Here is a 57,671-nt window from a genome sequence, read left to right as displayed (position 1 = left end):
CGAGGAGGAAGGTCGAGAACGACGTCCCCGGCTCCATCACGGCGAAGGCCGCGACGGTCGGCACGAGCAGCAGCCCGGCGGAGACGATCGTCCAGTTCCGGCCGCCGAAGACGGCCACGGCGAAGGTGTACGGCACCCGCACGACCGCGCCGACGAGCGTCACCAGCGAGGTCAGCAGGAACTTGTCGGCCGGAGTCAGCCCGTACTCGGGCCCCATGAACAGCACCAGCACGGACCACAGGGTCCAGATCGAGAACCCGATGTGCTCGGAGAGCACGGAGAAGTACAGGTTCCGCCGGGCGGTGCGCTCCCCCGTCTCCTTCCAGAAGGTCTCGTCCTCCGGGTCCCAGTGCTCGATCCAGCGGCCGCCAGGGAAAGTCATGACGCCTCCACGGTGCTCCACCACAGCTCGGTCGGTCCCCGAGGTCGTCCCGAGGGTCGTTCCCGAAGGTAGGGAGGACGCGTTTCGGGCCGGTGGGGCTGTGGGTGACCACGAGGGAACGTTGCTCTCACCCGGCGCCGGCACGGGATGAGAGGTCGCGCCGGGTCAGCCCTGCGGGTACGGGGGCTGCTGGGGCTGCGGCGGCGCGTACGGCTGCTGGGGCTGGGGCGGGTACGGCGACTGCGCCTGGGGCGGCGCGTATGCCTGCTGCGGCTGGGGGGCGTACGGCTGCGGCTGCTGGGCGTACGGCTGTTGCGACTGGGCGTACGGCTGTTGCGGCTGTTGCGGCTGTTGCGGCTGTTGCGGCTGTTGCGGCTGAGGGGCGTACGTCCCCTGCGGCTGGGGAGCGTACGTGCCGGGCGCCGGCGGCTGGGCGTACCCGGCGGGTGGCGCATAGCCGCCGCCCGGCGCCCCGGCGCCGAACGGATTGCCGTGGCCCGGGAACTGCCCCCCGGGCGGCAGGTACCGCACCCGCCCCGTCTCGTCGGCCACCGGCACGAACCCGGCCGCCTGCAGACGGGCGGCGAACTTGGTGTTGCGCGCCCGCGTGACGAGGAGGCCGATGCCCAGGGCCACCATGACGACGAGCCAGAAGATCCCGGCCATGACGAAGTCCCCGGACTCGCCTCCCGCGCGGACGCCGAGGACCGCGCAGCCGACGGTGGCGCCGAGCACGGCGAACCCCATCCGCTTCTGGGCGTTCTTGCCGGTGAGGTCGAAGTTGATCCGCGCCTTGAGCAGTTCGAAGGCGTCCGGCACGAGCGGCGGCAGCGAGACCCCGTCGCCCGCGTTCGGGTACTGCGCCCAGTTCTGCGCGGCCCGGCTCCGGGCCTGCGGGCTCGGGTCGGGGACCAGCAGCATGGTGAGCGAGCCGTTGGTCCCGCCGCCCTGCCGCGCGTCGGCGTACTCGTAGCCGAACTGCTGGGCGGTGAAGGCGAGTTTGGCGAGCTTCTTCACGGACGCCATCGGGCTGGTGAGCTGGACCGGCTCGCCGCTCGCCATCAGCCCCAGCATCTTCTGCGTCTGCCGCCTGCTCATCCCGCTGCTCCCCCCGACCGGCTCACGCCGCCCTGTTACGTGCGCCGTTCACGTGCGCAACCGGGGCAGTCTCGCACGGTGCGGCGCCGGCCGTCAGCCCCGGTGCGCGGCACTGCCCGCGGACCGTCCCCGCGCGGGTCGCTTCGCCCCGTTCGGCCACAGCCGCGGGCTGCGCTTCGCCGCGAGGTCCTCGATCCAGCCGACGGCGAGCACCGCCAGCGCGATGAGGGGCCAGACCAGCGTGAACATCCAGAGCGTGTACGTGCTGTCGATGGCGTGCATCCCCCGCTCGCTCTGCATGAACGGGACCCGGTACAGCAGGTCGACGAGCGGGACGGTCGCCATGATCAGCAGGTTGTGCCACAGGTAGATGGTGACCGCGCGGTTGTTGGACAGCGTCACCAGCCTGTCCCACCTCGCCAGCCGGCCCGGCAGTTCCCGCCAGGACGGGGAGTACTGGAGCAGGATCACCACGAAACCGAACGACCAGGCGGCCTGGGCGAGCGGGATGTCGTTCAGGTCCCAGCCCTCGGAGCCCAGGTGGCCCGAGGCCCACCAGAGGCCGAAGGCCATCACGAGTGCGGCGCAGGAGACGGAGACGTACCGCGGGACCTGCTTGAGCATGCCGTCGTGGTGGGCGAAGCCCAGGACCCAGCAGCTGCCGTAGACCGCGAAGTCGCTGATCGCGTGGCCGGTCTCGCCGGGGATCGTCACCAGGCCCGTGCCGACGACCGCCGTCAGGCCGAGCGGGGCGAGCAGCGTCGGCCAGGGCGCGCGGCGGAACGCCCACAGCAGCAGCGGTGAGGCGATGACGAACCACAGGTAGGCGCGCAGGTACCACAGCGGCCCCACCGCCTGGTCGGCCCAGGAGCCCTCCAGCCAGTCCAGCGGGGCACCGGCCTCCCAGGGGTAGGGCGGTGCGCCGATCGGCACGAGGTAGTTGAAGAGCTTGACCAGGCCCCAGGCGCCGCCGCCCTGGTCCGGGTCGTCGCCCGGACTCCAGCCGCCCGCGAACAGCAGCGTCAGCGCGAGCGCCGAGAACGCCCACACGGGCGGCAGCAGACGCCGGACCCGGCCGCGGATGACGCTCCACGCGGGACGCTTCAGCGACCGCGCCATCAGCGAGCCCGCCAGCGCGAACATCACGCCCATCGACGGGAACAGGATCGAGAGCCAGGCCCAGCCGAAGAGGTGGTACACCACGACGCGGACCAGCGCGACCGACCGCAGCAGGTCCAGGTACCGATCACGGCCCGGCTTCCCGGCGGCCGGTGCGGAGGCCGGTGCGGGGTCGGCCGTGGAGCCCGCTGGGGGACCGGCTTCCGGCGCGGGCTCCGGCGCCGTGCGCTGCTGCGGGATGTCGTACGGCGTCCCCGCGGCCGCCGTCCCCTGCGGGCCGGGCGGGTGAGGGGCGGCGTACGGACCGGGCGGGTGAGGAGTGCCGTACGGGCCGGCCGGCTCCGGGGCGGCACCCGGTCCGGTCGTGTAACCGTGGGTCATGCCACGGGCCTCCGATCGTCGCTGCTCCGTGAACGCCGGTGCGGCACCGCGCCGCCGGGCGCCTCGACGACACCGGTGCGCCGCAGCTTCTGCCAGCGCAGCCGGCCGCCGGTGAGCGCGGTGATCCAGGACTGGAGCAGCACCACGTACATGAGCTGGCGGTAGAGGATCTGCTGCAGGGGCAGCGAGATCAGGTGGGTCATGCGTTCACGGTCGAGCCGGAAGGCGTACGCCGCGCAGACGGCCTGGACGGCGAGGACGCCCAGCCACGCCACGATCGTCTTCTGGGTCGGTCCGAAGACGATGCCGTAGAGCAGGAAGACGTCGATCAGCGGGGCGAGGAGCGGGGCCAGGACCATGAACAGGGAGACGAAGGGCAGGCCCACGCGGCCGAAACGCCCCGAGGGGCCCTTCTCGATCACCGCGCGGCGGTGCTTCCAGATGGCCTGCATGGTGCCGTACGACCAGCGGTAGCGCTGGGACCACAGCTGCTGGACGGTCTCGGGCGCCTCGGTCCACGCGCGGGCGTTCTCGGCGTAGACCACGCGCCAGCCGGCCCGGTGCAGCGCCATGGTCACGTCGGTGTCCTCGGCGAGCGTGTCGTCGCTCATGCCGCCGATGGGTGCCAGGGCGGAGCGGCGGAAGGCGCCGACGGCGCCGGGGATGGTCGGCATGCAGCCGAGGACGTCGTACATCCGGCGGTCCAGGTTGAAGCCCATCACGTACTCGATGTGCTGCCAGGCGCCGATGAGGCTGTCCCGGTTGCCGACCTTCGCGTTGCCCGCCACGGCGCCGACCTTCGGGTCGCCGAAGGGCTGGACGAGTTCGCGGACGGTGGCCGGTTCGAAGACGGTGTCGCCGTCCATCATCACGACGATGTCGTAACGCGCGTTCGCCAGGCCGCGGTTGAGGGCGGCCGGCTTGCCCGCGTTGAGCTGGCGGATCACCCGGACGCCCGGCAGGCCAAGGCCCTCCACGATCCGGGCGGTGCCGTCGGTGGAACCGTCGTCGACGACGATGACCTCCACCGGGTGATCGCTCGCCACCAGCGAACGCACCGTGTTCTCGATGCACTTGGCCTCGTTGTACGCCGGGACCAGCACCGTCACCGGTTCGGTGACCGGCGGCCCCCAGCCGAAGCTCCTGCGGCGGACCTTGCGGGCGTGGACGGCGGAGAGGAGCAGCATCAGGCCGAAGCGGCCGATGACCAGGGTGCCGATGACCGCGAGGCCCACCACCAGGGCGTCGGTGATCTTCTCCGAGGCCTGGACCAGGAAGACCCACGCCTTGCCCTTCCACAGTTCGGCACCCGTCACCGGGGTCATGGCGCTGGGCACGTCCAGGGCCTCGGTGAGGTTGGCGAACTCGTAGCCCCTCTCCTTCAGGTCGGGCAGGAACTTGTCCAGGGCCCGCACCGTCTGGTGGCGGTCGCCGCCGGAGTCGTGCATCAGGACGATGGCGCCCTTGCCGCCGTGCGGGGTGGCGCGGCGGATGATCTCGTGGACGCCGGGCTTCTTCCAGTCCTCGCTGTCGGTGTTGTTGACGACGGTGATGTAACCGCGGCTGCCTATGTACTCGGTGACCGGCCAGGACTTGTTGTCCATGGCGTCGGCGAAGGAGGAGTACGGCGGCCGGAACAGCGAGGTCCGGACGCCGGCCGCGCCGGTGATCGCCAACTGGTTCTGCGACAGCTCCCAGTCGATGCGCTTCTTGGACTGGTAGGAGAGGTCGGGGTGGTTGAAGGTGTGCAGGCCCACCTCGTGCCCCTCGTCGACCATGCGCTTGACGAGGTCCGGGTAGCGGGAGGCCATGGTGCCGGTGACGAAGAAGACCGCGTGCGCGTCGTGCTTCTTCAGCACGTCCAGGACGCGCGGCGTCCAGGTCGGGTCCGGGCCGTCGTCGAAGGTGAGGACGAGCCGGTGGTCGGGGACGCTCAGGCCTTCGGTGCGGCCGCCGCGGACGTCGATGACCGGGCCGCCCTCGAGGATCTTCTGTGGCACCTTGTCGGTGGCGGCGGGCGGCTGGACGCGGTGGTCGGCGAGGATCTCGCTGTGCACGTATCCGCGCAGCATGAGCATCGCCACCAGGGCGACCAGGACGAGCAGCGGAAGCAGCAGGCGCAACGGCAGGCGTCGGCGGGAGCCCCCACGGGCGCTGCGCGCGGCCCCGTGACGGCGGGTGCGGGATGCCATCAGAGGGTGTTCTCCGGGGACAGGGAAAGGGACGTGGAGGGGTCGCTCTGTTCGGCGACGGTGACGGGTCCGCCGGCGGATCCGGCGACGGGTGAGTCGTCGCTGACGCCGTTGGCGTTGGTGCCGCCCGCGCCGGGGTCGGTGCCCGTGGGGTCGCCGGTGGGCGCGGTCGGGTCGGTCGTGGCGTCTCCGCCGCCCGTCGGGGCGGACGGGTCGGTGGACCCCGGCGCCTGCGGCGACGACTGCCCCGGGTCGGGGGCGTTCTCGCCGGTGCCGCCGGTCTCGCCGGGGTTCGGGTCGGTGCCGCCCGCCGGGGACTCGGGGCCGGTGCTGGTGCCGGGCTGCCCCGTGGTGGTGCCGGTCGCGCCGGACGTACCGGCTGCGGGGGCGTCGGAGCCCGGCGCGGTCGTCACGCCGGTGCCCGCGGAGGGGTCGGCCGGTGCGGTGGCGGTGCCGGTGGCGGAGGGCTGCGCCGGCTCCGAGGGCAGCGGGGTCGTGTCGACCTGGCCGGCCGGCTTGCCCTCCTCCTGGCCGGGGACGGGCAGCCAGGGCGCGTCGGAGTTGCCGGAGAGCAGTGTGGAGACGATGACGACGGCGTAGACCGCGCAGGCGATGCCGACGAGGATGCCGAGGCGGCGGTAGAGGCGGGTGCGGCGGCCCGAGGAGTCGACGAAGACCGGTCCGTCGGAGGCTTCGGCGCGGGTCTTGCCCTTGCGGTGGCCGCCGCTGTCGGCCCGGCGGATCACACCGTCGCCCAGTTGGACGGCGTCGAGTTGGACCGTCACCTCGTGCGGGTCGTGGGTGTGGTCACCGGCGTCGGCGTCGGCGTCCCCGTCGGCGCCGGGGTCCTCCTGCCAGGGGTCGCGCAGGGGTGCGGTGGCGGGGCCGGCCGTGGGGATGACACGTGTGGGCGACGCCGTGACGTCCGGGGGGACGGAGGGGAGGACGTCGGTACGGCCGGTGTCCGGGGTGGCCGGGGTGGCCGGGGTGGCCGGCGGGAGCAGGTCCGTACGGTCGGTGTCTCCCCGGGCGGCCGACGGCAGCACGTCCGTACGGTCCGCATCGCGGGCGACCGACGGCAGCACGTCCGTACGGTCGGTGTCCCGGGCGACCGACGGCAGCACGTCCGTACGGTCCGCATCCCGGGCGCCGTACGGCAGCACGTCCGTACGATCCGCATCCCGGGCGCCGTTGCCCCCGGTGGCGGCGGGCGCGATGGGCGCGGTGGGCGGGGCGACAGGGCCGGGCCGGGTCGGGAGGATCTCGGTGCGGCCGATACCGGCGGGGTCGCTGTCCGGGGCGAGGCCGTCCCGGTCCGGACCCGGCCGGGCCGAGGCGGACGGGCCCGGGGCGGACGGGCCCGGGGTGGACCAACTCGGCGTGGACGGGCCCGGGACGGACGGCTCCGGGGCGGACGGGCGGGGGGTCGCCGTCCGGTTCGGGCCGGGTTGCTGCGGGACGCCCCGGTGCGGAGCACTCTGCTCCGGCTGCCTTGGCGCGAACTGGTCCGTGGCGGCGCCCGGTCGGCCGGGGTGGCCTGCCTCCGCGCCGGTCCGGTCGGCCTGACCCCACGTGATCCGGCCCCGGGTCATCGGGTCGGAGGCCGCGTGGCGGGGACGGGCCGGACCGGCCGCGGCCGTGGAGGGCGCGACGCCGGCAGGCCCGTCGGTGCGGACGGTTCCGTCGGGGGCGGCGCGGTGGTCACCGTCGGCGCGACGGTCGCGGTCCTGGCCTATTCGGGCCCCGAGGGCCTCCGTCTCCCCGGCGTCCGGAGCCGCATGACGGCGCGTGGTACGACCGGAACTCCCGAACCACCCCGCGTCCGCCCCGGACTCGGCTTCGGCCCCGGGGCGGGATCCGGACCCGGATCCGGATCCGGCGCCGCCGGAGGCCGCCGCGCTCATCGGGGACTCCCCTGCGGGCGGGAAGGGGCGGGTCGCCGGAAACACCTCGGTGGCGTCGGCATCCTGTCTTGCCTCCGGGAGATCACGAGCCCCGGACTCGGCTTCGGGCCACTCCGGTTGGGCGTCTTTTTGCCATTTCTTCACGCGCGCGCACTTCCCCCCACGGAACATTTCCGGGTGCGCATACGACTCCGAGCACTCGTCGGCCGAACCGGCCCCCACCAGGTTCGAGCGCCCCCTGTATCACACCGTGCTCAGGGAAAGAATGTAGCGCACGCGGAGGATGTGTGGTTGCCCCGTGTCAATTGCGGACGGACATCACACCCGCGTCGATGGCCGGAATCCACCCCTCTGCGGGGAACCGCAGCCAGCCCTTTTCGGCCGCGACCTGGGCAGTCGCCCGGCGCAGCGCGTCCAGGGCGGGGTGCACCAGCCCCTTTCGCCAGACGAGCGAGACCGGCGACAGCGGCACGGGGTCGACGAGTGGCCGCACCACGGTGGAGGCCATGGCCGGAAAGCTCACCACGGCCAGGATCGGGTGGCGCGTCTTGTCCATGATCCGCTGGAACTCCTCCTCCCCGACCGCCAGCGGAACGGGTGGCGCCACGTCGATGCCCCGTCCCTCGAACAGGCGATGCGCGAGGTCGGTCCACTCCGGCGTGCGCGGGTTGCCCGCCCCGGCGTACACGGTCTCACCGGCGAGCGCGGAGAGCGGGACCTCGGCGAGCCGGGCCAGCGGGTGGTCCTCGGGCAGGACGAGGGCCATGGGCTCGTAGCGCACCGGCTGGTGGTCGAGACCGGACCGCAGTGTCGGGGCGAGCCCGGCGAACCGGCCGAGGGAGGCGTCGAGGCGGCCCGCGAGGAGTTCGGCGGCGGCATGGGTCAGCCCGCTCTCGTAGCGCGCCATCAGCTCCAGTCCGGGCGCGAGTTCGCGGGCCCGTTCCAGCACCAGGCGGCCGGTGACCAGCCCCGGGGAGTTGAGGTCGACCAGCAGGGGGCGTGCCTGCCCGAAGGCGGCCAGCAGGTCGTCCTGGGCCTGCAGGACACTGCGGGCGTACGGCAGCAGCCGCTCGCCGTCGGCGGTGAGCGTCACCTGCCGGGTGGTCCTGAGGAACAACTCCGCGCCCAGTTCCCGCTCCAGGCGCCGCACGTCCCGGCTGAGCGCCTGCTGGGCGACGTACAGCCTGGCGGCGGCGCGGGTGAAGTGCAGCTCCTCGGCGACGGTGACGAAGGCGCGCAGGAGGCGGGGATCGAGGTGGGCGGGTGCGGGCATCCGGCGAATCTACAACGGGGGTGCGTCAATGACGAGGGAGCAGGTGTTGGACCCCCCGGCCGCTCCGGAACGACGGTGAGTGCATGCCGCAACCGACTCCCTCGCACTCCCCTCACCCTTCCCGCCCCTCCGTCACCTCTGGTACCTCTGTCCCCTCTCACCCCTCTGTCCCCTCTCACCCCTCTGCCCGCTCTCGTACCTACGTCTCCTCTCCTCGCTTTCATCCCTCCCGCCCCTCTGGTCTCGACGCGGCGGCGTCCGCCCGGCCGCACACCCCGGTCCTCACCGTCACCGCCGACACCCTGGTCGTCGCCGACTTCCGGCCCCGAAGCCGGCGGCCGGGGCCACGGCGCCGGCCGCCGGGCCCGTACCGGCGACTGCTCGCGACGCCCGGCGCGCGGGCGTTCACGGCCGGGAACCTCATGGCCCGGCTTCCGGCGGGCATGTTCAGCGTCAGCGCGGTCGTGATGATCGCCGGCACCCGTGGCTCGTACGCCCTGGCGGGCGCCGTCACCGCCACGGGGCTGGCGGCGACGGCGCTGGTCGCTCCGTGGACGGCGCGGCTCGTGGACCGGTACGGCCAGGCCCGGGCGGCGCTGCCCGCCACCCTGGTCGCCGCCCTCGGTTCGCTCGCGCTGCTGCTGTGCGTGCGCTCGGGTGCGCCCGCCTGGACCCTCTTCGCCGCCTACGCCGCCACCGCGACGACGCCCAACACCGGCGGCATGGCCCGCGCCCGCTGGGCCCACCTGCTGAAGGGCGACGAGGACGCGCTGCACACCGCGAACTCCTTCGAACAGGCCATGGACGAGCTCTGTTTCATGCTCGGGCCGGTCCTGGCGGCGTTCCTGTGCACGGCACTGTTCCCGGAGGCGGGCACGCTCGTCGCCGTGGTGCTGCTGGTGACCGGCATGCTGCTGTTCACGGCGCAGCGCTCGACCGAGCCGCCGGCCCGGCCTCGGCCGACCTCGAAGGCCCCGTTGCGGGTTGCGGGCATTCCGCCGCTGCTGGCGGTGTGCCTGGCGACGGGCGGCGTGTTCGGCGCCATGGAGGTCGTCACGATCGCGTTCGCGGACGCACAGGGGCACCGCGCGGCGGCCGGTGTGGTCCTCGCCCTCCAGGCGGCGGGTTCGTGTGCGGCGGGACTGCTGTACGGCGCACTGAAACCGGCCGGACCCGCCGCTCGGCGGCTGCCGTGGTGTGTCGCGGCGATGACGGCCCTGCTCACGCTGCCCCTGCTCGCGGCGTCCCTCAGCGGCTCGCTGCCGCTGCTGGCGCTCACGCTGCTGGTCGCCGGGATGGCGACGGCCCCCACGATGGTGACCACGATGACACTGGTCCAGCGGCGCACCCCGCACGGGCGCCTGAACGAGGGGATGACCCTCGCGGTGACCGGCCTGCTCGGCGGCATCGCCTGCGGCAGCGCGGCGGGCGGCTGGACGGTGGAGCACGTCTCCCCCGCCGCGGCCTACGCCATCCCGCTCACAGCGGCCGCCACCGCCCTCCTCCTCACCCTGCTGCCACCGCGGCGGGCACCTCGGCAGGAGGTGGGACGGGAACACTGACCGCCCGGAAGGCACCGGGGCACAGACGAAGACCCCCCTGGCGCGATGGGCCAGAGGGGTCTCTGCGTCTCAGGGCGCGGGAGGGGGAAGACGAAAGCCCTCGCGTCCGCGCGTCCGTGCGAACGCGCACAAAAGCGTCGAGGGCGATGCGGCTCGCGCTGAACGCAAGCAGGCATCGCCCTCGACCTCGTGGAGATGGCGGGAATCGAACCCGCGTCCAACGGTGCGGAACCAGGGCTTCTCCGTGTGCAGTCCGCTTCGATTTTCTCGGCCCCGGAGATCACGCGGACAAGTCTCCGACGGGCTCAGTCACTGTTTGGTTTCCCTCTTCACCCCGTGACCGGGATCAAGGTTTAGTCCCCTAGCTGATGCCAGGATCCGGGTCGGGAACAGCCCCGGGCTGACACTCCCGTAGTAGGAGGCTCGCTCTGCTACCTGAGATCAGGCAGCGAGGGCGAAGGCCTGCTGGGAGGAATCGCGCTTGGTGTTGGCGATTATTTTTTTCGGCCTGTGGTTTACGAGATCATGGCCGCTTCCTCGACACGCTTCCCCTGCTTCGACAGCCGCTGTCGAAACCGATCATCCCCATGTTGATTTTTCAACGCTCCCAGGACGCCCTCCGAAGAGGCCCTCCGAGGAGGCAGTGCACCCGCTGTGAGGTGCGGATGCCATCGTACGTGACCAACGCACGGACGTGCCAGCCTATTCCTCCGGCTCAGGCCCGCTGCTTGCGGCGGATCGCGGAGATCGTCCGCTCCGCCTCGCGGCGGTCCTGCTTCTCCCGCAGCGCCTGGCGCTTGTCGTACTCCTTCTTGCCGCGTGCCAGCGCGATCTCGATCTTGGCGCGGCCGTCCTTGAAGTACAGGGCCAGCGGCACGATCGTGTGACCGGTCTCCTGGGACTTCGCCTCCAGCTTGTCGATCTCCACGCGGTGCAGCAGCAGCTTCCGCTTGCGCCGGGCGCTGTGGTTGGTCCAGGTCCCCTGGCTGTACTCCGGGACGTGCACGTTGTGCAGCCACGCCTCGTGCCCGTCCAGCTGCACGAAGCCGTCGGCCAGCGAGGCCCTCCCCTGGCGCAGGGACTTCACCTCGGTCCCGGACAGGACGAGACCTGCCTCGTAGGTGTCGAGGATCTGGTAGTCGTGCCGCGCCTTCTTGTTCTGCGCGATCAGCTTGCGCCCTTTTTCCTTAGCCATAGTGCGGTCCATTTTGGCACTACGGAGGGGTCCCGCGGAAAGCCGATTACGCGCACCGCGCACCGGCTGCCCGAGGTCCCGGCCGACCAGCCGGCCGACCGGCCCCGGGTCCTAGCCCTGGCGTCCCAGTCCGCTCAGGACCGTCCGCGCCCGTTCCAGGGCGGCCGGGGTGTCCGCCGGGTCGACCTCCACGTCCGGTGTGATGCCCCTGCCGTCGACGCCGCGGCCGGAGGGCGTGCGGTAGTGGCCGACGGTCAGCTCGGCCACCGAGCCGCCGGGCAGGGTGCTCGGCATCTGCACCGAGCCCTTGCCGAAGGTGCGGGAGCCGAGGACGACCGCCCGGCCGCGGTCCTGGAGGGCTCCGGTGAGGAGTTCGGCCGCGCTCATCGTGCCGCCGTCGACGAGCGCGACCAGGGGTCTGGCGGTGTCGCCGCCGGGTTCGGCGTGCAGGGCCCGCTGTGCGCCGTCCACGTCGTACGTGGCGACCAGGCCGCCGTCGAGGAAGGCGGAGGCCGCGGTGACGGCCTCGGTGACCAGGCCGCCGGAGTTGCCGCGCAGGTCGAGGACGACGCCGGTGCCGGACGGCACTCGCGCGGCGGCCTCGCGCACCTGCTCGCCGACGCCCTTGGTGAAGGAGGTGACCTCGACGACGGTGACGCCGTCGGCGAGCGTGCGCACGGTCACGGAGTCCGTGGAGAGCCGGGCCCGGTGCACCGTCTCGGTCCACGCGCGCGTGCCCCGCTCCAGGCCGAGCCGGACGGCGGTGCCGGCGGGCTCGGTCTCGGCGTCCCCGCGCAGTATGGAGACGACCTCGGTGACGGGCCGCCCGTCGACCTCCTCGCCGTCGACGCTGCGCAGCCGGTCGCCCTCGCGGATCCCGGCTTCGGCGGCCGGTGAGCCGGAGCGCACCCCGGTCACCTCGATCCCGCCGTCGCGCTCGCGCCGGGCGGAGACCCCGACGCCGGTGTAGCGGCCGTCGAGGGCGTCCGCCAACTCCTCGTACTCGCCCCTGGAGTAGACGGCGCCCCAGCGGTCGCCGCTGCGGCTGACGGCGCGTTCGGCGGCCTCCACGGGGGACTTGCCGTCGGCCATCGCCCGGGCGGCCGCGCGGGCCACGTCCTCGTGCCGGCCCGGTTCACCGGCCGGAGCGGCCGAACGCACCGGCTCCGGCTCGGGCTTCCGGTCGGCCGCGGAGAACGAACCCGTGGCCGCGCCCGTGGCAAGCACGCTCGCGAACACCAAGGTCAGGGCGGCCCCGTGGCGTACGCGACGGGGCTGACAGAACAGGTCACGGCCTGACATGCCGGTGAGTCTAGGACAACGCAAGAGGGCCGGACGGTCGCTTGACCGTTCGGCCCTCTTGGGATGCGTCACACCTTCAGGTACTTGCGCAGCGCGAAGAACGCGGCCAACGCGGGCATCAGCAGACTCGTGGCCAGAATGAGCGGCAGCTTCGTCAACACGGCGTCCCAGCCGATGAAGTTGATCAGGTTCAGCTTCTCGGACAGGGCGAGCCCGTGGTCGATGATGAAGTATCTGGCGACCACCAGGAAGCCGCAGGCGACACCACCGCCGATGAGCCCGGCGACCGCCGCCTCCATGATGAACGGTGCCTGGATGTAGAAGCCGGAGGCGCCGACCAGGCGCATGATGCCGGTCTCGCGCCGCCGGCTGAACGCCGAGACGCGCACCGTGTTGACGATCAGCATCAGGGCGACGACGAGCATCAGCGCCATCACCGCGCGGGCGGCCCAGTTCATGCCGTTGAGGAGCCCGAAGAGGTTGTCCAGGATGCCCTTCTGGTCCTGCACGGACTGCACGCCCTCGCGGCCGTCGAAGGCGGTCGCGATGACCTGGTACTTCTCCGGGTCCGTCAGCTTGATCCGGTACGACTCCTGCATCTGGTCCGGCGTGAGGGAGCTGGCCAGCGGCGAGTCGCCGAACTGCTCCTTGTAGTGCTTGTACGCCTCGTCCTGCGACTCGTACGTCACCTTGTCGACGACGGCCATCTCGTCGAGGTCGGACTGGATCTGCTTCTTCTGGTCTCCGGTCACCGCGCCCTTGGCGCAGTTGGGGTCGGACTCGGCGTCGCTCTTGTTGCAGAGGAAGACCGAGACGTTGACCTTGTCGTACCAGTAGCCCTTCATGGTGTTGACCTGGTCGCTCATCAGCAGCGAACCGCCGAACAGGGCCAGGGACAGGGCGACCGAGACGATGACCGCGAAGGTCATCGTCAGATTGCGGCGAAGACCGACACCGATCTCCGAGACTACGAACTGGGCGCGCATGGCGTCTCGTTAAGCCTTTCGTTCCTCGTCGTCAGTGCTCGTCAGTGCTGGTAGCCGTAGACACCGCGTGCCTGGTCGCGGACGAGGCGGCCCTTCTCCAGCTCGATGACGCGCTTGCGCATCTGGTCCACGATGTTCTGGTCGTGCGTGGCCATCACCACGGTGGTGCCGGTGCGGTTGATCCGGTCGAGCAGCTTCATGATGCCGACGGAGGTCTGCGGGTCGAGGTTGCCCGTGGGTTCGTCGGCGATCAGCAGCTTGGGCCGGTTGACGAAGGCGCGCGCGATGGCGACGCGCTGCTGCTCACCGCCGGACAGCTCACCGGGCCTGCGGTCGTCCTTGCCGCCGAGCCCGACGAGGTCGAGCACCTGGGGCACGGACTTGCGGATCTCACCGCGGGACTTGCCGATGACCTCCTGGGCGAAGGCGACGTTCTCGCCGACCGTCTTGTTCGGCAGCAGGCGGAAGTCCTGGAACACCGTCCCCAGCTGGCGCCGCATCTGCGGCACCTTCCAGTTGGACAGGCGGGCGAGGTCCTTGCCCAGGACGTGCACCTGGCCGTGGCTGCACCGCTCCTCGCGGAGGATCAACCGCAGGAAGGTGGACTTCCCGGAGCCGGAGGATCCCACGAGGAAGACGAATTCGCCCTTCTCGACCTCCAGGGAGACGTCCCTGAGGGCTGGGTGGCTCTGTTTGGGGTAGACCTTGGAGACGTTGTCGAATCGGATCACGGATGCACCACGGGTCGCCGGGGGTAGATGTGCGTGACCATACGCGAACCGGGGAGCGGACCGCAGTCACCGGTCGGGGTTGCGTAGCAGTTGCGCGTTTTGTCCCCGGCCGGAGGGCGAGCGGGGCCTCACGGAACCTGGCACAGTGGAAGGGGAACGTTCGCGCCGCCGCGGGCGTTGTTTGAGACGGAGCCGGTTGCAAGGAGGGCGAGCGCATGACGTACGACCGGTTGGTGTGCGCGAACTGTGCGGCGCCCGTCAGCGAGGGCCGGTGCCCGGTGTGCCGGGCGAACCGCGAGCGGATGCAGCAGGAGAGCTTCTTCGCCGGGCTGAATCCCGTGACGCTGATCGCCCTGCTGGCGGTGCTGGTCGCCGCGGTGGCCCTGCTGGCCCACCAGACCGCCTGAGAGGGCCCGCGACCGCCCGGGAGGCGGAGCGGAGCACCACGAGAGCACGAGGACACGGGAGAGGACCCGGAGCGGTGATGCTCCGGGCCCTCTCGTCCGTCGCGTGCGCCGGGCGTACGCGGACGGCTACCGTCAGGCAGCAGCGCCGCCGCGGCCGTTCATCATGCGCGGCAGCAGGCGGAAGCCGATGCCACCGGCGATCATCGTGGCGGCGCCGACCAGCAGGAACGTGGTCTCCGCGGCGCCGGTCTCGGCCAGCTCGTCACCGCTGCCCTGGGCGGCGGTGTCGGAGGCCTGGGCCTCTTCGCCGGTGTCGGTCAGGGCCGAGGAGCCCTCGTCCTGGGTGACGTTGTCGTTGCTGCCACCGTCGGGGGTGGTGCCGTCGCCGCCGCCGACGTTGCCGCCGCCGTTGCCACCGGCGTTGCCGTTGCCGCCGTCGTCGCCGGAGCCACCGTCGCCGTTGCCACCGTTGTCGCCGGAACCGCCGGCGTCGCCGGAACCGCCGTTGTCGCCGGAGCCACCGTCGCCGTTGCCGCCGTTGTCGCCGGAACCGCCGTTGTCACCGTTGCCGCCGGCGTCGCCGGAACCGCCGTTGTCGCCGGAGCCGCCGTTGTCGCCGCCCTCGGACGTGCCCTCGGAGGCGCCGACCGACGTGCCCTCGGACGTGCCTTCGGAGGTGCCCTCGGACGTGCCCTCAGAAGTGCCCTCGGACGTGCCTTCCGAAGTGCCTTCGGAGGTGCCCTCGATGACGCCGGCGATGGCGCCGCCCTCAGTCGTGCCCTCGATCACGCCGGCGATGGAGCCTTCGGTCGTGCCCTCGGCGTCGTTGGCGGTACCGCTCTTGGCGGTTGCGCTGACGCCGTCGTTGTCGGCGCTGATGCCGATCTCGAGCGCCGAAGCGGCGCCCGCCGCGGTCAGGGAGGCGCCGGCGGCGATCACGGCGCCGGCCGCTATGCGCGCGACACGGATGCGCGTCTTCTTCGTCATGTAGTTGCTACCCCCAGTAGCCGATTGGTCGGTGAGGCCGCACTCGGGGGCCGTGATCGACGGGGGTGGCTGCAGATTGCTCAAGTCCCCCGGTTCACATGCGCCCCAGAAATACGCATGCCGCGCCTCACCCTTGCGAAAGTTCAAAGCAACGTCAAGGCCATTGCGTACGCGATGTCCAGGTACGGGACGTATGCCGGACACAAAGGGTGTGAGTGTGATGTAAAACCCAGACATCACCGGCGGGGCGCGGGCAGAAGAAAGGCAACCGCCGCCGGATGAGCGGCAGTTGCCTTGTCGACAAAGCGGCGTCGCCGCCGCGCGCTACTTCTCGCGCTGCTTGCGCCAGCGAATCCCGGCCTCCAGGAAACCGTCGATCTCGCCGTTGAACACGGATTCGGGGTTGCCCACTTCGTGCTCCGTGCGCAGGTCCTTGACCATCTGGTACGGGTGCAGCACGTAGGAACGCATCTGGTTGCCCCAGGAGTTGCCCCCGTCGCCCTTGAGGGCGTCCATCTTGGCCTGCTCCTCCTGGCGGCGCCGCTCCAGGAGCTTGGCCTGGAGGACGTTCATGGCGGTGGCCTTGTTCTGGATCTGCGAGCGCTCGTTCTGGCAGGAGACGACGATGCCGGTGGGGATGTGGGTGAGGCGCACCGCCGAGTCGGTGGTGTTGACGCCCTGGCCGCCGGGGCCGGAGGACCGGTACACGTCCACGCGCAGCTCGGACTCGTCGATCTCGATGTGGTCGGTCTGCTCGACCACGGGGAGGACCTCGACACCCGCGAAGGAGGTCTGGCGGCGCCCCTGGTTGTCGAAGGGCGAGATGCGCACGAGGCGGTGCGTGCCCTGCTCGACGGAGAGGGTGCCGTAGGCGTACGGCGACTGCACGGCGAAGGTGGTCGACTTGATGCCGGCCTCCTCCGCGTACGACGTCTCGTAGACCTCGGTCTTGTAGCCGTGCTGCTCGGCCCAGCGCAGGTACATGCGCTGCAGCTTCTCGGCGAAGTCCGCGGCGTCCACGCCACCCGCCTCGGCGCGGATGTTGACGAGCGCCTCACGCGCGTCGTACTCGCCCGAGAGCAGGGTGCGGACCTCCATCTCGTCCAGCGCCTTGCGTACGGCCGTGAGCTCGGACTCGGCCTCCGCGCGGGTGTCCGGGTCGTCCTCCTCCTCGGCCATCTCGAAGAGCACGCCGAGATCGTCGAGCCGGCCGCGCAGCGCCTCGGCCTTCCTGACCTCGGCCTGGAGGTGCGAGAGCTTGCTGGTGATCTTCTGCGCCGCCTCCGGGTCGTCCCACAGGGAGGGCGCGGCCGCCTGCTCCTCGAGCACGGCGATGTCTGCCCTCATCCTCTCGAGGTCCAGGACGGCCTCGATCGACTCCATGGTCGAGGAGAGGGACTTCAGCTCTTCGGATACATCGACGACTGCCACGCATCCAGCGTAACGGCTCCGTCCGCCGGTCTTCGTCCCCCCGTCGGCCGCGCTTCGGCCGCCGGGCCGCCGGACCCGGTGTCCGGCAGGCCGGGGCCCGGTGTCCGGCGGCGCGGGGGAGGGTGTCCGGCAGGCCGGGGCCCGCGGTCAGGGGGACGCCGGTGCCGAGTTCCGCGTGTCCTGGGGGCCGGTGCCGTCCTCGTCGCCGCTCGTGGCCAGCCACGTGCCGACGCCGACCGCCGCCACCAGGGCCGCCGCGCCCGCGCCCAGGGCGAGCCGGCGGCGCCGCGCGGCGGCCCGGTTGCGGGCGGAGCCGGGACGCGGCGCGCCGGACGCACGCGGGGCGCGGGCCGTACCGCGGGCGCCGCCGGCCAGCTCGTCCGGGGCCGGGACCCGCATCGACGTGTGCGTGTCGCGGTTGGAGTCGGCCGGCTTGGCGCCCGGCACCAGGGGCACCGCACCCCGGCGCCGTACCGGCTCCCGCGCGGGCTCGGCGGACTCCGGGGAGTCCTCGGGCGCGTCGTCCTCCTGCTCGGCGTCGGGCTCGTCCACCTCCAGCGGGCCCATGCCGGCCAGCATCGGCAGCAGCTCGCGCAGCCGGGCGCTCAGCTCGGAGGCGCGCAGCCGGGAGGCGGGGGCCTTGGCGAGGCACTGCACGAGCAGCTGCCACAGCTCGTCCGGGATGCCGGGCAGCGGGACGACCCGCTCGGTCACGTGGCGGCGCAGGACCGCGCCCGGGTGGCCGCCGCCGAAGGGCGTGAAGCCGGCCAGCAGCTCGTAGAGCACCGTGGCCAGCGCGTAGATGTCGACCGCCGCGCGCGGGGGCAGTCCCTCGACGATCTCGGGCGCCAGGTAGTCCGGCGTGCCGATGATCTTGGTGGCGCGGGTGCGGCGCGGGGTGTCGATGAGCTTGGCCACCCCGAAGTCCGTCAGCAGGGCCGGGTGGGAGCCGCCGGGGCCGAGCGGGCCCTGCATGTCGAGCAGCACGTTCTCGGGCTTGACGTCGCGGTGCACGATCCCGGCGGCGTGCGCGGCGGCCAGGCCGTCGGCGACGTCGGCGGCGACGGCCACCGCGGCCTCGGGCGCCAGGCGCCGCTCCCGGTCGAGGCGGGTGCGCAGGTCGGTGCCGCGGACCAGGTCCATGACCAGCGCGAGGTCGTTGCCGTCGACCACCAGGTCGCGGACGGAGACGACGTGCGGGTTCTCCAGGCCGAGCAGGGCGGTGCGCTCCTGCACGAAGCGCGAGACGAGCTCCTGGTCGGACGCCAGGTCCTCGCGCAGCAGCTTGATCGCGACCGGCCCCTCGGGCCCCTCGCCCAGCCACACCGTGCCGGCGCTGCCCCGTCCGAGGATCTGGTGGGCGGTGTACCGGCTGCCGATCTTCCGTGCCAAGACTGCTCCTACCGACGCGTGTTGCGCCTTAAAGTACGCGCCCGAGGAGCCGGCCTTCACCGCGGAGGCATAAATCACCCTCCGGATGTCGACAAGTCGCCGGACTCGGCCTCAGACGGAGCCGCCCAGATCCCCCATCCAGCCCGTCACGGTGTCGAACCAGTCGGTCAGCTGGGCCCAGTAGCCCTTGCCGGTGCCGATCCAGTCCTGGAGCGGGCTCAGCTCCCAGATCAGCCAGCCGGCCACGAACAGGATGACGAGGGTGACCAGGCAGCCCTTGAGGCAGCCGAGGCCCGGGATGCGCATGGGGTTGGCGCTGCGCTGCCGCGGCGGCCTGGGCTCGCGCCGGGGCGGCTGCGGCTCGGGCGCGGGCGGCGGCGCGTACCGCTGCGGCTGCTGGGGCTGCGGGGTGGCGTAGCGCTGGGGCTGCTGCTGCGGGTAGCCGTAGCCGGGCGGCGGGGCCTGTTTGGGCGGCTGCTGGGGCGGCTGCTGGGGGCGGGACACCTGCCGCTGGGGGCGGCGGCGCAGCGGGTCCTGGTTCGGGTCGAGGTACTGGACCTGCGTCTGTTCGTTGCGGTCGCGGGCGGCGCGCAGCTGGTTCTGCCAGGGGTGCGGGTCGTCGGGCCCGCCCTGCTGTCCGTCCTGTCCCGGCGCGCCCGGCCCGCCCGGCTGTCCCGGCGGCACCGGCGGCATGACGGCGGTCGGGTCGGGGGCGCCGCGGTTCGGCAGTACGGCGGTGGGGTCGGCGGCGCCCGACGGGTTGCCGGTCTGCGGCAGGACGCTGGTCGCGCCGTTGGGGTCGTAGGCGCCGTTCGGGTTCTGCGCGTTGTGCGGGAGCACCTGGGTCGGGTCGGCGGCGCCGGGCTCGCCGGGGACCTGCGCGGGCGCCGGGTCGGGGGCGAGCAGCGCGCCCACGCCCTCGGCGGCGGCGATCTGCGCGCTGTTCGCGTGGATGCCGATGCCCTCGGCGACGACGCGCAGGCCGCGGGCGAGGTTCTCGGCGCTGGGGCGGTCGTCCGGGTTCTTGCGCAGGCAGCGCTCGATGACCGTCCACAGCGGGTCGGGGACGGTGGAGGGGCGGCGCGGTTCGGCGCTCAGGTGCTGGTGCAGCACTTCCAGGGCCGAGCCGCCGCCGAACGGGGGACGGCCGGTGACCAGCTCGTACATCAGGATGCCGGCGCCGTACACGTCGACCGCGGAGGTCTGCGGGCGGCCCTCGGCGGACTCCGGCGCGATGTACGCGGGCGTGCCGACGAACTCGTGGGTGCGGGTCAGACCGGGCGAGTCGGCGAGGCGGGCGATGCCGAAGTCGGTGAGCATCGGGTGCATCTCGCCGCCGGTCTGCTTCAGCAGGACGTTGGCGGGCTTCAGGTCGCGGTGGACTACGCCGTCGGTGTGGCTGGCGGCGAGGGCGTCGGCGATCTGCGCGGTGAGCAGGGCCGCGGCAACCGGGGTGAGCGGCCCGTTTTCGCGCAGGTAGCGGTGGAGGTCGGGGCCGTCGACGAGGTCCATGACGAGGGCCAGCAGCTCGCCCTCGACGACCAGGTCGCGGACCCGGACGATGTTGGGGTGGGTGAGCCGGAGCAGGACGGAGCGCTCCCGCAGGAAGCGCATCACGATGTCGGGGTCGCTCGCGAGCTCTTCCTTGAGGACCTTGATCGCGACGGTCTCGCCGGGCTGCCCGGCCACGGCCGCCTCGGCGCCCGCGGTCTCCCGCTGGCGGGCGCGCCAGACGGTGCCCGTGGCGCCGCGGCCGAGGGGCTCCTCGAGGAGGTACTTGCTGCCTACCGGCCGCACGTCATGCGCTCCTAGTTGCTTGCTGGCTGTTCGGACACACTGTAGTGCCGCGGTCCCGGCACCGGGCTGTCGTCTTCCGGTGGCGGTCCCGTGGCCGTCCCGTGCCGCCCGCGGGACCACCGCAGGCCGACCACGGACGGCCACGGACGGCCACGGGGAGCACAGATGCCTCTTGCGTTCCGCCCCCAGGGCGGTGCCTGGAGCATGTTCGAAGGAAAGACGCTCGTCCCGGTCCCTTGGTTGCCGCTGCCCGTACGTGACCGATCTCAAGCGGACGACATTCGGTCATCCATGGGCCACCCGTCAGGCATTTTTGGGGGCAGAGCCGACCAATCAAGATCATTTGGCGGCGGACCGCGGGCACGCTGTCAGTGGCAGGTGCGAGGATGCGTGCAGTACTGGCCGACGTGCTCGTGTGGCGGTGGGGGAAGTCCGCGGTGGGGGACCGTGGTGACGGCTTCTTGATCCCGGCGTGCGGGCGCCCGCGCGAAGGGACCGCTGACGGCGATGCAGATCCGGCTGACCGTCGTAGACCCGCTGGGCCCGCATGCCGCGGCGGGGGGCCGCGCCGCGAGCTGCGACGTACTGGTCACCGCGCCGGCCGGCACCGCCCTGGCCGCGGTCGCCTCCGCCCTGGCCGCGGCGCTCCCCGGCGGCGAGGTCCAGGGCTCCGGCCAGGTGGTGCTGTACGCGGGGGCGCAGCGGCTGGACGCCCAGCGCAGCACCCTGGGCGAGCCACCGCTGATCGACGGCGCCGTGCTCTGCCTCGGCGCCCCCGGCGAGCCCGACGCGCACACCGAGCCGAGCGACGTCCCCACCCAGCTGCACGTGGTCGCCGGTCCCGACGCGGGCGGCGTCCACCTGCTGCACGGCGGCCAGATCCGCCTCGGCCGCTCCGCCGACGCCGACGTGGCGCTCGACGACCCGGACGTCTCCCGGATGCACTGCGCCGTGACCGTCGCCCCCGACGCCCGCGTCTCGGTCGCCGACCTCGGCTCCACCAACGGCACCACCCTGGACGGCACCCGCGTGGGCGACCGTCCCGTCCGCTTCGCGCCGGGTGCGCTGCTGCGGATCGGCGAGTCGGCCCTGCGCCTCGTCCCGGTGCCCCCGGCGGCGGAGGTGCGGGTGCCGACGGCGTCGGACGGGGAGGGGCACGTGCGGCTGTCGGGTGCGCAGGCCCCCCGGCCGGGCGGCGGGGACGGCGACACGGTGGCCCACGCGCGCGCGGCCGACGGGGCGGAGGGGCACCCGCGCGACGCGTCCGCCGCCTCCCGTCCGGACCGTGACACATCCGCACGCGCCACCCCGGCCGGCCGCGGGGGCGATGGCGTCCGCGGAAGCGGTGGCGGTGGCGGTGGCGAGGGGACGACGGCCGGGCCCGGCGGCCGGACACACCACGCGTACGGCACCTCGGGGTACGGCACCTCGGAGTACGGCGCGGGCGCGGCACCCGCAGGACCGCCCCAGGTCCCCGGCCAGGCCGGCGCACCCCGCATCGAGAGCCACGGCACGGGCCCCACGGCGGGCCGCCCCCGCCGGGCCCCGGCCGCGGGCGAGACGCACGGCGGGGGATACGACACCAGCGGCCGCGGCGCCGGAGGACACGGCACGGACGGGCACGCCGGCCGGCCCCACGGCGACGACGGCACGGGCGCGTACGGCGCGTACGGTCCGGGATCCGCCGTACGGCCGGGCAGCGCGGACGCCGGTGGGTACGGCGCGGGCCCGTCCGGCACACGCGGGCCCCGAGCAGGGACGCCCACCGGGTCAGCTCACGGCGGGACCCGGTACGACCGGGCCGCGTACGACCAGACCGCGTACGGCCAGACCCCGTACGACCAGACCGCGTACGACGGGACCCCGTCCGATCCGTCCGACCCGTCCGACCCGTCCGCGGACGGCGGGGCCGCGTACGGCGGGGCCGCGGACGGCGGGGCGTCCCGTGCGGACGGCACCGGGCGCAAAGGGACACCGCTGCGCGGGACCGACGTGCCGCCGGGTGTCCGACGGCGGGGCGGGATAGGTGCCTGGGCACGGCGGCTGGCCGGTGGCCGCCCGGGCGGGCAGGACGCCGCCCCGGCCGGTGCGCACCCCTGCGACCACGACGAGGTGCCGCCGGGCCCGGCACCGACCGGCACCGCCGGCGCCGCGACCGCTCCCGACACCTGGCCGGATCCGGCGACCCTTCTGCTGGCGGCCCTGGGGCCGGGGCCCCGGCTCTGGGAGCGCGGCCCCGGCCACCCGGAGGCGCTCACCGTGCGGCTCGGCACGGCCGACCGGGTGGCGCCCGGCGGCGACGCCCCGCTGCCCGCGGTCCCGGTGACCGCCGGGCTGCGCGAGGTCGGCGCGCTCGGACTCGCCGGTCCGCGCGCGCGGCTCGCCGGGCTGGCCCGCTCGGTGCTGTCCCAGCTCGCCGCGCTGCACTCGGCCGACGTCCTGGAGATCGTCCTGATCAGCGCGGACCGTTCCCGTCCGCTCGCCGAGCGGTCCGCCGAGTGGGCCTGGCTGGGCTGGCTGCCGCAGGTGCGCCCGGGCCACGGCCAGGACTGCCGCCTGCTGCTCGCCCACGACCGCGAGCAGGCCGCGGCCCGCGCCCACGAGTTGCTGCGCCGTCTGGAGGACCACCTGTCCGACGACGCCCGGACCGGCGGCGCGCAGCCGACGGCCCCGGCGGCAGCCGCCCCGCACCGGGCGACCGCGTCGGAGTACGCGGCGGAGTACGCAGCGGGCGGGGCCGGTCCGGTGCCGGACGCGCGCACGGCCACCATGGGCACGGGGGCCACCACCCGGCGCGCCGCCGGGCCGCACCCGGACGCGGGCGCCGACCCGGCCGGCGGTTTCCCGGGGCCGTACACCGTGGTCGTCGTGGACGGCGACCCCGGCGGCGCCGACGTGCGGGAGGCGGTGGCGCGGCTGGCGCTGGAGGGCCCGCGGGCCGGCATCCACGTCGTGTGCCTCGCGGAGACGGCCGCCGCCTCCCCCACCTCCCCGGTGTCGCGGACGTACGAGGCGGCCTGCGCCGTGTCGCCGGTGTTCCGGGAGTGCGGTGCCGTGGCCCTGCTCAGCGGCGACGTGGCGACGACCCTGCGCCTGCTGCGCGTCGCGCGCACGGGCGGCTCCCCGGGCTCCCCCGGTGTCCCGGGCGCCCCCGGCGCCCCGGCCACCGCCACCGCCGGTCCGGTCGGGAACGGCACCCTCGGCACGGTCGACGCCGTCTCGCCCGCCTGGGCCGAGCGGTTCGCCCGCGCGCTGGCCCCGCTGCGCACCGACACCGCCACCGGCGGCGCGCACCACGCGCGCGTGTCCGCCCCGCTGCCCCAGGCGGCCCGCCTCCTCGACGAGCTGGGCCTCGCCCGGGCCACTCCCGCCTCGCTGATGGCCCGCTGGGCGGACGCGGGCGACGACCCGCAGTCCCTCGGCGGCCGCGCGCAGGCCGTCCTGGGCGCCGGAGCGCGCGGACCCGTCGTGGCCGACCTCGCCACCGAGGGACCGCACCTGCTGATCGAGGGCCCGCCGGGCAGCGGCCGAACCGAGCTGCTCCGGGCAGTCGTCGCCTCGCTCGCCTCCGCCGAACGCCCCGACCGGCTCGGCATCGTCCTGATGGACGGCCGCGACAGCGTGAGTCCGGGCGCGAGCCACGGGGAAGGGCTGCGCGTCTGTACGGACGTACCGCACGTCACCACCCACCTCACCGCCAACGACCCGGTGCGCATGCGGGAGTTCGCCCAGTCGCTGAGCGCCGAGCTGAAGCGGCGCGCCGAGCTGCTCGGCCGGTCGGACTTCGCCGAGTGGCACACCGGGCGCCGGCTGTCCGGCCGGCTGGTTGCCCAGCGCACCCCGCCGGCCGGCCCGTCCCGCCCGGCGGGCACACCGGGCGGGACGGGCTCGCTCGGATCAGCGGGCACACTCGGCCCAGCGGGAGGCCCCGGTCCCGTGGGGACGCCCGGTCCCGGGGGGACACCGGGCCCGGCGGGGACACCGGGCCCGGCGGGGACGCCGGACAACGGGGACCTCGACTCCCCGCCGAGCGCCACCATGCGCCTGCACCCCGGCGCGGCGCGGCGGCGGGCGGCAGCCGGGCCGCCGCTCCCCCGCCTCGTCGTGGTCGTCGACGACCTGGACGCCCTGGTGACGCCTCCGCTCGGCTCCCCCGGGCGCCCGGCGGCGGGGTCGGTGATGCGTGCCCTGGAGGCGGTCGCGCGGGAGGGCGAACGGCTCGGCGTCCACCTGGTCGCCGCCACCGCGCCCGGCGGCCGCACGGACCGGACGGAACCCGTCCTGCGCGCGACCCTGCGCGTGAGCCTCGACACCCCGGTGCCGGGCCCCGACGAACCGGCGCCCGGACGCGGCCGGTTGGCCCGCGCGGACGGACACGCCGTCGCCTTCCAGGGCGGCCGGGTCACGGGCCGCATCCCGCGCACGGCGACCCTGCGCCCCACGGTGGTCCCCCTGGAGTGGCACCGCATGGGCGACCCGCCGACCCGGCGCCCGGTGCGTGAACTGGGCAACGGCCCGACGGACCTGGCGCTGCTGGCCAGCGCGCTGGAGCGGGCGGCGCGGGAGGTGTCGGCCGCGGAGGTGCCGTCCCTTCTGTAGGCGCCGGACGCGCGCCGGCTGCCCCGACCGGCGCCTCACGACGAGGCAGCCGCGGCGAACCGGCGCCGCGGGACAGGACGGGACGGAACGGGACGGCAGCCCCCGAGGCCGTCCCCGCCGCGCCGGTGGCCTGATCACGGTCACGACACCGTCACGATCCCCCCGTTGGCGGCGAACGCGCCCTTGCCGCCCTCACCCCCCTGGCGTACACCAGAGCGCACGGAAGAGCGCCGGACGTTCGACGACGAACGAAGAACGGGGCAGTGATGCGCACGAGCAGCACCAAGGGGACACGCAGCACACTCGGCAGAACCACCCGGACCACCCGTGCCGCCGGGATCACCGGGATCACCGGAACCACCCGGGCCGCCGCCGCCCTCGCCGCGGGAGTGCTCGCGCTCTCGCTCACCGCCTGCGGCGGCGGGGACGACGGCAAGGGCGACGACGGCAAGGGCGACGGCAAGCAGGCCGACTCCGTCACCCTCCCGAAGCTGGACGGCGAGAGCCTGGAGGTCGCCGCCGTCTGGACCGGCACCGAACAGGAGAACTTCAAGAAGGTCCTCGCCGAGTTCGAGAAGCGCACCGGCGCCAAGGTGACCTTCGTGCCCGCCCAGGACCCCATCATCAACTTCCTCGGCTCGAAGGTCGCGGGCGGCGCCCCGCCGGACGTGGCGCTGCTCCCGCAGCCCGGAGCCATCAAGCAGGCCGTCGACAAGGGCTGGGCGAAGCCGCTGGGCGCCGAGGCTGCCAAGGAGCTCAGCGAGAACTACTCGCAGGGCTGGCAGGACATCGGATCGGTCGACGGCAAGCCGTACGGGGTCTACTACAAGGCCGCCAACAAGTCGCTGATCTGGTACAACGCGCAGGTGTTCGCCAACGCGGGCGCCGAAGAGCCGAAGACCTGGGACGAGTTGCTCACCACCGCCCAGACCGTCTACGACTCCGGGGTCACGCCCTTCTCGGTCGGCGGCGCGGAGGGCTGGACCCTCACCGACTGGTTCGAGAACGTCTACCTCTCGCAGGCGGGCCCGGAGAAGTACGACCAGCTGGCCAAGCACGAGATCAAGTGGACGGACCCGTCCGTCAAGGACGCGCTCACCACGCTCGCCGGGATCTGGGGCAAGAAGGACTACGTCGCGGGCGGCCCGGCCGGCGCCCTCCAGACCGACTTCCCGACCTCGGTGACGCAGGCCTTCACCGGCGGCGACCAGCCCAAGGCGGGCATGGTCTTCGAGGGGGACTTCGCCCAGGTCAACATCGGTGAGACCGAGGCGGAGGTCGGCACGGACGCGAAGGTGTTCCCCTTCCCGGCCGTCGGCGACACGGCGCCGGTGGTGTCCGGCGGCGACGCGGCCGTGATCCTGGAGGACTCGAAGGCGGCGCAGGCGCTGGCCACCTGGCTGGCCTCGCCGGACGCGGCGTCGATCCAGGCGGAGCTGGGCGGTTTCCTCTCCCCCAACAGCGGCGTCGACTCGTCGGTGTATCCGAACGCGGTGCAGAAGAAGATCGCCGAGGCACTGGTCTCGGCGGGCGACGACTTCCGCTTCGACATGTCGGACCAGGCCCCGCAGGCCTTCGGCGGCACCCCCGGCAAGGGCGAGTGGAAGACGCTGCAGGACTTCCTGAAGAACCCGGAGGACGTCGCCGGCGCCCAGGAGAAGCTGGAGGCGGACGCGGCTGCCGCCTACGGAGGCTGACGCGGTGGCGTCGGCCACGGCGGCGGGAACCGGACCGTCCCCCGAGGGCCCACCGGTTCCCGTCGCCCCCAAGTCGCGCAGGAGCGTGACCGGCACCCGCAGGACCGTGGCGGCGCTGTTCCTGCTGCCCGCCCTGGTGCTGCTCGGCGCGCTCGTGGTCTACCCGATCGGGTACTCGCTGATCCGCAGCTTCTACGACCAGTCCGGCGACGCCTTCGCCGGATTCGACAACTACGAGGCGCTGTTCACGGACGACGGCATCCGCACCGCCCTGAAGAACAACGTCGTCTGGGTGGTGTTCGCGCCGACGGTCGCCACCGCGCTCGGTCTGATCTTCGCGGTGCTGACCGAACGGGTGCGCTGGGGCACGGCGTTCAAGCTGGTCGTCTTCATGCCGATGGCGATCTCGATGCTGGCGGCCGGCATCATCTTCCGCCTGGTGTACGACCAGGACCCGGACAAGGGCGTCGCCAACGCGGTGTGGGTCGGGGTGCACGACACGTTCGCCGAGTCGTCCGCGTTCCCGAAGGCGCACCCGGGCCGCCAGTCGCCGCTGGAGCCGGCCGGCGGGGGCGCGTTCGTCACCAAGCAGCCGGTCGCCCTCGGCGAGACGGTCGTGCTGCCCCTCGTGGGCGTCGCCCCCGACCGGATGCCCGACGGCGCCAAGCAGGCGGCGCCCGCCGAGCCCGAGGACGGCAGGATCACCGGCACCACCTGGCAGGACTTCACCCGCGGCAAGGGCTCCGGGACGCCGGGCGGCGTCGACTCGACCGAGCTGGGCTACCCCGGGATGCGGATCGAGGCCGTCAAGGACGGCGAGGTCGTCGCGTCGGCCACGGCGGCCGGCGACGGCACGTTCACGCTGCCCGCCGAGGCCGACGGGGCGCTGCTCAGACTGCCCGCCGACAACTTCAAGGAGCCGTACAACGGCCTGGACTGGCTCGGCCCCTCCCTCGTCACCCCGGCGGTCATCGGGTCGTACGTGTGGATGTGGGCGGGCTTCGCGATGGTGCTGATCGCGGCCGGTCTGGCGGGTGTGCCCCGGGAACTGCTGGAGGCCGCGCGGGTCGACGGCGCGAGCGAGTGGCAGGTCTTCAGACGGGTCACGGTGCCGTTGCTCGCCCCGGTCCTCGCGGTGGTGGTCGTCACCCTGATGATCAACGTGCTGAAGGTATTCGACCTGGTCTTCATCATCGCTCCGGGTTCCTCCCAGGACGACGCGAACGTGCTCGCCCTGGAGCTGTACCGCAAGGGCTTCGCCTCCGACCAGCCGGGCATCGCCAGCGCCATCGCGGTGTTCCTGCTGCTCCTGGTCATCCCGGTGATGTGGTTCAACGTACGGCGACTGCGGCGGGAGGTCAGGCGATGACGACTGACGCGGAGCCCCTGGCCACCACCGCCCCGCCCGCGCCCGAACGGACCGCCCGGGCGAAGCAGTCGCTCGGATCCCGTCTCGCCGAGGCCGCGAGCGGCGGACTGGTCCGCGTGTTCCTCATGGTCGTGGGCCTGTTCTGGCTGGTCCCCACGATCGGGCTGCTCCTGTCCTCGCTGCGCCCGTCCCAGGACGTGGCGGCGAGCGGCTGGTGGGAGGTCTTCACCAAGCCGTCCCAGCTGACCTTCGAGAGCTACGGGGAACTGCTGAAGAACGGCGACATCACCTCGTCCCTCCTCAACACCGTGGCGATCACGGTCCCGGCGACCGTCCTGGTCGTGGTCGTGGGGGCGCTGGCCGGGTACGCCTTCGCGTGGATGGACTTCCCGGGCCGCGACTGGTGGTTCCTGGCGGTGGTCGGGCTGCTCGTCGTGCCGGTGCAGGTCGCCCTGATCCCGGTCGCCGAACTCTTCGGCAAGATCGGCCTGTTCGGCTCGGTCGTCGGCGTGATCCTCTTCCACGTCGGCTTCGGCCTGCCGTTCGCGGTGTTCCTGCTGCGGAACTTCTTCGCGGAGATCCCGCGCGAGCTGCTGGAGGCGGCCCGGCTGGACGGTGCGGGTGAACTGCGGCTGTTCGCGCGGGTGGTGATGCCGCTGGGCGGGCCCGCGATCGCGAGCCTGGGCATCTTCCAGTTCCTGTGGGTGTGGAACGACATGCTGGTCGCGCTGATCTTCTCGGACTCCGGGAGCCAGCCGATCACGGTCGCGCTGCAGACGCAGATGCGCCAGTTCGGCAACAACATCGACGTACTGGCCCCGGGAGCCTTCATCTCGATGGTGATCCCCCTGGCCGTGTTCTTCGCGTTCCAGCGGCAGTTCGTCTCGGGCGTGATGGCGGGCGCCGTCAAGTAGCCGCCAGCAAACCACCCTTGGGGGGCGGGCCGGTCACCGGTCCGCCCCCTCCTCCGTACGTGCACGAAATCCCCCCGAACGCCGCGCGGAACGTAACCGAATCACTCCATTGGCCGTTGCCGGGCAGAACGCCCGCGCCGACCGACCCATGGATGTCCCGTGCCCAGGTTCAGTGTCATCGTCCCCGCGTACCAGGTTCAGGCGTATCTGCACGCGTGTCTGGAGTCGGTGCTGTCCCAGTCCTGTCCGGACCTCGAGCTGATCGTGGTCGACGACCGTTCGCCGGACGCCTGCGGCGCGATCGCCGACGAGTTCGCGGCCCTCGACCCGCGCGTCCGCGTCGTGCACCTGGCGCAGAACCGGGGCCTCGGGCCCGCCCGCAACGCCGGCCTGGAGCGGGCACGCGGCGACTACCTGGTCTTTCTGGACGGCGACGACACCCTCGCGCCGCACGCGCTGCGCGCCGTCGCCGACCGGCTCAAGGAGACCGGCGAGCCGGACGTCCTGGTCTACGACTACGCCCGCGCCTACTGGACCGGCGAGACGGTCCGCAACCGGGCCGCGGCACACCTGGCCGAGCAGGGCCCGGCGCCGTTCCGGCTCGCCGACCGGCCGGGGCTGCTGAACCTGCTGATGGTGGCGTGGAACAAGACGGTGCGGCGGGAGTTCGCCGAGCGCGCGGGCCTCGCCTTCCCGCCCGGCTACTACGAGGACACGCCGTGGACGTACCCGGTCCTGCTGTCCGCGCAGTCCGTCGCCACCCTGGACCGGGTCTGCGTCCACTACCGGCAGCGCCGCACGGGCAGCATCCTGGGCACCCCGAGCGAGCGGCACCTGGACGTCTTCGCGCAGTACGACCGGGTCTTCGCGTTCCTCGACGCGCACCCGGAGCACGACCGCTGGCGGCCGGTGCTGTACCGGCGGATGGCCGACCACCTGGCGACGGTGTTCACCCGCCCCGACCGCCTCCCGCGCCCGCTGCGCGCGGAGTTCCTGCGCCGGGCCCGCGCCCACTGCCGCCGCTACCGGGTGCCCGGCGCCCCGGCCCGGCTGTCCGTCCGGCTGCGCCACGCCCTGCTCCGGCTGGGCCTGCGCCGCACCTGGGCGGCCCTGAGGCTGGCGTCGGCGCTGCGCCGCCGGTCGGCCCGGGGCGCGGCACTCCCGCTGCGGGCCGTGCACCGGGCGGCGCTGCGCCTGCACTACCGCGTCCAGCGCCTGCTGCCGCTGCGCCCGGACCGCGCCGTCTTCGCGGTGGAGGGCGGCGGAGGGTACGGCTGCAATCCGGGGGCGCTGGAGGAGGCGTTCCGGCGCCTGGCGCCGCACGTGCGCACGGCGTGGGCCGCCGACCGGGTCCACCACCACACCGTTCCGCCCGCGACCCGCCGGCTGACCCCCGGCACGGCGGCCTACTGGACGGCCCTGGCCCGCTCCACGTACCTGGTGCACAATGCCGCCTTCGACGCGGGGCTGGTCAGGCGCCGGGGCCAGGTCCTGGTCCAGACGCGGGCCGGGACGCCCCTGGGCCACGAGGGCCTGGACCTCCAGGAGCGGCCGGCCGCCGCGGCCGGCACCGACTTCGGGGCGCTGCTGCGCGAGGCCGGATCCTGGGACTACGTGGTCTGCGCCAACCGCCACTCCGCCCTCACCTGGGAACGCGTCCACCCCGGCGGCTGGACCGCCCTGGAGTACGGGCAGCCCCGCACCGACGTCTTCCAGCGGGCCAGGCCCGAGGACGTGGCCCGGCTGCGCGAGACCCTCGGCGTCCCCAGGGGCACCGTCGCCGTCCTCTACGCGCCCGCCCACCGTGACTACCGGCGCACCCAGCGTGCCCTCCTGGACCTGGAGCGGGTCGTGCGCCGCCTCGGCCCGCGCTTCACGGTGCTGGCCCTGGGCCTGCCGGACGACGCCGTTCCGCTCTCCGCGTGCGAGGGCCGGGTCGTCGACGTCGGCGGCCATCCGCACGTCGAGTCGCTGTGCCTGGCCGCCGACGCCCTCGTCACCGACTACTCCCCGCTGATGTTCGACTACGCGGGCCTGGACCGGCCGATCGTGCTCCACGCCGCCGAGCCGGAGGCGTACGAGGAGGCCCGCGGCACCTACTTCGACCTGCGCTCCTTCCCGCCGGGTCCGGTCGCCCGGGACGAGGACGAGCTGGTCGGCGTCTTCGCCGGCGGCGACTGGCAGGGCGCCCGGTCCGCCCGGCTGCGGGCCGGCTTCCGGGAGCGCTTCTGCCCGTACGACGACGGACGTGCCGCCGAGCGCGTCGTACGCCGCGTGGTGCTCGGCCAGACCCGGCTGCCGCCGGTCGTACCGCTCGCCGAGCGCCGTCCGCCCGCCGCGGCCGTGGCCCGCACACCGCTCACGACGGTGCCGCGGTCCGGTGGCCCCCGTTCCGTCACCGACAGCCTCTGACCGTTGTCCGTCCACCGGGAGTTAGCATGCCTGACAACTCAACGCGGCCCACTCCGGCCCGGCCGTCCACCTGTCGGCCGGCGGGGCGTCCGGGCCGCCAGGGCCCGGTGGGGGCTCCCCCAGGGCACAGGACAACGAGAGAAAGAGCAGTATGCCCCGCTTCAGTGTCATCGTCCCGTCCCATGGGGTCGCGGGGCGGCTCTCCCGGGCGCTGGACTCGATCCTCGCCCAGTCCTTCGGCGACTTCGAGCTGATCCCGGTCTGCGACGCCCCGGACTCCACCGCGGCGGACGTCGCCCGGGAACGCGCCGAGCGGGACCCGAGGGTGTCGCCCGTGTACTCGCCGCCGTCGGCCGGGCTGGCCGGGGCGCGCAACGCGGGGACGGCGGCGGCGACCGGCGCCTACCTGCTGTTCCTGGACGGTGACGACGTGCTCGTGCCCGGCGCGCTCACGGCGCTGGACGCTCGGCTGACGGACACCGGCGGCGTCGACGTCCTGTACTTCGAGTACGAGCGGGTGCCCTGGTGGGAGGGGGAGGCGACCAACCCGGCCGCCCCGCTGCTGGCCAAGGCCCCGAAGGACGCCTTCGCCCCCGGCCGCGCCCCCCAGCTGACCGGCGTGCAGCTGCCCGCGTGGAGCGCGGTCCACCGCCGTGCCTTCCTCGCCGAGCGGGAGGTGGCCTTCCCGGACGGCCACTTCACGGACATCGGCTTCGGCGCCCGGGTCGCGTCCCGCGCGGAGCGCGTCGCGGTGCTGCGCTCCGTCGTCGTGCGGCACATGGCGCGGCGGCAGGGCAACCGGCTGAACCTGCCCGGCGCGCACCACGCGGAACTGCTCGACCAGGCCGAGCTGGCGCTCACGGACGCCGACGGGCTGGGTCTCCCGGCCGAGCGCCGCACCCCGCTGTTCGAGCAGCTGTTCGCCGCGATCCTGAAGACGGCCACCGATCCCCGACGGCTCACCCGCGGGCAGCGCCGCGCCTTCTTCCGCCGGGCGAGCCGCCTCTACCGGCGCCACCGCCCCGCCGGTTTCCGGCCGCCGGGCGGACGCCTCGGCGTGCAGTACCGGCTGCTGGCGTCCGGCTCCTACGCCGGTTTCCGGGGGCTGCGTGCCGCCAACCGGGCCGCGGGCGCCGCCGTGGCCCGCGTGCCGCGCCCGCAGGGCCTGCGCACCCGCCTGCAGTACCGCCGCGAGCTGCGCCGCCCGCTGGACCCGAACCTCGTCGTGTACTGCGCGTACTGGGGCCGCGGGTACGCCTGCAACCCGGCCGCCATCCACGCCAAGGCCCGCGAGCTCGCCCCGCACCTGAAGTCGGTGTTCCTGGTCGAGCGGGACCAGGCGCACACCGTGCCCAAGGACGTCGACCACGCCGTCATCGGCAGCCGGCGCTACTGGGAGGTGCTGGCCCGCGCCTCCTACCTGGTGAACAACGCCAACTTCGCGGAGGGCGTCGTCAAGCGCCCCGGCAGCGTGCACCTGCAGACGCAGCACGGCACGCCGCTGAAGACGATGGGCGTCGACCAGTCCACGTACCCGGTGGTGGCGGCGGCCAGCGGCAGCTTCACCAAGCTGCTGGGCCGCGTCGACCGCTGGGACTACAACCTCTCCTCCAACCGCCACTCCACCCGCAGCTGGGAGCGCGCCTACCCGGGTTCGTACGAGCACCTGGAGTACGGCTATCCGCGCAACGACGTCTACCACACGGCCACGGCCGAGGACGTCGCCCGGGTCCGGCGCGAGCTGGGCGTCCCGGAGGGCAAGACGGCGGTACTGTACGCGCCCACGCACCGGGACTACGAGAGCGGCTTCGGCGCGGGCGCCCTGGACCTGGAGGCGTTCTGCGAGGCGGCGGGCGAGGACGTGGTGGTGCTGCTGCGCGCCCACTACTTCTACGACCGGGGCGGCAGGCGGAAGGCCACCGGCCGGATCATCGACGTGACCGCGCACCGCTCCTCGGAGGACGTGTGCCTGGCCGCCGACGCGCTGATCACGGACTACTCGTCGATCATGTTCGACTACGCCAACCTGGACCGGCCCATCGTCGTCTACGCCGACGACTGGGACGTCTACCGGGAGACCCGCGGCGTCTACTTCGACCTGATGGCGGCGCCGCCGGGACCGGTGGCGCGCAACCCGGAGGAACTGACCCGCGTCTTCGCCGACGGCACGTACGCGGACGCGGAGTCGACCGCGCTGCGGGCGGCCTTCCGGGAACGTTTCTGCGAGTTCGACGACGGCCGGGCCGCCGAGCGCGTCGTGCGCCGGGTGCTGCTCGGCGAGCCGCCCGAGTCGCTGCCGCCCCTGATCCCGCTCGCGGAGCGCGTCCCGGCCCCCGCCGCCACCCTCGTTAGGAGCTGACCCCGCCGTGCCCCGCTTCAGCATCATCCTTCCCTGCTTCAAGGTGCAGGGCTTCCTCGGCGAGTGCCTGGACTCGGTCCTCGGCCAGTCCTTCCGGGACATCGAGGTCATCGCCGTGGACGACTGCTCGCCGGACGGATCCGGCGCGATCCTCGACGAGTACGCCGCCCGCGACGAGCGGGTGCGCGTGCTGCACCTGGAGGAGAACGCCGGTCTCGGCCGGGCCCGCAACGCGGGCATGCCGCACGCCACCGGCGACTACCTCTTCTTCCTCGACAGCGACGACACCCTCACCCCGGGCGCGCTCGCCGCGATGGCCGACCGGCTCGCGGAGGCCGAGGACCCTGACGTCCTGGTCTTCGACTACGCGCGCACCTACTGGTGGGGCGGCACCCGGCGCAACGCCCTGGCGCGGGTGCTGGCCGAGGCGGGCGACGGCACGTTCACGTCCGCCGAGTACCCGGAGATCCTCGACCTGCTGATGGTGGTGTGGAACAAGGTCTACCGGCGCGACTTCGTCGAGCGGGAGGGCTTCACCTTCCCGCCGGGCTACTACGAGGACACGCCCTGGACCTTCCCGGTCATGTTCAGCGCGGAGCGCATCGCGACGCTGGCGCGGATCTGCCTGAACTACCGGCAGCGCCGCCAGGGCAACATCCTCTCCACCACCAGCCGCAAGCACTTCGACGTCCACGAGCAGTACGAGCGGGTCTTCGCGTTCCTCGACTCCCACCCGGACCTGGCCCGCTGGCGGCCCTTCCTGCACGCCAAGATGGGCGAGCACTGCCTGGACATCCTCTCCAAGCCGGACCGGCTGCCGCCGTCCGACAAGGGCGAGTTCTTCCGCCGTACCGCCGAGATGTTCCGCGCCTACCGGCCCGAGGGCGCCGAGATCCCGGCCGAGCTGCGCGTCCTGGAGCAGGGCTACGGCGCCTACCGGGTGCGGCGGCGCTCGGGCCAGGCGTCCCGGGTGCTGCAGCGCCGCGGGAAGCAGGTGCGCGGGTCGGCCGACAAGCGGCTGCGCCGGCTGCGGACCGCGGTGAACACGCGCCGCCCGCTGGACCCGGACCTCGCGGTGTACTCGGCGTTCTCGCACCGGGGCGTGCTGGGCGACCCGGCCGCGATCCACCGCAAGGCCGCCGAGATCGCCCCGGGGCTGCGCGGCGTGTGGGTGGTGCGCGACGAGGAGACCGCGGCGCTGCTGCCGCCGGGCACGGAGCACGTGCTCCTGAACAGCCCGGAGTACCGCCGGGTGACGGAGCGGGCCACGTACTTCGTCAACAACGTCAACTGGCCCGGCGCCGTGGCCAAGCGCGAGGGCAGCGTCCACATCCACACCCACCAGGGCACCCCGCTCAAGTACATGGGTGCCGACCTGCTCGACCGCCGCGGTGCCCGGCAGAACCTGGACGTGCCGGGCATGCTGCGCCGCGCCGACCGCTGGGACCACAGCCTGGTCGCGGGCCGGTACGCGGAGCGGGTGTGGGAGCGGGCGTACCCGTGCCACTTCGCGTCCGCGCGGACCGGCAGCCCGCGCAACGACGTGCTGGTGAACGCGGGCCCCGACGACGGCCGCCCGGTCCGCGAGCGCCTGGGGATCCCCGACGGCAACACCGTCGTGCTCTACGCGCCGACCCGCCGCGACTACCGCAGGGACGGGCTCGTCGAGCGGGTCGACCTGGCGCGGCTCGCCGCCGACCTGGGCGAGGACCACACGCTGGTGGTCCGCATGCACCCGTCCCTCGCCGGCGGCCCGGCCCGGGGGCTGGGCCTGTCGGAGCTGCACCGGCGGGGCGTGGTGATCGACGCGACGGAGGAGCCGCGCGTGGAGGACCTGATGCTCGCCTCCGACGTGCTGCTCACCGACTACTCGGCCCTGATGTTCGACTACGTCCTCCTGGACCGGCCGGTCGTCCTGCACGCCGACGACTGGGACACGTACACGGCGAGCCGCGGCGCCTACTTCGACGTCACCGAGCAGGCACCCGGCCACGTCTCGCGCACCCACGGGGAACTGGCGTCGCTGCTGGCCTCGGGCGCGTACCGGGACGAGGAGGGGGCGCGGCTGCGGTCGTCGTTCCGGGCCGCGTTCTGCGAGTACGAGGACGGGCGGGCCGCCGAGCGGGTCGTACGGACCCTGATGCTGGGCGAGGAGATGCCCGAGCCGGAGCCCTCCGGGGTCCCCGGGGCGCGCGCCGTCCCGTCCGGACACGACTTGCTCTCCCCCACGTGAGACCGCTGCGCGCGGGGTCTCGCGCGTAGACTCCGCCGCGTGCGGCCACGGCTTTGGGTGCTGCTCCTGGCCGGTGTGTTCGCCGTGCTCCAACTGGCGAACGTCACCGGCCGGGACACCCCGGACACCAAGAACTACCTGTCGTACGCGCTGAGCCTCACCGGCGAGGGCAAGCGCGAGACGGCGGCGGCCACCATCGACTACGTGTGCGCGAGCCGCGCGGAACGCGCCCGGCGGGACCAGAGTGTGCACGTGGTCCGCTTCCACCGCCCCGACCCCGCCCCCGAGGTGGTGGCCGAGTGCCGCGAGCAGCAGTGGGGCGCGGTTCGGCCGCGGCTGGCGGCCGGGCAGACCGCCGGGCACACGGTGCCGTACATGCCGGAGCGCTTCATGCGGATCTTCGAGGTGCGGCCCGGCTACCCGGTGTTCCTGGTGCCGTTCGTGGCGGTCCTCGGGGTGACCTGGGGCCTGTGGGCGGCCGGTGTCGTCCTGGCATGCGCGGGCGGTGTCCTGGTCTTCCTGATCCTGCGCACGCTCGCGGTCCCGGCGGCGCTCGCGCTCACCGGCCAGGCGCTGTACTACGTGCTGCCGTGCGGGACGACCGCGGTGCGTCCGATGGCCGAGGGGCTGCTCCTTGCGCTGACCCTGACGGCGGTGTGGGGCTGCGCGCTGGTACTGCGGACGGGCGGGGCCCCGGATCGGGCGGGTACGGCCCCGGGCCCGGCAGGCTCGGACCCGGCGGGCACAGCCCCCGACCCGGCAGGCTCGGACCCGACGGGCCGGATGCGGGTGCGCCGGGTCCGGGCGGCCGGCCTGGGGCTGGTCGCCGCCTCGCTGCTCGCCCTGTTCACGGTCAAGCACTCCCAGGCCCTGTTCCTCGGGCTGTGCCTGGCGGCGGCGGGCGCGCTGATCGCCGTACGGCGCCACCGGCGGCGGACCGGTCCGGCGCCCCGGGACGTGCTGGCACTCGCGGCGGTGGGCCTGGCGGGCGCCGCCGGCACCCTCGTACTGGCGCGGCTGCTGCACTACCCGTCCGCGGCGGACAGCCTCCAGGACCTGCTGACCGACCACTTCGCGCGGCCCGACCGGGCGCACCCGTGGCCGGAGTTCTGGCAGTTGCAGGGCAACTTCTGGGTGGAGTGGCTGCGCCGGCAGGCGTGGCAGCCGCTGTTCGCCGCGGCACTGGCCGCCGGGGCGTGGGGCGCGCTGCGGCGCGGCGGCGCGACCGGCGCCTTCCTCGTCGCGGCGGCGTTCACCGGGCTCCTCACACAGGCCGCGCATCCGGACATCAACATCTGGGGCGAGCGGCTGATCGTGCTCGCGTGGCTGCTCCCGGCGGTGGGGGTGCCGCTGCTGCTCGGCCCGGTGGTGCGGGGCGGCCCGGCCGGGTCGGCGGTACGGGACGGGGAACGGGCCGAGCGGGCCGTGCGGGCCGGGGCGGACCGGGCGGGGGCGACGGGCTGAGCGGCGGCCTGCGGCCCGGGCGTCCGTAGTCGTCCGGGGACACCGCACCGGCCTGAGCGTGGGCCGCCCGGGTGACATGGGTTGATGGGCACGACCCGGCCGGGAACATACGCCAAATGTCCAGAATGCCCCACCCTTCCTCTCCCGCGTCGTGAGCACCGACGTCCTCGTCCGCCGCCCGGTGCGCGGCGCGACGGCGCTGCGCGGCGGACGCTCCTGGCGCCCCACCCCCTACCAGGCCGCGGGCTTCGCCTTCCTCCTGGTGATGACGCTGGCGTACTGGGCGGTGCCGCTGTGCTGCGACGCCGGCCAGCACGCGGCGGTCGTGGAGCGGCTGAAGGCCGACCTCCTGCATCCGCGGCACCCGATGGCCGACCTGCCGGGCGCGGGCAGCGCGTACTACTCGCCGTACGCCCTGGCGCAGGGTGTCTTCGCACGGCTGACGGGGCTGGGCGGCTGGGAGGTGGTGCGGCTCGCCGGGCCGCTGAACCTGCTGGTGCTGCTGACCGGCCTCGGCCGCTTCGTGCGGGTGCTGAGCGCGCGGCCGTGGGCGCCGGTGCTGGCACTGGGCGCGATGACGCTGCTGTGGGGGACGGAACGGGCCTGGTGGAGCGGCTACCTCGGGCTGATGTCGATGACGGGCAACCTGGGCTACCCGTCGACGTTCGCCATCGGGCTCACCTTCTGGGCCTGGGCGCTCACCGGTTCCCGGGCGCGGGACGCGCGCCGGGTGCGGTACGTGGGCCCGAGCGGCCTGCGCGGCCTGCCCGGCTACGCGGGGCTGGGCGCGCTCTACGGCATGGTCCTCCTCGTCCACCCGATCACCGCGGCGGCGGCGGCGCTGGGCGCGCTGGCCCTGGTGGCGGGCCGGCAGCGCGACTGGCGCGGCGCGGTCCTCGCGCGGTGGGCGCTGACGGCCGCGGCGGCGGTGGCGACGGGGGCGGCGTGGCCGTACTTCGACGTGTTCGCGCTGGCCGGCGACGGCAGCGTGGACGCGATGCACCGGGTGCTGTACCTGCACCTGCCCGGGGAGTTCTGGCTCGGCCTGCTCGGCCTGCCTGCCCTGTGGGCGCGCGCCCGCCGCTCGCCGCGCGACCCACTGGTGCTGATGTTCGCACTGGACTGCGCGGTGGTGGCGTACGGCTGGTTCAGCGGCCACTACACCTACGGCCGGATCCTCGGACTCACCCTGGTGCCGCTGCAGTTCGCCCTGGCGGTGGAACTGGCGGCGCCCCGGCCGTGGGGGCGGTGGCGGAGGACGCTGGGCGGGCTGGCGGCCGCGGGCGCCCTGCTGGGCTTCCTCACGGTGCACGCCGGGGCGGTGGTGCCGCGGGCGCTGGACCCGGTCGGCTTCGAGCAGCCGCCCGACTGGCCGTCCTACGCGTGGGCGGCCCGGCACATCGGCCCCGGCGAGGTCGTGCTCACCGACGGCTACTACGCCGGGCACACCATCGCCGGGTACGGGCCGAACCTGGCGGCGCCGGCCTGGCCCGACCCGGCGCTGGACGAGCGAGAGCGCGGGCGGCGCGTGGCCGACGTCCGGTCCTACCTGGCACCGGACTCGACCCGCGCCGAGCGCACCGCGGTCGTCCGCCGCTACCACGTCCGCTGGCTGCTGCTGACGCGCCTGCAGCGGGTGCCCGAGGAGGCGGTGGTGGTGGCGTGGAGCGACCGGACGGGCGAGGTGCTGGCGCGGGTCGGGGCGGGCTAGGACCGTTGTCCGGCACCGCTGCTCGATTACTCGATGACGAGGTCGACCGGGATGTTGCCGCGGGTGGCGTTGGAGTAGGGGCAGACCTGGTGGGCCTGCTCGACGAGCTTCCGGCCGGTCTCCTTGTCGACGCCCTCGGGCAGCTCGACCCGGAGGGTGACGGCCAGCGCGAAGCCCTCGCCCTGCTTGCCGATGCCGACCTCGGCGGTCACGGCCGCGTCGCTGACGTCGACCTTCGCCTGGCGCCCGACGGCACCGAGGGCGCTGCCGAAGCAGGCGGCGTACCCGGCGGCGAACAGCTGCTCGGGGTTGGTGCCCTCGCCGTTGCCGCCCATCTCGACGGGGAAACCGAGCGGGAGGTCGAGCTTGCCGTCGGAGGTGACGGTGCGGCCGTCGCGGCCGTGGGTCGCGGTGGCGGCGGCGGTGTAGAGCGCTTCCATGGGAACCGTCCCTTTCGGAGAAGGCGTGGTGCCTGACGACGTCAAGTAGAGCACACAATCAAATGCCCCACAACACAACCATCCTCAATGCAATGAGACGCAACTGTATGACGCGCAACTCAATGACGGACAAGACCCTTCGGGTTACGCTGGGAGGCATGACGACGCCCGCGACGGACTGGCTCCGCCTGGACCAGCAGATCTGCTTCTCCCTGAACGCGGCCTCGCGCGCCTTCGGCGGCGTCTACCGCGTGGTCCTCAAGGACCTCGGGCTCACCTACCCCCAGTACCTGGTGATGCTGGTGCTGTGGGAGCACGGGGAACTGCCCGTGAAGAAGCTCGGCGAGCACCTTCGCCTGGACTCCGGCACACTGTCGCCGCTGCTCAAGCGGCTGGAGGCGGCCGGCCTGGTCCGGCGGGAGCGCAGCGCGCGCGACGAGCGGTCGGTGGAGGTGCGGCCGACCCCGCAGGGGCTGGCGCTGCGCGAGCGGGCCGAGGAGGTGCCGCGCCGGATCTCCGCGGCGACCGGGCTGGACTTCGCGGAGGTCCAGGACCTGCGCACCCGCCTCGACCGCCTCACCGCGGCACTGGACGCCTACGACGGCGAGGCGGCCTCCGCGCCGTCCTGACAGATGTGGCGCCCCAGGGGTGCCGAGGTGAAGGATCATGTCCACCCAGGACCACTGACGAGGGGACGGCCACCATGACCTGGCTGATTACCGGCGGCGCCGGATACATCGGGGCGCACGTCGTACGGGCGATGACCGGGGCGGGCGAGCAGGCGGTGGTCTACGACGACCTGGCCACCGGCATCGCCGACCGCGTGCCCGACGGCGTCCCGCTGGTGGTCGGCTCGGTCCTGGACGGCGAACGGGTCGCCCGCGCCCTCAGCGACCACTCCGTCACCGGTGTCGTGCACCTCGCGGCGAAGAAGCAGGTCGGCGAGTCCGTGGACCTGCCGCTGCACTACTACCGGGAGAACGTCGAGGGCCTGCGCGTCCTGCTGGACGCCGTCACCAAGGCCGAGGTCCCGTCCTTCGTCTTCTCCTCGTCCGCCGCCGTGTACGGCATGCCCGACGTCGACCTCGTGACGGAGGAGACGCCGTGCGTGCCCATGTCGCCGTACGGCGAGACCAAGCTGGCCGGCGAGTGGCTGGTCCGGGCCACCGGCCGCGCGACGGGCCTGTCCACGGCCTCCCTGCGTTACTTCAACGTGGCGGGCGCCGCGAGCCCGGACCTCGCGGACACCGGAGTCCACAACCTCGTCCCGATGGTCTTCGAGAAGCTGACGGAGTCCGCGGCCCCGCGCATCTTCGGCGACGACTACGCGACGCCGGACGGCACCTGTGTCCGCGACTACATCCACGTCGTCGACCTGGCCGAGGCGCACGTCACCGCGGCCCGCGCCCTCCAGTCCTCCCCGGGGCGCTCCCTCACCCTCAACATCGGCCGGGGCGAGGGCGTCTCCGTCCGGGAGATGATCGACCGCATCAACGCCGTCACCGGCTACGACCGCCCCCCGACGGTCACCCCCCGCCGCCCCGGCGACCCGGCCCGCGTCGTCGCCTCGGCCGACCGCGCCGCCGTCGAGCTGGGCTGGAAGGCCAAGTACGGCGTGGAGGACATGATCACCTCGGCCTGGGCGGGCTGGGTACGCCTCCACCCGGAAGCAGCGCGGGACTGACCCCGGTCGCTCGGTCACTCGGCCGAGGAGACCTGTTCGCGCACCCACGCCGGGGCGGGGTTGGTGTACGCCCGCCCCGCCACCAGCACGGTGGGCACGGTCTCGTTGCCGTCGTTGACGGCCCGCACCAGCGCCGCGCCCTCCGCGTCACGCCAGATGTCGACCCAGTACATCCGCCGCGCCGTACGTCCCAACCGCATCCGCAACCGCATGCAGAAGGTGCACCCCGGCCGCCAGAACACGACCGGCCGCCCGTCGACCGCACTGCGCCGCTGCGCCTCCACCGCACCGACCGACTTCGGGAAGGCCAGCGGCGACATCGTCCCGGCCAGCGCCAGGAACACCACCAGCACCACCACGGTCGTACCGACTCTGCCCTGCACGAACGTCGCGGTCGCCACACCGAGTCCGCAGACCACCATCGACAGCGGCCCCGCCCACACACGTCTCACGACGCCCCTGCCTCCCTTCGGCCGGCTTCCCGGGCCGCCTGCTCCAGCCGCTCCCGGTGGTCCTTCCAGCGCGCCGGGCCGCCCGGCGCGAGGGCGGTGTTGCCCTCGTCCATCCCCACGGCGCCGTCCATGAGCTCCCGGACGATGTCGGCATGACCCGCGTGCCGTTGGGTGTCGGCGATCACGCGTGTCACGACGTGGTGCAGCGTCACCTCGTCCCTGCCGTCGGGCCACCACGGCACCCTGCCGACCGTGTCCAGCGCCAGTGCGTCGATCGTGGCGTCCGCGTGGGCCCACGCCCGGCGGTAGAGCGTCACGATGTACTCGCGTGACTCGTCGGCGGTCGCCCACATGTCGGCGTTGGCGTCGTCGTCGTCGAGCCAGGGCAGCGGTTCGCCGGACGGGCGCCCGAAGGTGTCGCCCAGGTAGCCCAGTTCCAGCGTCGCGACGTGCTTCACCAGGCCCAGCAGGTTCGTGCCGGTCGGGGTCGCCGGGCGGCGGATGTCGTATTCCGAGAGTCCTTCGAGCTTCCAGAGCAGCGCGTCGCGTGCGGACTGCAGGTAGGTGTGGAGGTCGGTCTTCGGGTCCGATGCGGTCATGGCACAAGTGTGCGGCCAAGAGGGCACGGGCGGCCCGGGTTCCGGCAGGTGTGCTCAACGGTTCCGGGCAGGTGTCCTGATGGGTCCCCGGGTGCGAGGCGCCCCGCCCGGTGGGTAGGGGTGTCCGCGACGGACGGACATCGAACCGACGTCGAACAGACGTCGACGGACATCGAGACGGGGAGGGATCATGGCGGTGCTCACGGGCAAGGCGGCCGTCGTCACCGGGGGCTCTCGGGGGATCGGCAGAGCCGTCGTGCTGCGGCTCGCGCGGGACGGGGCGGACGTCGTCTTCAACTACGCACGCAGCGCCGAGGCGGCCGACGAGGTCGTCCGGGAGGCGGGGAAGGCGGGCGGGAACGTCACCGCCGTGCAGTCCGACCTCGCCGGGCCCGGCGCTGCCGAGGAGTTGCTGGCCACGGCCGAACACCGGCTCGGCGGCCTGGACATCCTGGTCAACAACGCGGCCACGCACACCGACGTCGTCCCCCTCGCCCAGACGACCGAGGCCGACTTCGACCGGGTCATGGCCGTGAACGCCAAGTCGGTCTTCCTCGCGGTGCGGTACGCGGCCCGGCACATGCGCGACGGCGGACGGATCGTCAACATCTCCACCCTCAACACCGTCTTCCCCGCCCCCGGCAACGCCCCGTACGCGGCCAGCAAAGGCGCCCTCGAACAGCTGACCCTGGTGGCCTCGCGCGAGCTGGGCGCACGGGGCATCACCGTCAACGCCGTGTCGCCCGGCGCCACGGACACCGACCTGCTGAACGCGAACAACGAGCCCGAGAAGGTGGCCATGGCCGTCGCGATGACCTCGCTGGGGCGGCTCGGCCGGCCCGAGGACGTGGCGGACGTCGTCGCCTTCCTCGCCGGGCCGGACGGCCGCTGGCTGACGGGGCAGAACATCCGCGCCAACGGGGGCGTCCTCTAGGGGTGTCGGAGGGCGGGGGATGCTGGAGGGCGGTGAGTCCGGCGCCGTGTCGAACGGTGCCGAAACTCACGAGGAGTCACATATCCGTGCGAGCGGCCTCGGTCGCACCGCACACTGCGGACATGGACCAGGAACCCAGCACATACGACCTGTTACTCATCGGCGGTGGCTCCGGCGTCGGGAAGTCCACCGTCGGCCATGAGGTGTCCGCGATGCTGCGGGACGCCGGGACCGCGCACTGCCTGATCGAGGGGGACGGCATGGACCACATCCATCCCGCCCCCGGCGGCGACCCGCACCGTACGGCGGTCACGGAGCGGAACATCGCGGCGGTGTGGGCCAACTACGCGGCGCTCGGGCAGCGCCGGCTGATCTACACCAACACCGTCAGCATCCTGGAGTCGCAGATGATCGGGCGGGCCATGGGCGGGGACGAGGTCAGGGTCACGTGCGTGCTGCTGACCGCCGAGGAGGCCACGGTGCGGCAGCGGCTCGCCGGGCGGGAGACCGGGTCACAGCTCGGCGTCCACATCGAGCGGAGCCTGCGCATGGGGCGCCGGCTGGCCGAGGAGGCCCCGGTCGGCACCGTACGGGTCCCGACGGACGGCCGGGCGGTGCAGGACATCGCGGCGCAGGTGGTCCGGCTCACGGCGTGGTGAGTGCCGTCGGCACTGCGGCCCCGTCCCGGCGCCGGGCGACCGGTGCCTAACGCGCGACGTCGAGGACCAGGACCCCGGCGGCCAGTGCCAAGTACCCGCCGGGAAAGGCGAAGTTGTAGTAGACGCGAGCCCGGACGTGCGCGGCGACGGCGCCGACGAAGAACAGCACGAGGCCCATCGCGGCGGCGACGCCGATGCCGGGAACACCCAGGAGCCCGAGCAGGAGACCGGCGGCTCCCGCGGCCTTGAGCGCGCCGAGCCAGGGCAGCCAGGTCTGCGGGACACCCACTTCGGTCGAGTTGGCGACGACGAACCCGGCCCGTGAGAAGTCCGCGACGGCGATCCCGGCGTTGGCCACGATCGCGAGGCCGGTGACCATCGCGTAGGCGGTGAACATTGGTCTCCCCTTTCCTTTCCGGTGCGCGGGTACGCCCCGTACGCCCGGTGGCGCTCCTCTCGCCGAGCCTCCCCGAGCCCTCGACGTGCGTCCAATACCTGCTTCCATAACCTGTGGGCATGGATGTGGACACCCGGCTCCTGCGCTACTTCCTCGCCGTGGCCGAGGAGGGGACCCTCACCCGCGCCGCGGAGCGGCTGTTCGTGTCCCAGCCGACGCTCACGAAACAGATCAGGCAGTTGGAGACCCTGCTCGGAGCCCGGCTGTTCACCCGCTCCCGGGCCGGCATGGCCCTCACGGAACCGGGCCGGGCACTGGCGGCGCGACTGCCCGCCCTGCTGACCGCATGGGACCAGGTACTGCGGGAGACCAGGCGTGCCGCCGGCCGGGCGGCCCGCTCGCTGCGAGTCGGTTTCATGGCCAGTGCCGCCAACGAGGCGACCCCGCGCATCATCACGGAGTTCGCCCGGCGCCGGCCGGGCTGGCGTGTGGAGATGCGCCAGGCCGGCTGGTCGGACCCGAGCGCCGGGCTGGCCGACGGAGACGTGGACGTGGCCTTGCTGCGGCTGCCCTTCCCCGGCCAGGACGCCCTGCGGACGGCGGTGCTGTTCAGCGAGCCCCGCTGGGTCGCCCTGCCCGAGGACCATCCGCTCGCCGTGCGGGACGTGCTCCCGTTCCGAGACCTGTGGGACGAGCCGTTCGTGGCCGCTCCTCCCGAGACCGGCCGGTGGCGGGACCACTGGCTGGCCGCCGGCGAACGCGACGGCCGCCCGGTCCGCATCGGCGCCGTCACCGACCAGCCGGACGACTGGCTGAGCGCCATCGCCAACGGCTACGGCATCGCCCTCGCCCCGGCGTCCGCCGCCCGCTTCTACGCCCGTCCCGGCGTGACCTACCGCCCGGTCAGCGGCGTCAGCTCCAGCCGGGTCGGCGTCGCGTGGGCCGTCGCCGACGACACCGACCCCGTCGTCCAGGACTTCGTCCACGCCTGCCTGGAGAGCGCCCGGCCGCCCCAGACCGAGGCGGGGACCGGGACCGCGGGCTGACCAGTCATCGCCGAAGCCCATCCGGCGGATCCCGTACGGGTCAGAGCGCCTTGAGCGCTTCCGCCGTCGCCCGGGCCAGCGCGCCCAGGTACCCCTTGGGCGGCTTCGGGCCGCGGACGACCACCGAGCGCCAGTACAGCGGCCCCGAGATCAGGTCGAGGGCCAGGTCGGAGTCCAGCGAGGGGCTCAGTTCGCCGCGTTCCTTCGCCGCCGCGAGGATGCTGCTGGCCACGCCGTCCTGGCCCTCCCGCAGGGTCTTCTGCAGCGCCTCGGCGATGTCGGGGTTGCGGGCCGCCTCCGCCTGGAGGTCGGGGATGATCTGCGAGGCCACGGGATGCCGCAGGGCGCGGGACGTCACCTCGTACAGCAGCCGCAGGTCGCCCTCCAGGGAGCCCGTGTCGGGTGCGGGCAGACCCTGGACCGCGAGGGCCGAGACGATGTCGAGGACCAGGTGCAGCTTGGAGCGCCAGCGCCGGTAGACGGCGGTCTTGCCGACCCCCGCGCGGCGCGCGATGCCCTCGATCGACATCCGCGCGTAACCGACCGCGGCCAGTTCCCCGAAGACCGCCGCCCGGATGGCCTCCGTCACGTCCTCGCGCAGTACCGCCGCCCCGGCGGGCGGCCTGCGGCGGCGCGGGCGCGGCTGCGGCTCGTCGGCGGCGGCGTTGGTCGTCATGCGAGCCAAGCATAGGGCGTTGCGACGAAACGGTTGCGTTCCGGCGTCGTCCCGGCCTACGCTCACGTCACGACGATACGGTCCCGTCCCGACGTAAGTGAACACACGCGGTCGCCCAGGTGAACGACGGGCGTCGCACCTCGACCGCCTCCCCGACACCTCTGTCCCGACACCTCTTCCGACACCTCTCCCGAGCGAAAGCAGCGGATGTGAGTCAGGTCCTCCACACACCGCCCCCGACACCCAAGGCCCCGGCCACCGCCACGGCCGGCACCTCCCCCGCCGGCCACGACCTCGCGGCCCTCGCCGCCCGCCACGGCCTGTCGGTCAGCGGTGCCCGCCCCTCCCTGCCCGAGTACGTCCGTCAGCTCTGGGCGCGCAGGCACTTCATCGGCGCCTTCTCCACCGCCAAACTCACCGCCCAGTACAGCCAGGCCAAGCTGGGCCAGGTCTGGCAGGTGATGACGCCCCTGCTCAACGCGGCGGTGTACTACTTCATCTTCGGCGTGCTCATGAACACCAGGCGCGGCGTGGAGGACTACGTCCCGTTCCTGGTCACCGGCGTGTTCGTGTGGACGTTCACCCAGAGCTCGATCATGGCGGGCACCCGGGCCATATCCGGCAACCTCGGCCTCGTCCGCGCCCTGCACTTCCCGCGCGCCGCGCTGCCGGTCTCCTTCTGCCTGCAGCAGCTCCAGCAGCTGCTGTTCTCGATGGCCGCCCTGGCCGTGATCCTGCTGGCGTTCGGCGTGCCGCCCGCCGTGTCCTGGGTGCTCGCCGTCCCGGCACTGGTGCTGCAGTTCCTGTTCAACGCCGGCGTGGCGATGGTCATGGCGCGGGTCGGGTCCAGGATCCCCGACATGGCCCAGCTGATGCCGTTCCTGCTGCGCACCTGGATGTACGGCTCGGGCGTCATGTTCAGCATCCACCACATGACCGGACCGGACAGCAACGTGCCGTCCTGGGTCGGCACGCTGCTCCAGGCCAACCCCGCCGCCGTCTACATCGACCTGATGCGGTTCGCGCTGATCGACAGCTTCGACGGCAGCATGCTCCCGGACCACGTCTGGGCGCTGGCCCTGGGCTGGGCACTGGTCGCCGGGATCGGCGGTTTCATCTACTTCTGGAAGGCCGAGGAGACGTACGGTCGTGGCTGACACCCCCGCTGACAAGACTCCCGCTGACAACACCTCCGCGGCCGGCACCACCCCCGCCGAGCGCATCCCCACCGTCGTCGTCGACGGCGTCGACATCGTCTACCGCGTCAACGGCACCGGCGCCGGCCGCGGCTCCGCGACCGCCGCCCTCAACCGCATCCTGCGCCGCAGGAAGAGCGAGAAGGCGGCCGGCGTACGCCGGGTGCACGCCGTGAAGAACGTGTCCTTCGTGGCGTACCGCGGCGAGGCGATCGGCCTGATCGGCACCAACGGCTCCGGCAAGTCCACGCTGCTCAAGGCGGTCGCCGGTCTCCTCCCCGTGGAGAACGGCCGCATCCACACCGACGGCCAGCCCTCCCTGCTCGGCGTCAACGCCGCCCTGATGAACGACCTCACCGGCGAGCGCAACGTGTACCTGGGCGGCCTCGCGATGGGCATGTCGCGGGCGCAGATCAAGGAGCGGTACCAGGAGATCGTCGACTTCTCCGGGATCAACGACAAGGGCGACTTCATCACCCTGCCGATGCGTACGTACTCCTCCGGCATGGCGGCCCGGCTGCGGTTCTCCATCGCCGCCGCCAAGGACCACGACGTCCTCCTCGTCGACGAGGCCCTGGCCACCGGCGACCGCTCCTTCCAGAAGCGGTCCGAGGAACGCATCCGGGAGCTGCGCAAGCACGCCGGCACGGTCTTCCTGGTCAGCCACAGCAACAAGTCGATCCGCGACACCTGCGACCGGGTGCTGTGGCTGGAGCGCGGCGAGCTGCGGATGGACGGGCCCACGGAGGACGTCCTGAAGGAGTACGAGAAGTTCACGGGCGGCCCGGACAAGAAGGCGAAGGCCAAGCCGGCAACACCCAAACCCGCGCCCAAGGCGGGGGCGGCCGCATGAGGCCCCCTGTCCCTCGGCCCTCGGATCCATCCCTCGGAAGGCGCATTCTCGATTCACCCTTTTGCCCGATTGATGACACGATGACCGAATAGAAACCGGCCCCTAGGAGTGCTCCGGGAGCGACGAAGGCGACGGCCGAGGCCAAGACGAGGGCCAAGACGAGGGCCGAGACGAAGGCGAAGGCCGAGTCAGAGGCCGAGGCAGGCGCCGAGGCAAAGGAGTCCCCCCGATGTCCGAGACGGTCCCCGACCTCAGCGTCGTCGTGCACGGTCCCAACGTCCAGGACCATCTGCCCGCCCTCCTCGACTCCCTGGACGACCACCCCCTCACCGGCGTCGAAGTGGTCGTCGCCGCGGTCGGGGACTGGGCGCGGGAGGCGGCAGAGCGGCACACCCCGGCCTTCACCGTGCTGCCCCTCCCGGACGGGGCGGGCGACGCCGCGGCCCGCTCGGCGGGGGCGGCGCGGGCGCGGGGCCGGTGGCTGCAGTTCGTCCACGCCAAGGACGGGGTGCCCGTCGGTGCCCCGACCGCCGTCGCCCGGCACACCGAGGGCCTTCCCGACGCGGTGGACGTCCTGCTCCTCGACCACGTCCGCAGCACCTGGCGCACCCTCGGTCTGCCCTCCCCCGACGGCCCCCGCCTCGCCCGGGCCGGCCGCGCCGGCCTGGCCCTGGACGACCGGGCGGCCCTGCTCCGCGTGGCCCCGCTGCTCGGCAACCGCGTCGTACGCGCCGGCTTCTGGAAGGCGCACGAACGGCTCCTGACCACCGAGGACGAGCCGTTCGCCGCGTACGCCGCCCTGCTGCTCGCCGACCGCCTCGCCTGCCTGCCCCAGCCGGGGTACGACGACCGCAGGCTGCGCCCCGAGAGCCTCCCGCCCGTCACGCCGGAGCAGCGCTACGCCCTGGTCGACCGCTACGAGACCCTCCTCGCCCTCACCGCCGACCGGCCGGCCGTGCACGGCGTCCTGTACGACCTGATGGTCCGCGACTGCCTGCGCACCTTCGCCCGCGACCGGATGCCGGACGCCGTCGGGCGGGAGTTCTTCCGCCGGGCGTCGGCGGCCGCCCGGCGCCACCGCCCCGACGGCCACCGGCGCCCGTCCGGCCTGGAAGGCGTACGCCGTTCCCTGCTGGAGGAGGGCGCCTACTCGAAGTACCGGGCCCTCCAGGGCGCCAGCCACGCCCGCCGCGGCGTACGGTCGGCGGCCCGGACCGGGCGGCGCCGGGCCGGGACGCGGCTGGCCGCCCTGCGCTACCGCCGCGCCCTGACCCGGCCGGTCGACCCGCACCTCGCCGTCTTCTCGGCGTACTGGGCCCGCGGTGTGGCCTGCAACCCGGCCGCGATCGCCGCCAAGCTCACCGAACTCGCCCCGAGCGTCCACCCGGTGTGGGTGGTCACCGCGGGCAACGCGGCCCTGCTGCCGCCCGGCACCGACCACGTCGTCCCCGGCACCACGCGCTACTGGGAGGTACTGGCCCGCGCCAAGTACCTCGTCAACAACGTCAACTTCCCGGACGCCGTGGTCAAACGCCCGGGCACGGTCCACCTCCAGACCCACCACGGCACCCCGCTCAAACGCATGGGCCTGGACCAGCTCCCGTACCCCGCCGCGGCCCACGGCCTGGACTTCCGGGCGCTGCTCGCACGCGTCGACAAGTGGGACTTCAGCGTGTCCGCGAACAGCCACACCACCCGCATGTGGCAGCGCGCCTACCCCTCCCGGCACCGCTCCCTGGACCACGGCTATCCGCGCAACGACGTCTACTACACCGCCGGCGCCGCCGCGGTCCGCGCGGTCCGCGAACGCCTCGGCATCGCCCCGGGCCGCCGCGCGATCCTCTACGCGCCCACCCACCGCGACTACGAGGCCGGCTGGACCCCGCGCCTGGACCTCGCCGCCCTGGCCGGCCGACTCGGCGAGGACACGGTCCTGCTGATACGCGCCCACTACTTCTACGGCAGCGCCTCCGCCCGGCCCGCGGCGCTGCGCCGCACCGGCCGCCTCGTCGACGTCTCCTCCTACGAACCCGTCGAGGACCTGTGCCTGGCCGCCGACGCGCTGGTCACCGACTACTCGTCGATCATGTTCGACTACGCCAACCTCGACCGCCCGATCGTCATCCACGCCGACGACTGGGAGACGTACCGCACCACCCGCGGCGTCTACTTCGACCTGATGGCCGAGGCACCGGGACCGGTCGCCCGCACCCAGGCGGAACTGACCGAGATCCTCACCACGGACGCCTGGCGCGACGAACGCGCGACCAAGGCACGAGCCGCCTTCCGGCGCCGTTTCTGCGAGTACGACGACGGCCGCGCCGCCGAACGCGTCGTCCGGCGCGTCTTCCTCGGCGAGGACGAACGGCTGCTCCCCCGCATCCTGCCGCTCGAGGAACGCACCCCGGCCCCGACGCCCGAGGAGGCCACCGCGTCATGAACACCGTCACCGGCCCGGCCGCCCGCACCCCGACGAGCACACCGCCCCCGGACAGGCCCGACGCCCCGGACGTCACGGTCACGGTCATCGTCTACAACGACGCCGGACGCCTCCCCCGCGCGGTCGCCTCCGTGCTGCGCCAGACCCACGCCAACATCGAGGTCGTCATCAGCGACGACCACTCCACGGACGCGACCGAGGACGTGGCCCGCGAACTGGCCGCCCACGACCCCCGCGTGGTGTACCTGCGGCTGCCCGAGAACAGCGGCGGGTGCAGCGCCCCGCGCAACCGCGCCCTGGAGATCGCGCGGGCGCCATACCTGATGTTCCTCGACAGCGACGACGAACTCCCCGAGCGCGCCGTCGAGATCCTGCTCGCCGCCCACCGCGAACGCGACCTGGACTTCGCGATGGGCGCCGTGCACCGCATCCGCGTCGACGGCGGACGGCGCACCACCTGGATGCCGCACCTGGTGGCCGAACGCCGCACTCTCGACGGCATCGAGGCCGACCCGCGGCTCCTCTTCGAGCACCTGTCGACCAGCAAGATGTACGCCCGCCGCTTCCTGGACCGGCACGGCCTGCGCTTCCCCGAGGGCATCCACTACGAGGACCAGCTCTTCTCGGCCCGGGCGTACTGCCTCGCCCAGACGTTCACCGTCGTCCCCGAGCCGGTCTACCGCTGGTACATCGCCCCGTACGCCGCCTCCGGCGCCGCCTCCATCTCCAACCAGCGGCACAAGCTGACCAACGTCCGCGACCGCGTCCGCGTCCAGCGCCTCATCGACGCCTTCCTGTCCGAGAGCGGGCACGAAGCGCTGCGCGAGGACAAGGACTTCAAGTTCCTCAAGCACGACTTCCGGATGTACGCCGGTGACCTGCCCTACCGCGACGACGCCTGGCTCGCCTCCTTCGCGGACATCGTCGTGCCGTACCTCGACACCCTCGCCGAGGGCGCGTACGCCCGGCTGCCCCGCGCCGAGCGGGTCGTACTCCAGCTGCTGCGCGAGGGGCGGCTGTCCGACGTGCGCACCGCTGCCCGCGGCCTCGGCCACGCGGTGGCCCCGCGCCGGGTGACGCCGGACGAGGAGAACGGGCGCCTCTACTGGGGCGGGGAGATCCCGGCGACCGCCGAGGCCCGCCGCGAACTGGACCTCTCGGAACTGGAGCTGGACACCCGCCCGTTCTTCACCGCCCTGCTCCGGCACGAGATCACCGACGTCGCGCGCGGCCCCGGCGCCTCGATCGACCTCACCGTGCGCACCTACGACCCGGCCCTGCGCCTCCCGGTCGGCCCGCAGCGAGCCGTGCTCCACGTCTCCCCCGGCCGCCGTCGCCTCGCGGTGCCCTTCCGCCTCTCGCCCCTCGGCCCCGGCCTCTTCGAGGGCCGCGTCCGCCTCGACCTGGGGGCGGCCCGCCTCCCCCTCCAGGGCTTCGAGGGCGTACGCCATCCCGTCCTCCGGCTGCGCCACGAGGGCCACACCCACACCGGCATCCTCCTGGCGCCCCTGGCCTTCCCACCCCTCACGGCCCGCATCCCCTACCGCGCCGGTACGACGCCCCACCGGGTCACGGTGGCTCCGGAGGGCCACAACCCGGGCCGCCTCCACCTCACCTGGCACCCCACGGGCCCGACGGCCACCCTGATCCGCCCGGCCCTGCACCGCCTGTCGACCCCCCGCACCCGCAGAGCAGCCCACCTGGCAGCAAACATCCTCCACTGACCCCCGGCCCCCCAACTGCGGGCAGTCGTGCCGCTGGGGCGGCACGGGTGGGCGCTGGGGGTACCCCCTCTGGGGGAGGCACCCCGCCAACGCGGGCGAGTGTCACCCACCCCGACGCCCACCCACACGCCGGGCGCCGGGCAGAGGTGCCCCGGACCACCCGGCCCGGGGCACCTCACGCAACCTCACACGACCTCACCCGGCGAAGCCGTCACCCATGCGTCCGCAACAACGTCCGCATCGTCCGCATCGCCACAGACAGGTTGGACAGATCGAACGCCTCCGACCCCCGGATCTCCTCCAGCGTCGTCCGCGCCCGCCCGAGAATCGCCGCGTTCCGCTCCTCCCACGCCTTGAACCGCTGCTCCGGCGTCGCCGTGCCGTTGCCCACCGCCAGCACGTCGGCGGTCAGCGACGCGTGCGCCGCGTACAGGTCCTCGCGGATGGCCGCCCGCGCCATGGACTGCCAGCGGTCGGCGCGCGGCAGGTCGCTGATCCGGTCCATGAGCTGGGTGACGCCGAGCCGGTCGGCGAGGTCGTAGTACACCTCGGCGACGTCCAGCGGTTCCTTTCCCATGCGGTCGGCCACCGACACGATGTCCAGCGTCGCGAAGGCGGAGGAGAACCCGGCCACCCGGGTGGCCGGCTCGTCCGGGACACCGGCGCCGGTCAGCTCGTCGTAGATGTGCTGGTACCACTCCGCGTCCGCGCCGCGCAGCAGCTTCGGCAGCTGCGACCAGACCTGCTCGACCCGCTCGGCGAAGAAACCGACCGTCTCGGCCAGCTCCAGCGGCTGCGGCCGGTTGTTGAGCAGCCAGCGCGTGCCACGCTCGACGAGGCGGCGCGAGTGCAGCCGGATCCGGGTCTGGACGGCCGCGTCGACCCTGGTGTCGAGGGACTCCACCGCGTCCCACACCGGGGAGGAGCGGAAGATCGCCCGGGCCACGGTCTGCGCCCGCACGATCTCCTCGAGCGACGCGCCGGTCTCCTCGCGCATCCGGTGCAGATACGTCGTACCGCCCGTGTTGACCGTGTCGTTGACCAGGACCGTCGTCGTGATCTCGCGGCGCAGCGGGTGGCTGTCGACCTGCTCCAGGTACTGCTCGCGCAGCGCCTTCGGGAAGTAGGCGTGCAGCAGGCCCTTGAGGTACGGGTCGTCCGGCAGCGAGGTGTGCAGCAGCTCCTCGGCAACCGTGATCTTCGTGTACGCCAGCAGCACGGCCGTCTCCGGGCCGGTCAGGCCGTGCCCGGTGCTGAGCCGCTCGCGGATCTGGCGGTCCGTGGGCAGGAACTCCAGGGCCCGGTTGAGGTGGCCCTCCCTGACCAGATGGCGCATGAACCGCTGCTGGGCGTGGAGCATGTCCTTGGACTGGGCGAGCGCGTTGGCGATCGCGGTGTTCTGCGCGTAGTTGTTGCGCAGGACGAGCGCGCCCACCTCGTCGGTCATCCCGGCGAGCAGCTTGTTGCGCTGCTTGACGGTCATGTCGCCGTCCTTGACGAGACCGTTGAGCAGGATCTTGATGTTCACCTCGTGGTCGGAGGTGTCCACGCCCGCGCTGTTGTCGATGGCGTCGGTGTTGATCCGGCCGCCCCGCAGCGCGAACTCGATCCGGCCGAGCTGGGTCAGGCCCAGGTTGCCGCCCTCGCCGACGACCTGGACACGCAGGTCCTTGCCGTCCACCCGGATGGCGTCGTTGCCCTTGTCGCCGACGTCGGCGCTGGACTCGGTGGAGGCCTTGACGTACGTGCCGATGCCGCCGTTCCACAGCAGGTCCACCGGCGAGCTGAGGACCGCCTTCATCAGCTCGGCCGGGGTCATCTTGGTGACGCCGGACTCGATGCCGAGGGCCTCGCGGATGTGCGCGTTGACCGGGACGGACTTGGCCGTGCGCGGGAAGACGCCGCCGCCGGCCGAGAGCAGTTCGGTGTTGTAGTCCGCCCACGACGAGCGCGGCAGCTCGAACAGCCGGCGCCGTTCGGCGTACGAGCTGGCCGCGTCCGGCACCGGGTCGATGAAGATGTGCCGGTGGTCGAAGGCGGCGACGAGGCGGATGTGCTCACTCAGCAGCATGCCGTTGCCGAAGACGTCGCCGGACATGTCACCGACGCCGACGACGGTGAAGTCCTGGCTCTGGGTGTCCACGCCCAGCTCCCGGAAGTGCCGCTTGACGGACTCCCAGGCGCCGCGGGCGGTGATGCCCATGCCCTTGTGGTCGTAGCCCGCGCTGCCGCCGGAGGCGAAGGCGTCGCCGAGCCAGAAGTTGTAGGACTCGGCGACCTCGTTGGCGATGTCGGAGAACTTCGCGGTGCCCTTGTCGGCTGCTACGACGAGGTAGGTGTCGTCCTCGTCGTGCCGGACGACGTCCGCGGGGTGCACGACCTCGCCGGCCACCATGTTGTCGGTGATGTCGAGCAGCGCCGAGATGAACGTCCGGTAGCTGGCGACGCCCTCGGCCATCCAGGCGTCGCGGTCGACGCCCGGGTCGGGAAGCTGCTTGGCGACGAAGCCGCCCTTGGCGCCGACCGGCACGATGACGGTGTTCTTCACCATCTGCGCCTTGACCAGGCCGAGGATCTCGGTGCGGAAGTCCTCCCGGCGGTCCGACCAGCGCAGACCACCGCGCGCGACCTTGCCGAAGCGCAGGTGCACGCCCTCGACGCGCGGCGAGTACACCCAGATCTCGAACGCGGGACGCGGCGCGGGCAGGTCGGGGATGGCCTGCGGGTCGAACTTCATGGAGACGTAGTCGTGCGGCTCGCCGCCGCTCGCCTCCTGGAAGAAGTTGGTCCGCAGCGTCGCCTTGATGACGGTGAGGAAGGACCGCAGGATCCGGTCCTCGTCGAGGCTCGCGACCTGGTCGAGGGCGGCGTCGACCTCTTCGAGCAGCGCGTCGACGAGCTCGTGCCCGGCCCGCTGGCGCTCGGGCGCCATCCGGGCCTCGAACAGGTTGATGAGCAGGCGCGTGGTGTGGACGTTGTTGCGGAGGGTGTCCTCCATGTAGTCCTGGCTGAACGTGGAGCCCGCCTGCCGCAGGTACTTGGCGTAGGCGCGCAGCACCATGGCCTCGCGCCAGGTCAGCCCGGCGCTGAGCACGAGGGCGTTGAAGCCGTCGTTCTCCGCCTTGCCGGTCCAGGTCGCGGCGAAGGCCTCCTGGACGCGCTCGCGGGCGTCGTCGCCGAGGTAGTCGGCGCCGCCGGCCGGTGCCTTGGGCATGCGCAGGCCGAAGTCGTAGATCCAGGCCGTGGTGCGGTCCGCGCAGCGCAGCTCGTAGGGCCGCTCGTCGGTGACCTCGACGCCGAGCCGGCTGAGCACCGGCAGCACGGCCGACAGGGAGACCTGGCCGCCCTTCTGGTAGATCTTGAAACGCCGTTCCTCGGGTGCGGCGCCGACCGGTTCGTACAGGCTGAGCGCGAAGGTCTGCTTCTCGTCGAGCCGCTCCAGGTGGCCGAGGTCGGCGACCGCGGAGCGCGGGCCGTGGTCGGCCTTGTAGCCCTCGGGGAAGGCGCCGCTGTAGTGGCGCAGCAGTTCCGCGGCGCGCTCCTCGCCCACCTCGGCGGTCAGCGCCTCGGCGAAACCGTCGGCCCAGGAACGGGCGGCCTCGACGAGGCGGGCCTCGATGCGGTCCTTGTCGGCGTCGGACAGCTCCGGCAGCTCGGTGCCCTGCGGGACGCGGACGACGAAGTGCAGCCGGGACAGGATCGACTCGGTGTTCCAGGCGGTGAAGTCGACGTTGGTGCCGCCGAGTTCCTCCTTGAGGATGTCCACGATCCGCAGCCGGACACCGGTGGTGTAGCGGTCGCGGGGGAGGTAGACGAGGGCCGAGTAGTAGCGCCCGTACTCGTCCTGACGCAGGTAGAGCCGCAGGCGGCGGCGCTCCTGGAGGTAGAGGACGGAGGTCACGATCGGTTCGAGTTCCCCGACCGAGGTCTGGAACATGTCGTCGCGCGGGTACGTCTCCAGGATCTGGAGCAGGTCGCGGCCGTCGTGGCTGTTGGGCGAGAACCCCGCCCGTTCCAGGACCTCCTCCACCTTGCGCCGGATCACCGGCACCCGGCGGACGGACTCGGTGTAGGCGGCGGACGAGAACAGGCCGAGGAAGCGCCGCTCGCCGACGACGCTGCCGTTCTCGTCGAACTTCTTGACGCCGACGTAGTCCAGGTACGACGGCCGGTGCACGGTGGCCCGGCTGTTCGCCTTGGTCAGCACGAGGAGCCGGTGCTCGCGGGCCTTGGCCCGGGCGTCGGCCGGCAGCCGCTCGAAGGACGGGCTGACGGGGTGGCTCTCGTCGGCCGCGTGGTGCGGGTCGGAGCGCAGGATGCCGAGACCGGTGCCCGCGACGGCGGCGAGGGAGTCGTCCTCGCGCAGTTGGTACTCGCGGTAACCGAGGAAGGTGAAGTGGTCGTCGGCCAGCCAGCGCAGCAGCTCGCGGGCCTCCTCCAGCTCACGTGCGGGGAGGTCGTCCGGGGTGGCCTCGGACCCCAGCTGCTCGGCGATGCGGACGGCCGCGTCCCGCATCTTGCCCCAGTCCTCGACGGCCTCGCGGACGTCGTTCAGGACGCGGAGCAGGTCGGCGGTGATCTGCTTCAGGTCGCCGCGGTCGGTCTCGCGGTCGATCTCGACGTGGATCCACGACTCGACGTGCGCGTCGTGCGGCAGGTCGGCGGTGGGCCGGCCGGCGAGCACCTCGGCCAGCCGGCCGGTGACGTCGCGCCGCACCACGATCTGCGGGTGGACGACGACGTGGATGCCGCGGCCCTGGCGGGTCAGCTCGTTGGTCACGGAGTCGACGAGGAAGGGCATGTCGTCGGTGACCACCTCGACGACGGAGTGGCTGCAGGTCCAGCCGTTCTCCTCGACCGTCGGGGTGTGCACACGGACGTTGGCCGTGCCCTGCGGGCGGTTCTCGGCCAGCCGGTAGTGCGAGACGGCGGCGCCGAAGACGTCGACCGGGTCGCGGTCGGCCAGGTCCTCCGGTGCGGTGTGCCGGTAGTAGCGCTGGAGGAACGCGAACACGGATGCGTAGTCCGGGGCGCCGTCCGGGCCGTCCGGGGTGCCCGGAGAGCCCTCGCCCGTCGTCCCGGTCGGTAGGCGCCCCCCGACCGGGCTGTTCTCAGCTACCCGGGCGGCCCTTTCGAGCAGCTCGGCCTTGCCTTCGTCCAGCTTGGTCTGCATTGTCCTCTGACTCCTGTCGCGCGCCGTTGCGTGACGTAGAAGGAAGTACGGTCTCCTGCCTTCCGGCATGACGTCGGGACACGGGGTGTCCGGTCTCCTCCGACGCTATGCCGCAAGACGAGAGGAGCGGGGGCATATCAGCCAATGTCGCCGCACCGACCGGGTGTGACTTCGCTCTCGCCGTCACCGTCCGCAGGGTGCGAGGCGCCGTACCGGGGGACTCTTTCGCCCCGTCCCGCCCGCGAAGACCAGCGACCGCCACCCGGGCACGGATGTCGTCCGTGCACACCGGGCGCAGGGCGGGGGCACCAGTGCCCCCGCGAGCTATCGCGCTGATCACGCGCCAAGGCTATCCCCCTTCCCGGTCCCCCCGTCACGGGCCGCATCTGTACAAAACCCGCCCTCCGACTTGGCCGTTCCGCACAGCTGCGCGCAACCGTGCCGCCCCGCCACCGCCCGGCCCCCTCACAGCGACACCCCCCGTCCAGAACCGCTCACACC

Annotated in this window: 40 protein-coding genes and 1 other RNA gene (1 of these 41 running past the window's edge); 20 read left to right on the top strand and 21 right to left on the bottom strand. The window is 73.2% G+C overall.

All coding sequences use genetic code 11. The features are described 5' to 3' along the window. The 6 genes from HZS56_RS12935 to HZS56_RS12910 all read right to left on the bottom strand — a co-directional run. A protein-coding gene (locus HZS56_RS12935; protein ID WP_216720836.1) for a nitrate/nitrite transporter crosses the window boundary here: on the bottom strand, positions 1 to 382 show its beginning. 980 nt of this gene lie to the left of the window's left edge; 382 of the gene's 1,362 nt are visible here — the first part of the coding sequence; it begins with the start codon at positions 380 to 382; its stop codon lies beyond the left edge, outside the window. Positions 383 to 547: 165 nt separating this feature from the next. Next, entirely contained in the window at positions 548 to 1,480 is a 933-nt protein-coding gene (locus tag HZS56_RS12930; RefSeq protein WP_216720835.1) for a hypothetical protein, read from the bottom strand. Between the two features lie 93 nt (positions 1,481 to 1,573). Continuing rightward, positions 1,574 to 2,980, bottom strand: coding sequence for an acyltransferase family protein (locus HZS56_RS12925; RefSeq protein WP_216720834.1), 1,407 nt, complete (start codon positions 2,978 to 2,980; stop codon positions 1,574 to 1,576). Next, entirely contained in the window at positions 2,977 to 5,172 is a 2,196-nt protein-coding gene (locus HZS56_RS12920) for a bifunctional polysaccharide deacetylase/glycosyltransferase family 2 protein (RefSeq protein ID WP_216720833.1), read from the bottom strand. Before HZS56_RS12920 ends, HZS56_RS12925 begins: the two co-directional genes overlap by 4 nt. After that, a complete protein-coding gene (locus HZS56_RS12915; RefSeq protein ID WP_216720832.1) occupies positions 5,172 to 7,076 on the bottom strand; it encodes a hypothetical protein in 1,905 nt (634 codons plus the stop codon). The genes HZS56_RS12920 and HZS56_RS12915 overlap by 1 nt, the downstream gene beginning before the upstream one ends. Before the next feature lie 301 nt (positions 7,077 to 7,377). Beyond that, on the bottom strand, positions 7,378 to 8,349 hold the full coding sequence (locus tag HZS56_RS12910; RefSeq protein ID WP_216720831.1) for a LysR family transcriptional regulator: 972 nt from the start codon (positions 8,347 to 8,349) through the stop codon (positions 7,378 to 7,380). 422 nt (positions 8,350 to 8,771) lie between these two features. Between HZS56_RS12910 and HZS56_RS12905 the strand changes: the two genes are divergently transcribed. Beyond that, a complete protein-coding gene (locus tag HZS56_RS12905; protein WP_374201137.1) occupies positions 8,772 to 9,911 on the top strand; it encodes an MFS transporter in 1,140 nt (379 codons plus the stop codon). 187 nt (positions 9,912 to 10,098) lie between these two features. Here the strand turns inward: HZS56_RS12905 and ssrA are convergent. The 5 genes from ssrA to ftsE all read right to left on the bottom strand — a co-directional run bounded on the left by ssrA (position 10,099) and on the right by ftsE (position 14,125). After that, positions 10,099 to 10,498, bottom strand: a transfer-messenger RNA (tmRNA) gene (gene ssrA, locus HZS56_RS12900). A 128-nt stretch (positions 10,499 to 10,626) separates the two neighbouring features. Next, positions 10,627 to 11,106, bottom strand: a complete 480-nt coding sequence (gene smpB, locus HZS56_RS12895) for an SsrA-binding protein SmpB (protein WP_216720830.1) — start codon at positions 11,104 to 11,106, stop codon at positions 10,627 to 10,629. A gap of 111 nt (positions 11,107 to 11,217) precedes the next feature. Further along, on the bottom strand, positions 11,218 to 12,408 hold the full coding sequence (locus HZS56_RS12890) for a S41 family peptidase (RefSeq protein WP_216720829.1): 1,191 nt from the start codon (positions 12,406 to 12,408) through the stop codon (positions 11,218 to 11,220). Positions 12,409 to 12,476: 68 nt separating this feature from the next. Continuing rightward, positions 12,477 to 13,394: a permease-like cell division protein FtsX gene (gene ftsX / locus HZS56_RS12885; RefSeq protein ID WP_216720828.1), complete on the bottom strand. Its 918-nt coding sequence runs from the start codon at positions 13,392 to 13,394 to the stop codon at positions 12,477 to 12,479. Positions 13,395 to 13,435: 41 nt separating this feature from the next. Beyond that, positions 13,436 to 14,125, bottom strand: coding sequence for a cell division ATP-binding protein FtsE (gene ftsE / locus HZS56_RS12880; protein WP_216720827.1), 690 nt, complete (start codon positions 14,123 to 14,125; stop codon positions 13,436 to 13,438). A gap of 215 nt (positions 14,126 to 14,340) precedes the next feature. On the opposite strand from ftsE, the gene HZS56_RS12875 reads away from it, so the two are divergent. Next, a complete protein-coding gene (locus HZS56_RS12875) occupies positions 14,341 to 14,532 on the top strand; it encodes a hypothetical protein (protein WP_216720826.1) in 192 nt (63 codons plus the stop codon). Positions 14,533 to 14,664: 132 nt separating this feature from the next. On the opposite strand, the gene HZS56_RS12870 is transcribed toward HZS56_RS12875, so the two are convergent. The 4 genes from HZS56_RS12870 to HZS56_RS12855 form a co-directional block, all read right to left on the bottom strand. Next, positions 14,665 to 15,519, bottom strand: a complete 855-nt coding sequence (locus tag HZS56_RS12870; RefSeq protein WP_216720825.1) for a hypothetical protein — start codon at positions 15,517 to 15,519, stop codon at positions 14,665 to 14,667. 324 nt (positions 15,520 to 15,843) lie between these two features. Next, positions 15,844 to 16,950, bottom strand: a complete 1,107-nt coding sequence (prfB, locus tag HZS56_RS12865; RefSeq protein WP_216720824.1) for a peptide chain release factor 2 — start codon at positions 16,948 to 16,950, stop codon at positions 15,844 to 15,846. A gap of 147 nt (positions 16,951 to 17,097) precedes the next feature. Next, entirely contained in the window at positions 17,098 to 18,342 is a 1,245-nt protein-coding gene (locus HZS56_RS12860) for a serine/threonine-protein kinase (RefSeq protein ID WP_216720823.1), read from the bottom strand. 111 nt (positions 18,343 to 18,453) lie between these two features. Beyond that, positions 18,454 to 20,139 carry a serine/threonine-protein kinase gene (locus tag HZS56_RS12855; RefSeq protein ID WP_216720822.1) on the bottom strand — a complete coding sequence of 562 codons (1,686 nt, stop codon included), beginning with the start codon at positions 20,137 to 20,139 and terminating at the stop codon, positions 18,454 to 18,456. Positions 20,140 to 20,646: 507 nt separating this feature from the next. Between HZS56_RS12855 and HZS56_RS12850 the strand changes: the two genes are divergently transcribed. From HZS56_RS12850 to HZS56_RS12810, 9 genes are all read left to right on the top strand, one after another. Continuing rightward, on the top strand, positions 20,647 to 24,738 hold the full coding sequence (locus HZS56_RS12850) for an FHA domain-containing protein (protein ID WP_216720821.1): 4,092 nt from the start codon (positions 20,647 to 20,649) through the stop codon (positions 24,736 to 24,738). Between the two features lie 266 nt (positions 24,739 to 25,004). Continuing rightward, positions 25,005 to 26,435 carry an ABC transporter substrate-binding protein gene (locus tag HZS56_RS12845; RefSeq protein WP_216720820.1) on the top strand — a complete coding sequence of 477 codons (1,431 nt, stop codon included), beginning with the start codon at positions 25,005 to 25,007 and terminating at the stop codon, positions 26,433 to 26,435. Positions 26,436 to 26,520: 85 nt separating this feature from the next. Further along, entirely contained in the window at positions 26,521 to 27,804 is a 1,284-nt protein-coding gene (locus HZS56_RS12840) for a carbohydrate ABC transporter permease (protein WP_216720819.1), read from the top strand. Beyond that, on the top strand, positions 27,801 to 28,718 hold the full coding sequence (locus tag HZS56_RS12835; RefSeq protein WP_216720818.1) for a carbohydrate ABC transporter permease: 918 nt from the start codon (positions 27,801 to 27,803) through the stop codon (positions 28,716 to 28,718). Before HZS56_RS12840 ends, HZS56_RS12835 begins: the two co-directional genes overlap by 4 nt. A 159-nt stretch (positions 28,719 to 28,877) precedes the next feature. Beyond that, on the top strand, positions 28,878 to 31,130 hold the full coding sequence (locus tag HZS56_RS12830; RefSeq protein ID WP_216720817.1) for a bifunctional glycosyltransferase/CDP-glycerol:glycerophosphate glycerophosphotransferase: 2,253 nt from the start codon (positions 28,878 to 28,880) through the stop codon (positions 31,128 to 31,130). A 151-nt stretch (positions 31,131 to 31,281) separates the two neighbouring features. Next, entirely contained in the window at positions 31,282 to 33,489 is a 2,208-nt protein-coding gene (locus HZS56_RS12825; protein ID WP_216720816.1) for a CDP-glycerol glycerophosphotransferase family protein, read from the top strand. A 7-nt stretch (positions 33,490 to 33,496) separates the two neighbouring features. Next, a complete protein-coding gene (locus tag HZS56_RS12820; protein ID WP_216720815.1) occupies positions 33,497 to 35,722 on the top strand; it encodes a bifunctional glycosyltransferase/CDP-glycerol:glycerophosphate glycerophosphotransferase in 2,226 nt (741 codons plus the stop codon). 39 nt (positions 35,723 to 35,761) lie between these two features. Then, on the top strand, positions 35,762 to 37,186 hold the full coding sequence (locus HZS56_RS12815; RefSeq protein ID WP_308408067.1) for a hypothetical protein: 1,425 nt from the start codon (positions 35,762 to 35,764) through the stop codon (positions 37,184 to 37,186). A gap of 151 nt (positions 37,187 to 37,337) precedes the next feature. Next, positions 37,338 to 38,897: a hypothetical protein gene (locus tag HZS56_RS12810; RefSeq protein WP_216720814.1), complete on the top strand. Its 1,560-nt coding sequence runs from the start codon at positions 37,338 to 37,340 to the stop codon at positions 38,895 to 38,897. Between the two features lie 26 nt (positions 38,898 to 38,923). Here HZS56_RS12810 and HZS56_RS12805 read toward each other — a convergent pair whose 3' ends face one another. Then, on the bottom strand, positions 38,924 to 39,337 hold the full coding sequence (locus HZS56_RS12805; protein ID WP_216720813.1) for an organic hydroperoxide resistance protein: 414 nt from the start codon (positions 39,335 to 39,337) through the stop codon (positions 38,924 to 38,926). Positions 39,338 to 39,495: 158 nt separating this feature from the next. On the opposite strand from HZS56_RS12805, the gene HZS56_RS12800 reads away from it, so the two are divergent. Together HZS56_RS12800 and galE are read left to right on the top strand one after the other, a co-directional pair. Next, a complete protein-coding gene (locus HZS56_RS12800; RefSeq protein ID WP_216720812.1) occupies positions 39,496 to 39,966 on the top strand; it encodes a MarR family winged helix-turn-helix transcriptional regulator in 471 nt (156 codons plus the stop codon). A 74-nt stretch (positions 39,967 to 40,040) separates the two neighbouring features. After that, positions 40,041 to 41,021 (top strand): UDP-glucose 4-epimerase GalE, encoded by a 981-nt coding sequence (gene galE, locus HZS56_RS12795; RefSeq protein ID WP_216720811.1) that lies wholly within the window; start codon positions 40,041 to 40,043, stop codon positions 41,019 to 41,021. Positions 41,022 to 41,035: 14 nt separating this feature from the next. On the opposite strand, the gene HZS56_RS12790 is transcribed toward galE, so the two are convergent. Next, positions 41,036 to 41,473, bottom strand: a complete 438-nt coding sequence (locus tag HZS56_RS12790) for a glutaredoxin domain-containing protein (RefSeq protein WP_216720810.1) — start codon at positions 41,471 to 41,473, stop codon at positions 41,036 to 41,038. Next, a complete protein-coding gene (locus HZS56_RS12785; RefSeq protein WP_216720809.1) occupies positions 41,470 to 42,072 on the bottom strand; it encodes a DinB family protein in 603 nt (200 codons plus the stop codon). Before HZS56_RS12785 ends, HZS56_RS12790 begins: the two co-directional genes overlap by 4 nt. A gap of 190 nt (positions 42,073 to 42,262) precedes the next feature. On the opposite strand from HZS56_RS12785, the gene HZS56_RS12780 reads away from it, so the two are divergent. Next, positions 42,263 to 43,006 (top strand): SDR family oxidoreductase, encoded by a 744-nt coding sequence (locus tag HZS56_RS12780; RefSeq protein WP_216720808.1) that lies wholly within the window; start codon positions 42,263 to 42,265, stop codon positions 43,004 to 43,006. Between the two features lie 122 nt (positions 43,007 to 43,128). Beyond that, complete coding sequence (locus tag HZS56_RS12775; protein ID WP_216720807.1) at positions 43,129 to 43,665, top strand: nucleoside/nucleotide kinase family protein; 537 nt, start codon at positions 43,129 to 43,131, stop codon at positions 43,663 to 43,665. A gap of 46 nt (positions 43,666 to 43,711) precedes the next feature. On the opposite strand, the gene HZS56_RS12770 is transcribed toward HZS56_RS12775, so the two are convergent. After that, the gene (locus HZS56_RS12770; RefSeq protein WP_216720806.1) at positions 43,712 to 44,062 is read right to left on the bottom strand and encodes a DoxX family protein; all 351 of its coding nucleotides are present in this window, start codon (positions 44,060 to 44,062) and stop codon (positions 43,712 to 43,714) included. 119 nt (positions 44,063 to 44,181) lie between these two features. On the opposite strand from HZS56_RS12770, the gene HZS56_RS12765 reads away from it, so the two are divergent. Continuing rightward, positions 44,182 to 45,108 carry a LysR family transcriptional regulator gene (locus tag HZS56_RS12765; protein ID WP_216720805.1) on the top strand — a complete coding sequence of 309 codons (927 nt, stop codon included), beginning with the start codon at positions 44,182 to 44,184 and terminating at the stop codon, positions 45,106 to 45,108. A gap of 40 nt (positions 45,109 to 45,148) precedes the next feature. Here the strand turns inward: HZS56_RS12765 and HZS56_RS12760 are convergent, their stop codons facing one another. After that, positions 45,149 to 45,784, bottom strand: a complete 636-nt coding sequence (locus HZS56_RS12760) for a TetR/AcrR family transcriptional regulator (protein ID WP_216720804.1) — start codon at positions 45,782 to 45,784, stop codon at positions 45,149 to 45,151. Between the two features lie 209 nt (positions 45,785 to 45,993). Between HZS56_RS12760 and HZS56_RS12755 the strand changes: the two genes are divergently transcribed. The 4 genes from HZS56_RS12755 (at position 45,994) to HZS56_RS12740 (ending at position 51,997) form a co-directional block, all read left to right on the top strand. Further along, complete coding sequence (locus HZS56_RS12755) at positions 45,994 to 46,941, top strand: ABC transporter permease (RefSeq protein ID WP_216720803.1); 948 nt, start codon at positions 45,994 to 45,996, stop codon at positions 46,939 to 46,941. Next, positions 46,934 to 47,833 (top strand): ABC transporter ATP-binding protein, encoded by a 900-nt coding sequence (locus HZS56_RS12750; protein WP_374201135.1) that lies wholly within the window; start codon positions 46,934 to 46,936, stop codon positions 47,831 to 47,833. The genes HZS56_RS12755 and HZS56_RS12750 overlap by 8 nt, the downstream gene beginning before the upstream one ends. Positions 47,834 to 48,062: 229 nt before the next feature. Next, positions 48,063 to 50,273: a CDP-glycerol glycerophosphotransferase family protein gene (locus tag HZS56_RS12745; RefSeq protein ID WP_216720802.1), complete on the top strand. Its 2,211-nt coding sequence runs from the start codon at positions 48,063 to 48,065 to the stop codon at positions 50,271 to 50,273. After that, positions 50,270 to 51,997, top strand: coding sequence for a glycosyltransferase family 2 protein (locus HZS56_RS12740; protein ID WP_216720801.1), 1,728 nt, complete (start codon positions 50,270 to 50,272; stop codon positions 51,995 to 51,997). Before HZS56_RS12745 ends, HZS56_RS12740 begins: the two co-directional genes overlap by 4 nt. A gap of 211 nt (positions 51,998 to 52,208) precedes the next feature. Here HZS56_RS12740 and HZS56_RS12735 read toward each other — a convergent pair whose 3' ends face one another. Continuing rightward, positions 52,209 to 57,170 (bottom strand): NAD-glutamate dehydrogenase, encoded by a 4,962-nt coding sequence (locus HZS56_RS12735; protein ID WP_216720800.1) that lies wholly within the window; start codon positions 57,168 to 57,170, stop codon positions 52,209 to 52,211. Positions 57,171 to 57,671: the final 501 nt, after the last annotated feature.

This window comes from Streptomyces mayonensis (assembly GCF_018982965.1).
Taxonomy (GTDB): Bacteria; Actinomycetota; Actinomycetes; order Streptomycetales; family Streptomycetaceae; genus Streptomyces; species Streptomyces mayonensis.
Note: the sequence above shows the minus strand (reverse complement) of the source record. Positions and strands in the feature narration are given on the sequence as shown.

Bases quoted from the DNA above. Each gene is read 5' to 3' on its own strand.
- HZS56_RS12930 (WP_216720835.1), bottom strand. From the start codon at position 1,480: ATGAGCAGGCGGCAGACGCAGAAGATGCTGGGGCTGATGGCGAGCGGC.
- HZS56_RS12925 (WP_216720834.1), bottom strand. From the start codon at position 2,980: ATGACCCACGGTTACACGACCGGACCGGGTGCCGCCCCGGAGCCGGCC.
- HZS56_RS12920 (WP_216720833.1), bottom strand. From the start codon at position 5,172: ATGGCATCCCGCACCCGCCGTCACGGGGCCGCGCGCAGCGCCCGTGGG.
- HZS56_RS12915 (WP_216720832.1), bottom strand. From the start codon at position 7,076: ATGAGCGCGGCGGCCTCCGGCGGCGCCGGATCCGGATCCGGGTCCGGA.
- HZS56_RS12910 (WP_216720831.1), bottom strand. From the start codon at position 8,349: ATGCCCGCACCCGCCCACCTCGATCCCCGCCTCCTGCGCGCCTTCGTC.
- HZS56_RS12905 (WP_374201137.1), top strand. From the start codon at position 8,772: ATGGCCCGGCTTCCGGCGGGCATGTTCAGCGTCAGCGCGGTCGTGATG.
- smpB (WP_216720830.1), bottom strand. From the start codon at position 11,106: ATGGCTAAGGAAAAAGGGCGCAAGCTGATCGCGCAGAACAAGAAGGCG.
- HZS56_RS12890 (WP_216720829.1), bottom strand. From the start codon at position 12,408: ATGTCAGGCCGTGACCTGTTCTGTCAGCCCCGTCGCGTACGCCACGGG.
- ftsX (WP_216720828.1), bottom strand. From the start codon at position 13,394: ATGCGCGCCCAGTTCGTAGTCTCGGAGATCGGTGTCGGTCTTCGCCGC.
- HZS56_RS12875 (WP_216720826.1), top strand. From the start codon at position 14,341: ATGACGTACGACCGGTTGGTGTGCGCGAACTGTGCGGCGCCCGTCAGC.
- HZS56_RS12870 (WP_216720825.1), bottom strand. From the start codon at position 15,519: ATGACGAAGAAGACGCGCATCCGTGTCGCGCGCATAGCGGCCGGCGCC.
- HZS56_RS12850 (WP_216720821.1), top strand. From the start codon at position 20,647: ATGCAGATCCGGCTGACCGTCGTAGACCCGCTGGGCCCGCATGCCGCG.
- HZS56_RS12845 (WP_216720820.1), top strand. From the start codon at position 25,005: ATGCGCACGAGCAGCACCAAGGGGACACGCAGCACACTCGGCAGAACC.
- HZS56_RS12835 (WP_216720818.1), top strand. From the start codon at position 27,801: ATGACGACTGACGCGGAGCCCCTGGCCACCACCGCCCCGCCCGCGCCC.
- HZS56_RS12825 (WP_216720816.1), top strand. From the start codon at position 31,282: ATGCCCCGCTTCAGTGTCATCGTCCCGTCCCATGGGGTCGCGGGGCGG.
- HZS56_RS12805 (WP_216720813.1), bottom strand. From the start codon at position 39,337: ATGGAAGCGCTCTACACCGCCGCCGCCACCGCGACCCACGGCCGCGAC.
- HZS56_RS12800 (WP_216720812.1), top strand. From the start codon at position 39,496: ATGACGACGCCCGCGACGGACTGGCTCCGCCTGGACCAGCAGATCTGC.
- galE (WP_216720811.1), top strand. From the start codon at position 40,041: ATGACCTGGCTGATTACCGGCGGCGCCGGATACATCGGGGCGCACGTC.
- HZS56_RS12785 (WP_216720809.1), bottom strand. From the start codon at position 42,072: ATGACCGCATCGGACCCGAAGACCGACCTCCACACCTACCTGCAGTCC.
- HZS56_RS12780 (WP_216720808.1), top strand. From the start codon at position 42,263: ATGGCGGTGCTCACGGGCAAGGCGGCCGTCGTCACCGGGGGCTCTCGG.
- HZS56_RS12775 (WP_216720807.1), top strand. From the start codon at position 43,129: ATGGACCAGGAACCCAGCACATACGACCTGTTACTCATCGGCGGTGGC.
- HZS56_RS12770 (WP_216720806.1), bottom strand. From the start codon at position 44,062: ATGTTCACCGCCTACGCGATGGTCACCGGCCTCGCGATCGTGGCCAAC.
- HZS56_RS12765 (WP_216720805.1), top strand. From the start codon at position 44,182: ATGGATGTGGACACCCGGCTCCTGCGCTACTTCCTCGCCGTGGCCGAG.
- HZS56_RS12760 (WP_216720804.1), bottom strand. From the start codon at position 45,784: ATGACGACCAACGCCGCCGCCGACGAGCCGCAGCCGCGCCCGCGCCGC.
- HZS56_RS12745 (WP_216720802.1), top strand. From the start codon at position 48,063: ATGTCCGAGACGGTCCCCGACCTCAGCGTCGTCGTGCACGGTCCCAAC.
- HZS56_RS12740 (WP_216720801.1), top strand. From the start codon at position 50,270: ATGAACACCGTCACCGGCCCGGCCGCCCGCACCCCGACGAGCACACCG.
- HZS56_RS12735 (WP_216720800.1), bottom strand. From the start codon at position 57,170: ATGCAGACCAAGCTGGACGAAGGCAAGGCCGAGCTGCTCGAAAGGGCC.